52 protein-coding genes are annotated in these 50142 nt (G+C 41.4%); 17 read left to right on the top strand and 35 right to left on the bottom strand.

Going from position 1 to position 50142, the window contains the following annotated elements; all coding sequences use genetic code 11:
• Positions 1-128: 128 nt before the first annotated feature.
• Positions 129-1712 (bottom strand): peptide chain release factor 3, encoded by a 1584-nt coding sequence (locus MOB01S_RS06975; protein WP_066803025.1) that lies wholly within the window; start codon positions 1710-1712, stop codon positions 129-131.
• A gap of 104 nt (positions 1713-1816) precedes the next feature.
• Here MOB01S_RS06975 and MOB01S_RS06970 point away from each other — a divergent pair, with 104 nt between their 5' ends.
• Complete coding sequence (locus MOB01S_RS06970; protein WP_066803022.1) at positions 1817-2182, top strand: diacylglycerol kinase; 366 nt, start codon at positions 1817-1819, stop codon at positions 2180-2182.
• A 152-nt stretch (positions 2183-2334) separates the two neighbouring features.
• The gene (locus MOB01S_RS06965; RefSeq protein ID WP_066803019.1) at positions 2335-2610 is read left to right on the top strand and encodes a hypothetical protein; all 276 of its coding nucleotides are present in this window, start codon (positions 2335-2337) and stop codon (positions 2608-2610) included.
• A gap of 70 nt (positions 2611-2680) precedes the next feature.
• Here MOB01S_RS06965 and MOB01S_RS06960 read toward each other — a convergent pair whose 3' ends face one another.
• Positions 2681-3385 (bottom strand): hypothetical protein, encoded by a 705-nt coding sequence (locus MOB01S_RS06960; protein ID WP_066803017.1) that lies wholly within the window; start codon positions 3383-3385, stop codon positions 2681-2683.
• A gap of 206 nt (positions 3386-3591) precedes the next feature.
• Here MOB01S_RS06960 and polA point away from each other — a divergent pair, with 206 nt between their 5' ends.
• From polA to MOB01S_RS06930, 6 genes are all read left to right on the top strand, one after another.
• Positions 3592-6471 (top strand): DNA polymerase I, encoded by a 2880-nt coding sequence (polA, locus tag MOB01S_RS06955; RefSeq protein ID WP_066803014.1) that lies wholly within the window; start codon positions 3592-3594, stop codon positions 6469-6471.
• A gap of 322 nt (positions 6472-6793) precedes the next feature.
• Positions 6794-7924 (top strand): helix-turn-helix transcriptional regulator, encoded by a 1131-nt coding sequence (locus MOB01S_RS06950; protein ID WP_066803012.1) that lies wholly within the window; start codon positions 6794-6796, stop codon positions 7922-7924.
• 9 nt (positions 7925-7933) lie between these two features.
• On the top strand, positions 7934-8419 hold the full coding sequence (locus tag MOB01S_RS06945; RefSeq protein ID WP_066803009.1) for a hypothetical protein: 486 nt from the start codon (positions 7934-7936) through the stop codon (positions 8417-8419).
• Between the two features lie 461 nt (positions 8420-8880).
• A complete protein-coding gene (gene metX, locus MOB01S_RS06940) occupies positions 8881-10062 on the top strand; it encodes a homoserine O-succinyltransferase MetX (RefSeq protein WP_066803006.1) in 1182 nt (393 codons plus the stop codon).
• A gap of 48 nt (positions 10063-10110) precedes the next feature.
• The gene (gene metW / locus MOB01S_RS06935; RefSeq protein WP_066803005.1) at positions 10111-10725 is read left to right on the top strand and encodes a methionine biosynthesis protein MetW; all 615 of its coding nucleotides are present in this window, start codon (positions 10111-10113) and stop codon (positions 10723-10725) included.
• A gap of 127 nt (positions 10726-10852) precedes the next feature.
• On the top strand, positions 10853-11422 hold the full coding sequence (locus tag MOB01S_RS06930) for a tetratricopeptide repeat protein (RefSeq protein ID WP_066803032.1): 570 nt from the start codon (positions 10853-10855) through the stop codon (positions 11420-11422).
• Positions 11423-11503: 81 nt separating this feature from the next.
• Here MOB01S_RS06930 and MOB01S_RS06925 read toward each other — a convergent pair whose 3' ends face one another.
• Positions 11504-12316 (bottom strand): HpcH/HpaI aldolase/citrate lyase family protein, encoded by an 813-nt coding sequence (locus tag MOB01S_RS06925; RefSeq protein WP_066803003.1) that lies wholly within the window; start codon positions 12314-12316, stop codon positions 11504-11506.
• A gap of 17 nt (positions 12317-12333) precedes the next feature.
• Positions 12334-12819 carry an FKBP-type peptidyl-prolyl cis-trans isomerase gene (locus MOB01S_RS06920; RefSeq protein ID WP_066803001.1) on the bottom strand — a complete coding sequence of 162 codons (486 nt, stop codon included), beginning with the start codon at positions 12817-12819 and terminating at the stop codon, positions 12334-12336.
• Positions 12820-12979: 160 nt separating this feature from the next.
• Between MOB01S_RS06920 and MOB01S_RS06915 the strand changes: the two genes are divergently transcribed.
• Entirely contained in the window at positions 12980-13591 is a 612-nt protein-coding gene (locus tag MOB01S_RS06915; protein WP_157073925.1) for a hypothetical protein, read from the top strand.
• An 87-nt stretch (positions 13592-13678) separates the two neighbouring features.
• A complete protein-coding gene (locus MOB01S_RS06910) occupies positions 13679-14326 on the top strand; it encodes a hypothetical protein (protein ID WP_157073924.1) in 648 nt (215 codons plus the stop codon).
• A gap of 102 nt (positions 14327-14428) precedes the next feature.
• Here MOB01S_RS06910 and MOB01S_RS06905 read toward each other — a convergent pair whose 3' ends face one another.
• From MOB01S_RS06905 to ileS, 8 genes are all read right to left on the bottom strand, one after another.
• Entirely contained in the window at positions 14429-14659 is a 231-nt protein-coding gene (locus MOB01S_RS06905; protein ID WP_066802993.1) for a hypothetical protein, read from the bottom strand.
• A 53-nt stretch (positions 14660-14712) separates the two neighbouring features.
• Positions 14713-15231, bottom strand: coding sequence for a signal peptidase II (lspA, locus tag MOB01S_RS06900; protein WP_066802990.1), 519 nt, complete (start codon positions 15229-15231; stop codon positions 14713-14715).
• Between the two features lie 106 nt (positions 15232-15337).
• Positions 15338-15751 (bottom strand): PIN domain-containing protein, encoded by a 414-nt coding sequence (locus MOB01S_RS06895; RefSeq protein ID WP_066802988.1) that lies wholly within the window; start codon positions 15749-15751, stop codon positions 15338-15340.
• On the bottom strand, positions 15741-15980 hold the full coding sequence (locus MOB01S_RS06890; RefSeq protein ID WP_066802986.1) for a hypothetical protein: 240 nt from the start codon (positions 15978-15980) through the stop codon (positions 15741-15743). Before MOB01S_RS06890 ends, MOB01S_RS06895 begins: the two co-directional genes overlap by 11 nt.
• A gap of 56 nt (positions 15981-16036) precedes the next feature.
• Complete coding sequence (locus tag MOB01S_RS06885; protein ID WP_066802984.1) at positions 16037-16831, bottom strand: DUF1963 domain-containing protein; 795 nt, start codon at positions 16829-16831, stop codon at positions 16037-16039.
• Between the two features lie 56 nt (positions 16832-16887).
• A complete protein-coding gene (locus MOB01S_RS06880) occupies positions 16888-17247 on the bottom strand; it encodes a hypothetical protein (RefSeq protein WP_066802982.1) in 360 nt (119 codons plus the stop codon).
• Between the two features lie 135 nt (positions 17248-17382).
• Positions 17383-18078, bottom strand: a complete 696-nt coding sequence (locus MOB01S_RS06875) for an SMI1/KNR4 family protein (RefSeq protein ID WP_169798127.1) — start codon at positions 18076-18078, stop codon at positions 17383-17385.
• A 96-nt stretch (positions 18079-18174) separates the two neighbouring features.
• Positions 18175-20988, bottom strand: a complete 2814-nt coding sequence (gene ileS, locus MOB01S_RS06870) for an isoleucine--tRNA ligase (RefSeq protein WP_066802976.1) — start codon at positions 20986-20988, stop codon at positions 18175-18177.
• A 148-nt stretch (positions 20989-21136) separates the two neighbouring features.
• On the opposite strand from ileS, the gene MOB01S_RS06865 reads away from it, so the two are divergent.
• From MOB01S_RS06865 to MOB01S_RS12140, 3 genes are all read left to right on the top strand, one after another.
• Positions 21137-21343, top strand: a complete 207-nt coding sequence (locus MOB01S_RS06865) for a hypothetical protein (RefSeq protein WP_218016083.1) — start codon at positions 21137-21139, stop codon at positions 21341-21343.
• A 116-nt stretch (positions 21344-21459) separates the two neighbouring features.
• Entirely contained in the window at positions 21460-22221 is a 762-nt protein-coding gene (locus tag MOB01S_RS06860; protein ID WP_066802971.1) for a BPSS1780 family membrane protein, read from the top strand.
• A gap of 69 nt (positions 22222-22290) precedes the next feature.
• A complete protein-coding gene (locus tag MOB01S_RS12140; RefSeq protein WP_084349649.1) occupies positions 22291-22839 on the top strand; it encodes a c-type cytochrome in 549 nt (182 codons plus the stop codon).
• 65 nt (positions 22840-22904) lie between these two features.
• Here MOB01S_RS12140 and MOB01S_RS06850 read toward each other — a convergent pair whose 3' ends face one another.
• Positions 22905-23978 (bottom strand): AI-2E family transporter, encoded by a 1074-nt coding sequence (locus MOB01S_RS06850; RefSeq protein ID WP_066802969.1) that lies wholly within the window; start codon positions 23976-23978, stop codon positions 22905-22907.
• A gap of 227 nt (positions 23979-24205) precedes the next feature.
• Between MOB01S_RS06850 and MOB01S_RS06845 the strand changes: the two genes are divergently transcribed.
• Together MOB01S_RS06845 and MOB01S_RS06840 are read left to right on the top strand one after the other, a co-directional pair.
• The gene (locus tag MOB01S_RS06845; RefSeq protein ID WP_066802967.1) at positions 24206-24778 is read left to right on the top strand and encodes a hypothetical protein; all 573 of its coding nucleotides are present in this window, start codon (positions 24206-24208) and stop codon (positions 24776-24778) included.
• A gap of 51 nt (positions 24779-24829) precedes the next feature.
• Positions 24830-25738, top strand: coding sequence for a tRNA dihydrouridine synthase (locus MOB01S_RS06840; RefSeq protein WP_066802965.1), 909 nt, complete (start codon positions 24830-24832; stop codon positions 25736-25738).
• A gap of 53 nt (positions 25739-25791) precedes the next feature.
• Here MOB01S_RS06840 and hisC read toward each other — a convergent pair whose 3' ends face one another.
• The 10 genes from hisC to MOB01S_RS06790 form a co-directional block, all read right to left on the bottom strand.
• A complete protein-coding gene (hisC, locus tag MOB01S_RS06835; RefSeq protein ID WP_066802963.1) occupies positions 25792-26883 on the bottom strand; it encodes a histidinol-phosphate transaminase in 1092 nt (363 codons plus the stop codon).
• A 15-nt stretch (positions 26884-26898) separates the two neighbouring features.
• A complete protein-coding gene (locus tag MOB01S_RS06830; protein ID WP_066802961.1) occupies positions 26899-27528 on the bottom strand; it encodes a carbonic anhydrase in 630 nt (209 codons plus the stop codon).
• 1 nt (position 27529) lies between these two features.
• Complete coding sequence (locus MOB01S_RS06825; protein WP_066802958.1) at positions 27530-28591, bottom strand: hypothetical protein; 1062 nt, start codon at positions 28589-28591, stop codon at positions 27530-27532.
• A 15-nt stretch (positions 28592-28606) separates the two neighbouring features.
• The gene (gene aroB, locus MOB01S_RS06820; protein ID WP_066802954.1) at positions 28607-29716 is read right to left on the bottom strand and encodes a 3-dehydroquinate synthase; all 1110 of its coding nucleotides are present in this window, start codon (positions 29714-29716) and stop codon (positions 28607-28609) included.
• Between the two features lie 8 nt (positions 29717-29724).
• Complete coding sequence (locus MOB01S_RS06815; RefSeq protein WP_066803030.1) at positions 29725-30264, bottom strand: shikimate kinase; 540 nt, start codon at positions 30262-30264, stop codon at positions 29725-29727.
• A 216-nt stretch (positions 30265-30480) separates the two neighbouring features.
• Positions 30481-32565, bottom strand: a complete 2085-nt coding sequence (locus MOB01S_RS06810; protein ID WP_066802951.1) for a type IV pilus secretin PilQ — start codon at positions 32563-32565, stop codon at positions 30481-30483.
• A gap of 33 nt (positions 32566-32598) precedes the next feature.
• Positions 32599-33135, bottom strand: a complete 537-nt coding sequence (locus tag MOB01S_RS06805) for a pilus assembly protein PilP (protein WP_066802948.1) — start codon at positions 33133-33135, stop codon at positions 32599-32601.
• Entirely contained in the window at positions 33132-33998 is an 867-nt protein-coding gene (locus tag MOB01S_RS06800; RefSeq protein WP_084349648.1) for a type IV pilus inner membrane component PilO, read from the bottom strand. The genes MOB01S_RS06805 and MOB01S_RS06800 overlap by 4 nt, the downstream gene beginning before the upstream one ends.
• Before the next feature lie 3 nt (positions 33999-34001).
• Positions 34002-34850, bottom strand: a complete 849-nt coding sequence (locus MOB01S_RS06795) for a PilN domain-containing protein (RefSeq protein ID WP_084349647.1) — start codon at positions 34848-34850, stop codon at positions 34002-34004.
• Positions 34850-35905 carry a pilus assembly protein PilM gene (locus MOB01S_RS06790; protein WP_066802945.1) on the bottom strand — a complete coding sequence of 352 codons (1056 nt, stop codon included), beginning with the start codon at positions 35903-35905 and terminating at the stop codon, positions 34850-34852. Before MOB01S_RS06790 ends, MOB01S_RS06795 begins: the two co-directional genes overlap by 1 nt.
• Before the next feature lie 212 nt (positions 35906-36117).
• Between MOB01S_RS06790 and MOB01S_RS06785 the strand changes: the two genes are divergently transcribed.
• Positions 36118-38640 carry a penicillin-binding protein 1A gene (locus MOB01S_RS06785; RefSeq protein ID WP_084349646.1) on the top strand — a complete coding sequence of 841 codons (2523 nt, stop codon included), beginning with the start codon at positions 36118-36120 and terminating at the stop codon, positions 38638-38640.
• Between the two features lie 151 nt (positions 38641-38791).
• Here MOB01S_RS06785 and MOB01S_RS06780 read toward each other — a convergent pair whose 3' ends face one another.
• The 10 genes from MOB01S_RS06780 to MOB01S_RS06740 all read right to left on the bottom strand — a co-directional run bounded on the left by MOB01S_RS06780 (position 38792) and on the right by MOB01S_RS06740 (position 48522).
• Positions 38792-39067, bottom strand: a complete 276-nt coding sequence (locus tag MOB01S_RS06780; RefSeq protein WP_066802942.1) for a hypothetical protein — start codon at positions 39065-39067, stop codon at positions 38792-38794.
• 139 nt (positions 39068-39206) lie between these two features.
• A complete protein-coding gene (locus MOB01S_RS06775; RefSeq protein WP_066802934.1) occupies positions 39207-40406 on the bottom strand; it encodes a phosphoglycerate kinase in 1200 nt (399 codons plus the stop codon).
• A gap of 163 nt (positions 40407-40569) precedes the next feature.
• Entirely contained in the window at positions 40570-41229 is a 660-nt protein-coding gene (locus MOB01S_RS06770) for a thiamine phosphate synthase (protein ID WP_066802931.1), read from the bottom strand.
• A gap of 84 nt (positions 41230-41313) precedes the next feature.
• On the bottom strand, positions 41314-43395 hold the full coding sequence (gene glyS, locus MOB01S_RS06765) for a glycine--tRNA ligase subunit beta (protein WP_066802929.1): 2082 nt from the start codon (positions 43393-43395) through the stop codon (positions 41314-41316).
• 27 nt (positions 43396-43422) lie between these two features.
• The gene (locus MOB01S_RS06760) at positions 43423-43965 is read right to left on the bottom strand and encodes a hypothetical protein (RefSeq protein WP_066802926.1); all 543 of its coding nucleotides are present in this window, start codon (positions 43963-43965) and stop codon (positions 43423-43425) included.
• Positions 43962-44135, bottom strand: coding sequence for a hypothetical protein (locus MOB01S_RS12325; RefSeq protein WP_156471029.1), 174 nt, complete (start codon positions 44133-44135; stop codon positions 43962-43964). The genes MOB01S_RS06760 and MOB01S_RS12325 overlap by 4 nt, the downstream gene beginning before the upstream one ends.
• 25 nt (positions 44136-44160) lie before the next feature.
• Positions 44161-45102, bottom strand: a complete 942-nt coding sequence (gene glyQ / locus MOB01S_RS06755) for a glycine--tRNA ligase subunit alpha (protein WP_066802924.1) — start codon at positions 45100-45102, stop codon at positions 44161-44163.
• Positions 45103-45309: 207 nt separating this feature from the next.
• Positions 45310-45549: a PspC domain-containing protein gene (locus MOB01S_RS06750; RefSeq protein WP_066802922.1), complete on the bottom strand. Its 240-nt coding sequence runs from the start codon at positions 45547-45549 to the stop codon at positions 45310-45312.
• A 138-nt stretch (positions 45550-45687) separates the two neighbouring features.
• Positions 45688-47148: a phosphate acetyltransferase gene (gene pta, locus MOB01S_RS06745; RefSeq protein ID WP_066802919.1), complete on the bottom strand. Its 1461-nt coding sequence runs from the start codon at positions 47146-47148 to the stop codon at positions 45688-45690.
• A gap of 186 nt (positions 47149-47334) precedes the next feature.
• Complete coding sequence (locus MOB01S_RS06740) at positions 47335-48522, bottom strand: acetate/propionate family kinase (RefSeq protein WP_066802917.1); 1188 nt, start codon at positions 48520-48522, stop codon at positions 47335-47337.
• Positions 48523-48664: 142 nt separating this feature from the next.
• Between MOB01S_RS06740 and MOB01S_RS06735 the strand changes: the two genes are divergently transcribed.
• The gene (locus tag MOB01S_RS06735) at positions 48665-49000 is read left to right on the top strand and encodes a TfoX/Sxy family protein (RefSeq protein WP_066802913.1); all 336 of its coding nucleotides are present in this window, start codon (positions 48665-48667) and stop codon (positions 48998-49000) included.
• Here MOB01S_RS06735 and MOB01S_RS06730 read toward each other — a convergent pair whose 3' ends face one another.
• Entirely contained in the window at positions 49001-49330 is a 330-nt protein-coding gene (locus tag MOB01S_RS06730) for a branched-chain amino acid transporter permease (RefSeq protein ID WP_066802911.1), read from the bottom strand.
• Positions 49327-50061, bottom strand: a complete 735-nt coding sequence (locus tag MOB01S_RS06725) for an AzlC family ABC transporter permease (RefSeq protein ID WP_066802909.1) — start codon at positions 50059-50061, stop codon at positions 49327-49329. Before MOB01S_RS06725 ends, MOB01S_RS06730 begins: the two co-directional genes overlap by 4 nt.
• Positions 50062-50142: the final 81 nt, after the last annotated feature.

Raw genomic sequence — 50142 nt, 5'->3', positions numbered from 1 at the left:
GTACAGTCCCAAATAAAATGATTAATAAACTCAAATTTTTTATAACAAAATAAAACAAAAAATCGCTCATCACAAATATAAATGAGCAATTTTTATGATTGTAAGGGTTGTTAATTAACTTTTTTAAATCAATGCTCCCTCGTGCTTCTAAACTCCACCTCAGGATACCGCTCCTGCATTAACTGCAAATTGACACGGCTTGGGGCAAGGTAGGTTAAATAACCACCGCCATCAAGTGAGAGTTGGTCGTGGGCTTTTTTCTTAAATTTTTCAAAAGCGACTTTATCATCGCAATGCACCCAGCGGACGGTGGCAATAGAAATTGGCTCAAAGGCACATTGCACCTTGTATTCTTCCAAAAGACGATGAGCCACCACTTCAAACTGCAAAACACCCACCGCCCCCAAAATCAGGTCGTTGTTGATTTGAGGCATAAAGACTTGGGTTGCCCCTTCTTCGGATAATTGCTGTAAGCCTTTTTGCAGTTGCTTGGATTTTAGTGGGTCTTTTAGCACCACACGGCGAAACAGTTCTGGGGCAAAGTGCGGAATGCCTGTAAAATTAAGGGTTTCGCCACTGGTGAAACTGTCGCCAATCTGAATTGTGCCGTGATTGTGCAAGCCAATAATGTCGCCAGCATACGCCTCTTCAAGGCTTTCACGGTCGCCTGCCAAAAACATCAACGCATCTGACACTCGCACTTCTTTGCCAATACGAATATGGTTTAATTTCATACCTTTTTCATACTTGCCAGAACAAATACGCATAAAGGCAACACGGTCTCGGTGTTTGGGGTCCATATTGGCTTGGATTTTAAAGACAAAGCCTGTGAAATTTGGCTCGTCCGCCTTGACCACTCGCTCCACGGCATTGTGGTCTTTGGGGGCTGGGGCGTATTTGGTTAGGGTGTCTAGCACCATATCCACGCCAAAATTACCCAAAGCCGTCCCAAACAGTACAGGCGTTTGCTTGCCTGCCAAGAACTCATCAATGTCCCAATCGCCAAATGCCATTTCGGCAAGCTCCACCCCTTCCAAAAACTCATTCCACAAAAGCTCGCCCAGTCGCCCCTTAATCTCATCGTGGTCGTAGCCATCAAGCGTTTCAATCTCGGTTAATTGTGTGCCAAAGCCCTTTTTATACAGATAAGTTTTGTTATCAAAAAAGTTGTACACCCCCACAAAATCTTGCCCCATACCAATGGGATAACAAAACGGCACGCATTTGATTTTTAGCACGCTTTCAATTTCATCTAAGAGGGCAAGCGGATTTTGGATTTCACGGTCAAGTTTATTGACAAAACTGATGATGGGCGTATCACGCATACGGCAGACTTCCATCAGTTTAATCGTCCGCTCTTCCACACCCTTTGCCCCATCAATGACCATCAAGGCACTATCAACGGCGGTCAAGGTGCGATAAGTATCTTCTGAAAAGTCAGCGTGTCCGGGGGTGTCAAGTAGGTTTACCATACAGTCGCCATAAGGAAACTGCATCACAGAGGTGGTAATAGAAATGCCCCGCTCCTGCTCCATACTCATCCAGTCAGAGGTGGCGTGTTTGTCGGTTTTACGGCTTTTGACCTCGCCTGCGGTCAAGATTGCCTTGCCCCACAAAAGGAGCTTTTCGGTCATTGTGGTTTTACCTGCGTCAGGGTGGCTGATGATGGCGAATGTACGGCGTTTGGCGATTTCTTGGTGGAGTTTTTTCATAACGATACTAAATATAAAGACAACATCGCCCTATTTTAACAGATTTTACCAAAAAGAGCTAAAATGCTATAATATTTTCCCCCACAACCGACACAGCTTACACCATGTCCGCATTCAATAAAACCACAGGCTTAAAACGCATTATTAAAACTTTATCTTATTCTAAGGACGGCTTTAAGGTTGCCTTAAAAGAACCTGCCATTTTTCAATTGATGATGGTACATCTACCCTTAATTGTATTGGCGTTGTGGCTTGATTTTACTTTGGCGGTAAAGATGATTTTGGTATTTGGCTCATTTTTATCCTTGATTGTAGAATTTTTTAACACCGCCCTAGAAGCTGCCGTAGACCACACTTCTATGGAGATTCACCCTCTCGCCAAAATCGCCAAAGATGTCGGCTCATCAGCTCAAGTTGTGGCACTGATTTTGGTCGTGATATTATGGGGCATGGCGATATTTGGTGGTTAAATACATAAAAACCGCCCACACCCACAAACCCAACCAAAATAAAAAAAGATGTTACAATTTATTACACACTCCTAAAATTTATGTCAGAATACATTTGTATAATACCATGACAATTTTGTGGTATTTTTATTTTTTAATTTTTGGGTAATTTTATGAAAACTCATTTTGGTATCATTGCGATTTTTTGCACTTCTTTGTCTGCTTGCCTCACCGTTCAAGACAATTCCATCAATATCCCTGTACCTGTTGTGGTTGATGTCGTTCCTAACACCATACATGTCTGTAAAATCACGCCTTTTACTGATACTTACCAAGCTGAAAATACCAGTCGTGGACGGGCATTTTTGGACGTAAAAAAACAATGCACCGCAAATCTACATGAGATGTTTTGTGCTGATGAAAAAATTACGTGCACTGAGTATAAATAACAAAAAAACCCCAAAATTGGGGTTTTGTTTTTAAGACAACAAGTAGCAGTTAATGATTTAGAGTTGTTGATTAGGAGTGAAGGTTTGGTGTTACGATGATATTTTTTTCTTTGCTGGCTGCATCGGATACTTCTTTGATTGCCTTGAGGTTGGCCTCTACCATTGGCATGAGTGCAGAATATTGAGGCTCGCTGATGTGTTTTGGTACGAGTTTTTCTGTTTTGACAGTGCCTAGCAATTTGCCATGATTGTCTGCATCATAAAACTGATATTCACAAAAGGCATAAAAAGTTTTGCCAGTGGGATTATGTGCCAATGTCAATGTTGAAATATCCTTGTTATAATAATCGGACACAACAGGCAGAGCAAGGATTTTATCAAATTCACCATTTAAAAACCACTCACGCACCTCTTGATGTTCGGCAGAGATGTGTTTGACCAAAAAGTCGGTGGAAATCGCCCCATTGGATTGTTTGTCATAATGCGTTCTGACACCACCACCCAAAATCATCGCTGATGAAACCAATAAAACAACAGGGCTAATCCACTTAACCGCCGTCATCAATATGCCAAATTGGGTTTCTTTGGCACTTCCTGCCCCTGCCGATACAATCAACTCTGGATTAAACCAACAAACATAAGCCAAAATAGCAGCGACAATGGCAACAACAGCAGTAATCGCTGTTTGTTTGATATTCACTTTTGAATAAAACAGTTCAGGGTGACCAAAAAAGTAAGTGGCGACATCACGATGTTCATCATTGTTTTGGCTCATACGACATTCCTTAAAACATATGTTCATTATTACAATATAACAAAACTGGCTTTTTTGCAATAGCCAATGGGATTTTTTATCAAAAAAAAACCTAATTCATTGATAAATATGATGATTTTTTAAAATAAATTCAAAAACTCAAAAACAGCTCCCTAAGGCTTATCAATTTGGGTATAATAATCCAAATTTTTACCACCAAAACCTCCATGACTCATACTCCAAACCTTGCCACCTTTGACACCACCCACATTGACCGCACTCGTCCGCCTGTGATATTGGTGGACGGCTCATATTATTTGTTTCGCTGTTTTCATGGACTGCCACCTTTATCCAACAAGGACGGTCTGCCCACCAATGCCATTCGTGGCGTGCTAAATGCCCTAAACAAGCTGATAAACAAATACAACCCCACTCACATGGCGGTCGCCTTTGACACCAAAGCCCCAACCTTTCGCCATGAATTGTCGGAGGCATACAAAGCCCATCGCCCACCGATGGATGAGGATTTAAGGGTACAAATTCCCTACATTCACCAGATGATTGAAAAATTGGGCATACCGCTTATCAAAATTGACGGCTATGAAGCGGACGACATCATCGGCACACTTGCTTATACCGCCTGCACGCACGGCTACCCTGTCATCATCTCCACAGGTGATAAGGACATGGCACAGCTTGTCAACGACTGTGTGATTTTAGAGGATAGCTTCAAGGACAAAATCACGGACGCACAAGGCGTGTTTGACAAGTTTGGTGTACACACCACCCAAATCGCCGATTACCTCACCTTGATGGGCGACAGTGTAGACGGCATCGCAGGCATTCCCAAAGTTGGGGCAAAGACCGCCAGTAAATTACTCACCGACTATGGCGATATTGATGGCATTTTGGCAAATATAGCAGACATCAAAGGCGTGGTTGGCAAAAATTTGGCAGACCATGCCCACACCATTCCCCTAAATCGCACGCTTGCTACCATTGTTACCAATTTAACTTTACCCATTTCTTTTGATGAATTAAAACTAGACAACAGTCAAACTGCAACCATTGGGCGAGCCAACGCATTGTATGAACTATTTAAAGAATTAGAATTTAAAAAAGAAATGGCACAGCAATCGGCTTTATTAAAAATGGCGGATTTGCCAACGACTGATGATTTATTTGATAACGCCAATGATGAATTCAATAATTCTTTTGGTCATGAATCAAATAATCACGATGAATTAGTTGTCAAACCCTTACTTATTCAACCTACCAATTATCGCACCATTGATAATGCCACTGATTTTTTAAATCTCATCACCCATTTAAAGACAAGTTCACATTTTGCCATTGATACCGAAACTACTGATGTTGATTGGCAAAAGGCGGATTTGGTAGGTATTAGTATCTCCACCCACAATTATAATGGCTACTATATTCCTGTTGGGCATACAGGGGATTTTAATCTATTGTTAGATAATCAATTGGACATTAATTTTGTTTTAAATGAATTAAAACCAATTTTAGAAAATCAAAGTATCGGTAAAATCGGTCAGCATATTAAATACGACAGTCATATTTTTAAAAAATATGGCATTGATTTGACAAATTGGCACATGGATACCATGCTAGCCAGTTATGTCATCAACAGCACCGCCACACGGCACAATATGGACGATTTGGCAAATCATTATCTGGGTGTCAAAACCACCACCTTTGAGGAAGTCGCTGGCAAGGGGGCAAAACAAATCACGTTTGATAAAGTGGAAATTGAAAAGGCAAGTCAATATGCCTGTGAAGATGCGGACATTACTTATCGGTTATTTAGCGTATTTTTTGAATATTTACAAAAAGACCAAAATACCAAACAATTATTGGAACGATTAGAAATTCCCACCGCCCAAATCCTCGCTCAAATGGAGCATGATGGTATCTTGATTAAGAGTGAATTTTTGGGCAAATTGTCTTCTGTTTTTGACAATCAAATCAGCATTTTGGAACAAAAAGCCTTTGAGTTGGCAGGCGAGAGCTTTAACCTTGCCAGCCCCAAACAGCTTGGTGAGATTTTGTTTGGTAAACTGGGCATATCAGGAGGCAAAAAAACCAAAACAGGGCAATATTCCACCTCCGAGGCAACCCTTGCCAAGATAGACCACCCGCTTGTGGAGGTCGTGCTAGAACATAGAAGTCTCTCCAAACTCAAAAGCACCTATACAGACGCACTCATCAAGGCATGCGACAAAGAAGGGCGTGTGCATACCAGCTACCATCAAGCCCTGACAAGCACAGGGCGACTGTCGTCATCTGACCCCAACTTACAAAATATCCCCATTCGCACCGACACAGGACGACTCATTCGTCAAGCCTTTGTCGCACCACAGGGGCGAGTCATATTGGCGGCGGACTATTCGCAGATAGAACTACGACTGATGGCACATTTTAGTGGTGATGAAAGTCTAATTGGTGCCTTTAATAACAATCTAGACATTCACACCGCCACCGCCAGCGAGATTATGGGTAAACCTTTATCAGAAGTAACAGCCAACGAAAGACGCTCGGCAAAGGCGGTAAACTTTGGACTGCTCTATGGTATGGGGGTGTTTGGGCTTGCCAAACAGCTTGGCGTGAGCAATGAAGTTGCCAAAGACTACATCAAACGCTACTTTGCCCGCTATCCTAGCATCAATGACTACATGGAAAACACCAAAACACAAGCCAAAGAGAAGGGTTATGTAACCACCATTTTGGGTCGCAAACTCTACGCCCCTGACATCAACTCATCAAATGCCATGATAAGGCAAGGGGCGGAACGAGCCAGTATCAATGCTCCCCTACAAGGCTCAGCTGCCGAGATTATCAAACTTGCAATGATTGCGGTGGATAAGATTTTACCAAAGGACAATGCCAAACTACTCCTACAAGTACATGATGAATTGGTGTTTGAGGTAGACGAGGACAAGGCGGACGAGATTGGCAAACTCATCAAAACCGCCATGCAAAATGTGCTGACCAATACCGCCAAAGATTTGGGTTGGACGGTGGATTTTGCCGTACCACTTTTGGTAGAGATTGGTGTGGGGGCGAATTGGGACGAGGCTCACTAGAACAACTATCTCAGGGCAATCATACTATACACACCCCCAAATACCCCTCTCTCAACTAACACCCTAAGGCACTTGAAATAAAACGATAGAACCCAACCCTAAGTTTTAACACAAAATAATTTGGGAGCAAGATAGAAACTTATGTCACTTGTCCAATCACATGATTGGAAAGTTTTTGGTTTACAGTGTTTGTGTGCAGATTAACAAATAACTTGGCAACCCACCTTTAAGGTTTAAGATGATTTTAAGTTGAGAGTGGAGTTCAGTATATTTTTACCAAAAAAACTTGCGAAATTGTGCAAACTAGTATAGAATGCAAACTATGAAAAATGACATATCACATTATCGCTCACCTGGACAAGCCTTAACCCAACTTTTACAAGATAAAGGTTGGACTGGGCGTGTGCTAGCAGGAATTTTACAGATAGATGAATCTGGTGTCAATCGTCTTTTGCAAGATAAGAAGTCAATTACACCTACATTGGCATTAACATTAGAAGATTTACTTCAAGTTTCTGCTGAAGAATTGTTGATTCTACAAAGCAAGCATGAACTGGCTAAAGCAAGACTTAAAGCCATGCCTGACCCACAGCTTGAACATAGAGCCAAATTATTTAGTCAACTACCTATTGTGGATATGATTAATAGGTCTTGGCTAGATGTAGAAAATAAGAAAGATTTTAATAGAATTGAGGTGGAACTAAAAAAATTATTCAGAGTTGAAACATTGGATGAAATTCTTAGCCCCATCGCTCATAGTGCAAAAAAAACAAATGCAACAAATTTGGCAGAACCCACACAATTAGCTTGGATAAATCATGTCAAGAGGATTGCTGAAGAAATGATTGTTGCTCCTTATTCTGAATCCAAAGGCAAAGCAGCAGTTGCTGAATTGAAAAATCTATTGTATTCAGCGGAAGAAATCAGAAAAGTCCCCAGAATTTTATCTGAACATGGCATTAGGTTTGTTATTGTGGAGCATTTGAAGGGTTCAAAAATGGATGGCGTTTGCCTTTGGTTGGATGACAATTCTCCTGTAATTGGAATGTCGCTAAGATTTGACAGAATTGATAATTTTTGGTTTGTTTTGCGACATGAATTGGAGCATGTACTACAAGGACATGGTAAGGACTGTCCAAAAGTTGATAATGACTTGCAACTTGAAGTAATGGACATCGAGGAAGAGATTGCCAATCAAGCTTCTATCAATTTTGCCATCTCAGAGCAGAAAATGAATAGTTTTATTGCTAGAAAAACTCCATTTTTCTCAGAAGCTCACATTATTGGATTCTCAGAAGCCACAAAGGTGCATCCAGGTATTATTGCGGGCAAATTACAACATCATACTAAAAAATATAATATTTTTAGAAAGCATTTAGTTCCAATTCGGCACATCATTTCTCCATCCGCTACGGTTGATGGATGGGGAGATGTTTATCCTTTAGAAAACTGAGGAGGTTTTATGAGTCAAAAACATGACTTTCAGAAAGTCATTAGACAATACAAGCGAGAAACAGGCAAAACAGAAGTCGAGATGATTGAGGTTGCAAGGTATGCGGTAGGCAAACTTGGTTATAAGCTTCCTCAGCCTACCGACCCTCTTGAGGCTCTCGCTAAAAAGTTCGCAACAGCCGCTAGAGAGGAAACAAGAACTGACAAAAATACAGGTTTACCATATAGAGCAAACCATGCTGTACCCAGAGAGGGAAAGCAATATCCGATATGGGTTGATATAGATGAAGCTCCGAGACCTCTTATACAGAAATCCTTTCAGAAAAGAAGGGAGGCGATTGTTGGCGATACCTATCAACTCTCTTTGGATATCGACCATTGGAATAGTACTAATTCAAGCGAAGAACCCATTGTTATCCCAATGGATTTTACAGAAGATGTTGAAGAGAAGAAGTTAGCTGCCTTGAAACAAAATCAAGATGATGATGTGGCATAAATAAAAAAATGACTTGGAAAGCTACCAACTAACCAAGCCATTTTGGAGTAAAATACTGCTACCAACAGGATTTTACTGTTTAGTTCTCTATCCGCTAAACACAGACAAATAACTAATGTTAAGCAAGCTACTATTTTACATCAAAAGTTGTATGTTTGTCCATAGGTTAAGTGATAGCAACTCCACATTTTAGGAGATTGTAGTTATGAAAACTATGATTTGCAACAAATGCGGTCAGACTTGTGGCGTAATGTTTAGGCGTTATATCACAAAGAAAGACGGTACAGTGGTTTACCCAAAGACAGGTAAATGCTTTCCAATTCCTGACTGTTCATGCAATAAAAAATAGAATTACAATTTTGTTTGCTTAAAAATAAAAAGGGTGTTGCCCTTTTTATTTTTACTCCTTAACTCCCCAAAAACCCTTAAAATTACCCCTTTTAATAAACCATTTTACAACAATGACGGACACCCAGACCCCACACCCAAGCCTTGACCCCAGATCGGTAGGCATCGTTACACCCCAAACCCTACATTTTAATACACCCTTGACCTTAGAATGTGAGCAAGTTTTACCATCATTTGATCTTGTGATTGAGACTTATGGCACATTAAATGCTGACAAATCCAATGCCATCTTGATTTGCCATGCCCTATCAGGCAGTCATCATGCCGCAGGTTATCATAGTGAAAATGACACCAAAGCAGGTTGGTGGGATAACTTTATTGGTAATGGCAAGGCAATAGACACCACAAAATTTTTTGTTGTATGTCTTAACAACATCGGTTCATGTCATGGCTCAACAGGTCCAACCACGATTAATCCTACCACAGGCGAGATTTGGGGGGCAGATTTTCCACTCATCACCATCAAAGACTGGGTCAAAACCCAAGTCATGCTCTCTGACCGCTTGGGCATAGATAAATGGCACGCCATCGTTGGTGGAAGCATGGGCGGTATGCAAGCATTGCAATGGTCGGTGGATTATCCTGACCGCCTCTCTCGTGCTGTCATCATCGCAAGCACCCCCAAACTCTCCGCCCAAAACATCGCCTTTAACGAAGTGGCTCGCCAGTCTATCCTATCTGATCCTGATTTTTGTGATGGTTGGTATCTTAAACATGGTACATATCCCAAACGAGGCTTGATTTTGGCTCGCATGGTAGGACACATTACTTACATCACCGAAGAGGCGATGAAAGCCAAATTTGGGCGAGACCTAAAATCAGGCAAATTCATGTATGGTTTTGATGTAGAATTTGAAGTAGAAAGCTATCTGCGTTATCAAGGTGAACGATTTAGCAAAAATTTTGATGCCAATACTTATCTGCTCATGACCAAAGCACTTGATTATTTTGACCCCACCAGAGGCTATACATCTGATGATTTGGGCGAAGAAGAGGCTCTAAAACAAACGCTTGCTCGCACTCAATGCCAATTTTTAATCGTATCTTTCACAACAGATTGGCGTTTTAGTCCAGAGCGTTCGGTAGAGATTGTGGATGCACTCATGGCAAATAACAAACCTGTCAGCTTTGTCAATATAGACGCACCACATGGGCATGATTCGTTTTTGTTTGACATTCCTCGTTATACTCAGGCGGTACGCAACTTTTTGACCGCTCCGTTTTTGGGGAAGTAAGTCATAAATAGCATTTGTGATTTGAATTTAATTTTTGAGAAATTTAACATGAAAATTGATTACGAACTTGCTCATTCTTGGATAACCAAAAACAGTAAAGTGCTTGATTTGGGCTGTGGAGACGGAGAACTGCTTGCTTATTTACAACGCACGCTAAACGTTACTGGCTATGGGTTAGAAATTGATAACGAACGGATTAACCTTGCCATCACCAAAGGTGTAAACGTCATTGAGCAAGATTTGAATGACGGCTTGGCTCGTTTTGCTGACAACAGTTTTGACACAGTGGTGATGATGCGTGCCTTACAAGCGGTCAAAAACCCCCAAACTCTACTGCTTGATATGCTTCGTGTTGCCAAATTTGGCATTGTAACTTTTCCAAACTTCGCCTATTGGCAAAACCGCATCTCGCTTGGCATCAAAGGCATCATGCCGATGAGTGAAACCCTGCCAAACCAATGGTACGACACTCCAAATATACATCTGTGTACATTTAAGGATTTTGAACGGTTGTGCCACGAAAATCGCATTCGTATCTTGGATAGTGTAGCAATCAGCGACAACCCAAACCCCAAAATTCCCAACTTTATCCGTGAAAAAGTTGTTAAAAAAGCCCCCAATCTGTTGGCAGATGTGGCGATTTATCGCATTTGTAAAGACTAAGGATTGTTGTTTTATATGATATCATTACCCAAACATCTCAACTTGGTATAAAAATTGCATACATCTAAACATTCAACAGCTATTTTATACCGTTGATGATTTTGACAACGAAGGATTTATCATGACAATGAAAATCATAGCATTAGCGACAGCTTTATTATTCACCAACCTCACTTATGCCAATATTCAAACTCATACCGCCCCCACTGCTCGTTATGACCTTATGGACATAAATCGTCTCATTAACGAAGCCAGTAACGAAAATCACCATGCCCAGTTTTTCCTAGCCAAACGCCTCCAAAAGGGCGAAGGTGTCGCCAAAGACGCAGACAAGGCAGTCTATTGGTACACTCGTGCTGCCGAAAAAAATATCGCCCCTGCCCAGCTCAATCTTGGCATCATGTATTTGCGTGGTGAAGGTGTAGAAGCAGACATGGATACGGGTCGTAAATGGCTTGAACGAGCAGCCCATTTGGGCGATAACCGAGCCAGTTACGCTCTGGCAATGATTGATGAAAAACAGCAACGCCTGATTGATGCCTATAAATGGTATGATTTATCAAGCCGAGATGGCATGCTTGACCAAAACATCAAACACAAAGCCCAAGCCAAAATCGGTCAGCTTGCTCTCAACCTATCATCTAGCGATATTGAAAAAGCCAAAATGAATGCCGATGATTGGTTTACCATTAAATAAATCAGCAACCATTAAAAATACGCCAGTTGGGTTTTGTTTAACCCAACCCTACCTTTAAGTAAAAATTAACACAAGATTGGTTTATTGCAACGGCATAAAACTTGCCACATAATCTTTTGCCCAATTTATCACAGGCAAGTCCACCATTTGACCATCAATAGCAAAGACAACTTCGCCTGTACTTTGATGATGTGCCGTGATTTTTTGGGCAAATGCCAACCGATTTTTATCCAATCTTAGTAAATGGAGCATTTTAACTTGTTTGGGGTGAATAAGAAGTTGTCCACCCATGCCAAAATCCTGCCAATGTTTGACATACCTCTTAAAACCGCCATCATCATCAAAATCAGGATAAACACTCTCAATCGGTGAGTTTAATCCATTAACTGCCGAATGTAACAAAAGCTCGGTACGCACTTTATCAAACAACACTTGTGCAGATGGCGTACTGACACTCACACCAAGCGATGTCGCCAAATCCAAACAGCCATAACTCAACCCCCAAATGCCAGATTGAGCAATATTTGGGACATTTAGTACGCCATTAGCACATTCTATCATTGCCAAAATGGGTTTATTGGTAAAATTGGTTAATTTTTGTACATCATCAGCATTTTGTACTTTGGGTAATACCACCCCAAAAAATGGCAAATCTAGCAGTGCCACATCAGCCATAAAATCAGCATGACGCACACCTACAATGCGTAACCAAATTTTATCAAATGATGTCCAATCCCATTCTTGACAAAATGCCTGTAAAGATTGATAAAGCTCATTTTTATCAGAGTCAAATACCGCATCTTCTAGGTCTATGATGACATTATCTACGCCTGTGGCGACTGCTTTGGCGACACGGTCTAGGCGAGTGGCAGGCACAAATAAAAAATTTTGCATGGCGTTACCATTTGACCCTAAACAAATCTAAGCTGACTTTCGCCTTTTGGTGTTACCTTAAAAATCTGTACTTTAAACAGCACGTCCTGCCCTGCCAATGGGTGGTTAAAATCCACCTTAACTTCATCATCCGTTACTTCACAAATCACGCCAGCAAGTGTATTTTTACCCTTGTCAGCAAATTCCATCATCATACCCACCACAGGATTGGGTTCGGACAAGCTAAACTTGGCACGAGCAAAGGTCTGGACATTTTCTGCGTTCCATTCGCCAAAGGCTTGTTCGGGTGGTAGATGGGCGGTACGAGTATCGCCTGCTTTTAGGTTAATGAGCACTTGCTCAAACCCTGCCAACAAACTTTCATCACCTATGGTGAGGCTCACAGGCTTATCTCTCCCAAAAGTGCTATCAATCACCGTGCCGTTGGGCAAACTCACCTCAAAATGTAGTAGAACCGTGCTACCATCTGTGATACGAATCTCTTCGCTGGGTAAAATATTCATAGATTTTCCAAAAAAATAACCGCTAGTTTATCATAAGTTATGGTGATTACAAAATTTCTCACGGCTTGACAGATAGAGCGATTTTGTTGTACAATCAAAGAACGGTTATTTACTTAAACTCAATCTCAAACGGAGAAAGTTATGACAGCTACCAAAAAATTTGGCTTGGCTTGGCTTGGCTTGGCTTGGCTTGGCTTGGAGTTCGCAGGCATTCGCAGGTGATTGGACTCCCCTACTCAAATCGATGAAAAACGGTTGTGCCATGCACGACATCACCACAGGCAACAACGCCCTAAATATTCCTGCCAATCTCAAAAAAGACATCGTCTCAAACAAACGCAGTGGCGAACACTCCACCATCACTCTCAAAAATGCCACCGCTTTTGGCAAATCCATCACCAAAATTCAAGCCAAACTGCCCGATACTTCTGAATTATCTTCTGTCAAAGTGTATTTTGCGGACGGCAATTTTACCAACATTCGCTCCCAATTCTCGGTAGAACTTGGCGATAAAAAATACCCTGCCAATAAATACGGCATTTGGAGTTTGAACGACAGCTATGTTGCCACCGCCATTAACGAAGCCAAATTCAAACAGCTCCAACAGCACGCTAAAGCCCACGATGGCGACTACGGCTCAGGCGTGGTTAGTGTGTTGCAAATCAACCAAAAAGGCTGGCGACTGGGTACAGTTGATGAAATGGATGGTGGCACTCGCACCACGTCATTGACTTTTGACAGCACCAACAAAACCATTGAATGCGTGTTTTAATGGCGAATGAGTATTTTAAAGCGGAAAATCTGGACAATCGTGCTGATTTTCCGCTTTTGTTGTTAATGAATGAAAGGATTATTTGTTATGAAAACGATGTTTAAAACCATCATGGCGGTTGGTGTTGGCTTATATTTTGGCATGGTTACACCCACTCATGCACAAAATTATTTAAAAACCAAACAGTTGCCAGATGGATTGTATGACACCAGCACATTTAAAAACCAAGTCGTAAATGGTCTAAAAATAGACGACTGTATGCCTACTGCTGATGACAACGAAAAATCAATGTTTGGCGGGCAAGAATTGGTGGGACATCATCACAATGTTTGCACCGATAAACTGAGCAAACAGTTGTTGAAAATCATGGAGACGACCAAGCCCAATTTTGCCAATGAGTACATTTTTACCACAATCACCGTCAAAACCATTCATGGCAACACCCATTTTGCCTACGCACTGCTCGACCCCAAAAACAAACGTGTGATTGGCTTGCCAGAAATCTACACCACCAGCGATAACAAAAAACCTAAATTTAGTCCTTCACCGAGCAAAACCACCGTTTGCACCCCACCGCAAACAAAAAGCAAACACAGTGTACGCATCAATGTCCCCACTCGTGATGAAGTGATTGATGAGAGTTATGCACCCAATAAATTGCAGTGTATCGCTTTTGAAAAAGGGCGTTTTTATAGCCCAAACAAAGAAATGTATATGAAAAATTTTGAAAAATAGATGTTACATTTATCAAAAACCCAACCTTAAATCATGGGGTTGGGTTTTGCATTGGCATTATTGGGTGATTTGCCCACTTTTTATTAAAAGTAAATAGCAAAACTATTCAGCACTTTTATTCAATAACTCATCTTGCTCCCACTTTTTAGCAAATGCTTCTCGTGCAATTTTATCCATTTCTTCAATGCTGAAAGATTTACCTTTTGCGTACTTTTGATATTTTTCCGATAATTCATAAATATCGGAACAATCCACTTCTTTTTGTAGAATTGTTTTCGGCTTTATTAAATTTTCAATAAACTCTTTAAAATTGACATTATGATTTTTTTTCATAGTCAATCACATCTTGTTCATTGATATTATCAAAAGTTAGTGTATAGCTCATTTTAGCCTCTTCTCTTTTCCAAAAATACCATATCAAGCACAATCAGTCCCATACCAATCACAATGCCAATATCCGCCACATTAAACACAGGATAATGCCACACATTGGCATAATGAATATGGATAAAATCAATCACATAGCCATATAAAAAGCGGTCAATGACATTACCAATCGCCCCACCCAAAACAAAGGCAAGCCCCAATGCTAAGACTTTGGCATTTTTTGGGATTTTTCTTAAATACGCCATAATAAATGCCGATACGCCAATCCCTAAAAGGGCAAAAAAATACTTTTGCCAACCGCCTTGATTGGCAAGAAAACTAAATGCCGCCCCACGATTATAAGCCAGCGTCCAATTTAATATTGGCTCTATGACAGGCACAGAAGTGTATTCTACTTTGAGCCAGCTTTGAAAGCTAATTTTGCTAACTTGGTCAAAAACTAAAACAATCAAGCCAATGATATAATAAACAAAGGCGGATTTGCCGTTTAATTCTGATTTGGGGGTGTTTTGGGTCATAATTTATTTCTTAAAAGGTTAATTGTTGGGTTTCTTTATAATAATTTATTGCTATTTAGAGATAAATTGCCATTTTCTCTAAAAAGCCGTATTAAATAATGGTGTTTTATAGATTAAAAGGATTAACAATGGTTAATTGATTATCAATTATTTGACCATTTGCCATATCCTCAGAGTATAAAATTGTAACACCTGATTTTAAGGCGGTGGCAATAATCAAACTATCCCAATAAGAATACTGATAGCGATTTTTTATATTTAGGGCTTTGATAACAAGGTCGCTACTAATATCCATTACCTTAAATACTTCTGAAAAACCTTGAACGGATAAGAATAACTCGTCAGGCGTAATCAATTTCTTTTTAAAAACCACATTGCAAAATTCATTTAAAACTTGCGTACTGATAACAACATTAATATTTTTTAACAGGGATTGGGAAATTTGTTTTTTGTATGGGTCATCGCCAATAGAATACAATAAAATGTTACTGTCTATAAAATAACTTGAATTAACACTCATACAATTCTTCTCGGTTAAATTTAAAATCTGGTGGCAATTTTGCTTGTACGGTGGCAAAAATATTGTCTAAGATAGCAAATTTTTTCTCTTCTTCTGACAAAGGTTTGCTTGGCGTTATATCAAAAGTTGTGCCATTATAAATTAAGGCTACTTTTTCGCCTTGCTTAGCTTTTTGTAAAATTTGTACCATATCATAATTGGCGATTTCGTGAACAGCAATTTCAATCATAAGTTTTCCTATTTAATAAATTGTTGGTTAAGTATAAGGTGCGTAATACGCACCGTTTAATAAAAATCATAATATAAAACCCAATCACCTTTATCATTTCTAGCAAACATTAAACTACCGCTATCAACGACATTAAATTCGGCTTTATCATCGCTTGAAATTTGAAACATAAATTTGCAATCATTTTCAAATTCCACACCTGATTGACAAAAAGATGGATAACCACCAAATTTATGATGATAACAATGATTGTCCCCAACAATATCTTCATAATAATCTAATATATCACAATCATCTTTTTCTTCATCTCGTTCTTCATCATAATCCTCTGCCAATTCACAAATTTCGTCTTCCAAATCACTCGGTACACCACCCCCGTCCCAAAGTGGAAAATCTTGTTCTTTAAAAGAAAAACTTAATGGAAAGGGCGTTGGCATACCTTTTTGTTCATATTCACCTTCATATTCGTATTCATATTCATATTCTACCAATTCATCATTAGCCGTATATTCACGAATTAGCCAACCATTGCCATTTGTGCCTTGATTTTCATAAACTTCTGGAAATTCCTCGCCCATAAAAACCGTAAGCCAAGCAATGTGCTTTAATTCATCAGGCACAAAAGGCAAATTGGGCAAATAAAATTGAGCCAATGGATAAAGGCGATTACCATTATTATCCGTAACTGGTTTGGCTTCATCAGCTTTACATAAAAATACTCGTCCTATCCAATTTTCGGTTTTTTCGCCTGTTGGTTTAAAGCCACCAGTTTGAAATGCGGTAATTGGCTTGGCAAGTTTATTTTGAATTTCAATAATTTTAGCTTGAATAAAATCTGATTTTTCGCTCATTTTTAATTCCTAATTGGGTTAAATAAACGGTGTGTAACAACCACCTTGCAATCAAATTAACAAAACGGCAATTTCATATCCGCAATTTCTTTTGGGATTAATAACCAAGAAGTCCCATCAGATATTTGTTTAGTATGCCAAATCACAACACCTTTGGTATAACGCCACTGCGTTTCATCACAGGGCAAACAAAAAGGCGGTATCCACATCAGCCTAATATCGCCATCGCCTTGCCATTCATTTTCCAAAAATAATTCTTTAACCAGTTGAACATAAGGCTCTGGATTTTCAAGGCATTCATCAGGAGCAAGAGTAAAATTTAAATTATCAATCCATTCATAGGCAATGACCTGAAAATTTTTTAATTCATCAGGCGGATAATCAATCATTTCATTTTTAGCAATAGAATAAGCCATTATCTATTTCCTTGTTTGCCGTGTTTTTTAAGGTTGAGCCATTTCTTATCTTACGAATTACTCTCAATCATTAACACCACATTCTTTTCCAATTTACTCATAATGTTTAAAATTGGATTATCCCAATGAGTTATTTTATTCAAACTCATAAAGCTCAAATGATTGCTCTTGTTTTTCATAAGGGATAAAATCATTGATAATATTATCAAATTCAGTATTATTTAATAATACCCAATAATCGTGATTGTCTTTTTGAAATTCTTTTGTATAAATATTTTTCAAACAATCTACTTGCTCATTAGTTAGATAAGGCGTATGCGTGCGTAATTGTGCCAATAATTTTTCTCTAAAAGTTTCCAATTCGCCATTCTCGCCCACATTGGCAATTTCTAGTAATTTAAAGAATATAAATTCTTGCAAATTTTTTGCGACAAATTCGCTGTCATCATCGTGGCAAATTCTAATAATTTGTGGCTCGCTGTGTTTGTCATTTTCATAATAAAACGCATAATAATCGCCATTGCCACATTCAGCAAAAATTACCAAGCGATTTTGATATTCTGATTTAACATAAAAATCATTTCCATCATCTTGACTTGGTAAAATCTCATCAAGCATTTCAAGAACACCATTTGGTTGGCACATTTCAAATTCATAAGCACACAATAACAATGGCGGATTTTTTAATAAAGTTGGATAAATGTCTTTATGCCAATTTTCCAAACCAAGTTGCCAATCCAACATATTGTCTTTGGCAAGTTGTTTGTACAAACTTGGCAAAGTGATTTGGTAAGTATTTTCTATATACTCAATATATTCAATATAATTCATAATAAGCACTCGTTTGAATAGAAAAATTGACCACTTAAAGTTTTTTAAAACCATAAGGGCAAATTGCCATTTGCCCCTACAATTCCACCAAAACAATTAGGCAAATTTTCGCACTTCCCCTGCCCCAAAGGCATTTTCCACACATCTTGGGCAAAGCTCTGGGTGCTGTGCCACACTTCCCACGCTTGGCAAAATATGCCAACAGCGTACGCATTTTTCGCCAAGTGCAGGGGCGACTTTCACCGCCACATCATCGCCTTTTATCAAATTAACCGCACTTGTAATCAGTACAAAGCGTAATTCATCGCCCAATTTGGCAAGCGTTTGATAAGTGGTCCCATCAGCCGTAATATCAAGGCTTGCCGACAGGCTACTGTTGATGACTTTGTCGGTGCGAGCCTCGTCCATTGCTTTGTTAGCAAGCTCTTTGACCGCCAAAATGGTTTGCCAATCGCTCTCACCAACATCATTTAGGGCAACTTCTGGCAAATCATACCATTCTTTGGTAAAGACATAGCCGTCCGTGCCTTTTAATACTTCCCACGCTTCTTGGGCGGTAAAGGATAGGATTGGAGCAATCCAACGCAGTAGAGCGTGGGCGATATGATAAATGGCAGTCTGTGCCGAACGGCGTGCCTGTCCGTCCGTCTTGCTGGTGTATTGGCGGTCTTTGATAATATCCAAATAAAATCCGCCCAAATCTTGCCCACAAAAGCCTGTAATCAGCTGGCACACTTGCAAAAAGTCCATTTGTGTATAGGCGTTACGAATATCGTTTTGAACCTTGTTTGCCCTGTGGATAATATATTTATCAAGGCTGACCAGTTTATCGGCTGGTACTAGGTCGGCTGTGGGGTCAAAGTCATCGGTATTTGCCAAAAGAAACCGCACGGTGTTACGAATACGCCGATACATATCGCTAACACGGTCAAAGCCTTCTTTACTAACTGCCATTTCATAGCGGTAATCGCTACTTGCCACCCACAAGCGGACAATGTCAATGCCGTATTTCCCCGCAAGCTCGGCAGGTTCAAAGCCTTTGGTATTGCCTTTGGATTTGGAGAGTTTATAGCCTTTTGCGTCCACCGTAAAGCCGTGTGTTAGCACTTGTTTGTAAGGCGGACGACCGTACACGCTTTCGGCAACAAGGAGCGATGATTGAAACCAGCCACGATGTTGGTCAGAGCCTTCAAGGTACAAATCGGCAACAGGAGCAAGTTCAGAACGCTCACCTAGCACCGCAAAATTGGTAGAACCGCTATCAAACCAAACATCTAGCGTATCGGTGGATTTGACATAAGTTTGGGCATCTTGTTCATCAAGAAAATCTGAAATCGGTGCATCAAACCACGCTTCAATTCCGCCCTTTTCAATCACTTGGGCAACTTTTTCAATCAGGGTAGAAGTATTGGGGTGAAGCTCGCCACTGTCTTTGTGCATAAAAAAGGCAATCGGCACACCCCAAGTGCGTTGGCGAGAAATACACCAATCAGGGCGACCATTCATCATTGATTCAATGCGGTTTTGCCCCCACGCTGGTGTCCAAGTTACCTTACTGATGTCAGCCAATGCCTGTTCTCTTAGCCCCTTTGCCTCCATAGAAATAAACCATTGCGGTGTGGCACGAAAGATAATCGGTGTCTTGTGTCGCCAGCAATGCGGATAGCTGTGGCTGATTTTTTTGTGGTCTAATAAATGTCCACTTTCTTGCAAAGTAGCGATAATCTTGGGCTGTGCCTTATAAATATGCTCGCCAACAAAAACCTTTGCTTCGTCCAAATACACGCCATTTCCGCCCACAGGGTTGTCGGTGGGTAGGTTGTAGAGTTTACCGACATTATAATCGTCCACACCGTGAGCAGGGGCGGTATGGACAAGCCCTGTACCGCTATCAGCCGTTACGTGGTCGCCTGTGATAATCGGCACTTGGCGGTCGCTGATGAGTGGGTGCTGGGCATTTAGGGCGGTTAATTCATTGCCCTTAATCGTGGCGATGATTTCTACATTTTCTAAATTGACATTTTTGGCAAAGTCGTCTTTTAGACTTTCGGCAATGATAAAATGTCCTTTTTCGCTTTTAATAATCGCATAATCAAATTCCGCATTGGCACTAATGGCTTGGTTGGCAGGGAGTGTCCAAGGGGTCGTTGTCCAAATCACCGCTTGTAATTTGCTGTCCAAATGGGCAGTTTGTGCCAAATTTTCACGATTAACAATATCAAAACCAACATAAATGGCGTCTGATTGCTTGTTTTCGTATTCTACTTCGGCTTCCGCCAAAGCAGAGCCACAATCCAAACACCAATTGACAGGTTTCATACCACGCACGATATGCCCATTGTCATAAATTTTGCCCAAAGCTCGTACAATGTCCGCCTCGGTTTTAAAATTCATCGTCAAATATGGATTGTCCCAATCGCCTAGCACGCCAAGGCGTTTAAAATCCGCCTTTTGTAGTTCAATCTGGCTTTTGGCATAGTCTCGGCAGGCTTTTCTAAACTGTGTGGCGGTAATCGGCTCGCCGTTTTTGTCATTTTTTGGGGGGTGTCCGATTTTGCCAAACTCGCCCTCCACCTTTTGTTCAATCGGTAAGCCGTGGCAATCCCACCCTGGCACATAGGGAGCGTCATAGCCATCAAGGGTTTTGTATTTGATGATAATGTCTTTTAAGACCTTGTTGACCGTGTGTCCTAGATGAATTTGACCGTTGGCATAAGGAGGGCCATCGTGTAGGATATATTTTTGTCGCCCTGCTCGCTCTTTTCTAATTTGCCCATAGACATCGTCCTTGTACCATTGTTCAAGCCAAATTGGCTCTCGTTTTGCCAAATCGCCTCGCATTGGAAAGGCGGTATCGGCAAGGTTTAGGGTGTTTTTGTAGTCGGTTTGGGGTTGGGCTTGGTCGGTCATTGTCTGGCTCATTGTGCTTAAAATTAAAATGAATAATTATAGCCTAATTGGGGGGATTTATAAAGTAGTTTATTGACCATCAATGGGGCAAAATTTGACTTTTTGGGGGGAATTTGGTAGATTAGAACAATGCTTTACCCACTTGATAATGATGAAAAAGTTAAGCAGAAAAACCACTTCACAATTAACAATGATGATTTGTGCCATCATTTTGGGGTATTTTGGCATTATCAAACAAGAGTATGACAATCCAATCATTGCTTTTATTGGCATTTATATGATTTTGGAAAGTTTGTATTATTTTTGGCAATTTTATAAAAAGAATGACACCATAAAATTAAAAGATAAATGGTGATTTCATATTGAGTTTTTGGTGATGAATGTGTTTTATCATCAATTTTTAAAACTTGTGGACTTTTATGGGTAAATTTGTTACACTGATTACAATTTCACAATAACAACAAGGATTTTATGAGTAACAATTATAATCCTTACCAAGCCCCACAAAGTGATGTTTATGATTATCAAGAGCCAAGTGAACTGACCTTATTGGACATACCTCAATCCTTATCCATTGGCAGTGGTTTGTCATGGATTGGAGGAGCGTGGCAGATTTTTATGGCTCGTCCTTTATTGTGGATTGGATTGGGCTTTATTGTCATGGCATTGATGATGACCGTTGGGGCAATTCCTTTACTGGGTAACATCTTATTCATCATGCTCATGGTTGGTATCGGCTATATGGCATATTTGACCGACAATGAGCAAGCAATGGAAATTGGCGATTTGTTCATTGCATTTCAAGAGCGAGCAGGGAATTTAGTGTGGTTATTCTTTGCTCAATTACTCTTTTTATTCATTTTGTTCATACCAACCATGCTGATTTTATTTTTAGTCATTGGTGGTGCTGATGGCAATAAAAGTACTGACAATCCAATCATCATGCTCATTTATCTGCTGATAGGTTCAATATATCTTTGTGTTTATGGGGCAGTAATTTGGTTTTCGCATTTTTTGGTATTTTTTCACGAACTACCCCCATTTAAAGCAATCACATACAGCATTAAAATGGCATTTAAAAATCTCTTACCAATGACACTTTATGGTATTGTTATTGGCATATTATGGTTATTGGGTTTGTTGACATTTGGACTGGGCATTTTTGTTGTCTTTCCATTAACCATGATTAGTAGCTATGTTGCTTATAAACAAATTGCCACTGACAGTAATTAACTGACATTACTCATTGATAAAAAATCACATTCCCAATTTCAATATTTTTTAACTTGCAAGGTTATTTTTATGAAAAATCCCAGCAAAACCCTATCATTATTATTGGCAAGTGCCGTATTTTTGACCGCTTGTGGTGGCGACAAACCTGCCGACACCCCAAAAACAGAACCAAAAGCCCAAACCACCCAAACTCAGCCCGAAGCAGAGACCCCAAAAGCAGATGAAGTCAAGGCGGACGAACCTAAGGCACAAGACACAACAAGCGAGCCAAAAGCTGACAATGCAGACACTGCCAGCACAGACAAAGAAACAACCCAAGCCCCAAAAACAGATGAGCCAACCAAAACAGAGACAAAAACCGAAGTTAAAGCTCTATCCCTAGAAGAGGGCAAGGCTCGCTACGAAAAAACCTGTAAAGTTTGCCATGATCAAGGTCTCTTAGACGCTCCCAAGATTAGCGATAAAGCAAATTGGGCAAAACGCCTAGAAAAAGGCGTGGATACCCTACACGCCCATTCTGCCAAAGGTTTTGGTAAAATGCCTGCCCAAGCGACAGGTGATGTCTCGGAGGCAGAAGTCTATGCGGCGGTGGATTATATCATCAGTCAAGTTAAATAACCCCACAAATTAAAATAACGCCCAATGAATAAAATTGGGCGTTATTTCATTGGGCGTTATATGATTTATTCTAAGGTTTGCGGTAGGTTTTTTGCCAAAGATTGGGCGTTATCATTACCCATAAGTACGGCATAATGGGCAGTATTTGGATTAGATTCCAATATGATTTTTATCACCATAGTTAAAGGCACTGACAACAACATACCCACAACCCCCAAAAGCCAACCCCAAAACAATAATGACAAAAACACCATGAGCGTGGACAATCCTAGATTTTTCCCCATAATTTTTGGTTCTAGTACGTTGCCAATAATACCATTAATCAATAACATACCAATCAAAACACTCATACTCACCGAAAAATCATTTAATAAAAATGCTTGTAAAATCACAGGCACAGAAGCAATCACGGAGCCGATATTTGGCACAAAGTTTAACAGAAAACTTAGTGTTGCCCAAAGTACGGCGTATTGCACACCAAGCAGAGTTAATAATACCCAAACACAAAAGCCTGTTAATAAACTGATTAATGCTTTTAAACCCAAATAATGAATCACACTGTCTAAAATCAAATTAATCTTGGTGTTGCTGATGTGATGATGCTTTTCGGTTTTTTCTAGTACAAATGCCAATTTATGTTTAAAGTCAGGAGCTTCAAACAACATAAAAACAACCATTAACACCAGCACAAAAATGTTAGAAGCCACACTAGACATTCCTCCCATTAAACTGCCCATAAAAGAAAAAATGGATTTGACATTTAAATGGTCGGTAATCATATTGGCATTAAATTCAAAAGGTAAATGCCATTTTTTTGCCAATGCCACCAATTCATCAATACGCACCAACATTAGCTTTTCGTATTGGGGCATAGAGCGAGTAAATTCGGCAATTGATGAATTGACAAGCCCACCCACAAACACCAAAATCAACGATAAAATAAAAAATAACACACCAATCGCTATCCAATGTGGTATTTTGTGGCGAGTCAAAAAGTTAATGAGGGGCGAACAAATGATGGCAATGAACAGCGAAATCAAAAACGGCACAAGCAAACTTGCCGACAATTTAATGCCTGCCAACACAATCATCAATGAGGCTGTGCCAACAAGTATTTTTAAATAGTTGTGTGAAGTCATAAATTTTCCAGTGAATTGTCCATAATGGCAATTTTTACTTAACAAAAGAGAAATTTTGTACTATTATGAACGATTTTTCACATAAAATAAACCCATAATACGTTTTCGCACCCTTGCCATGCATTGATTGGCACCCAATTTTTAAACAAATCCGTCAAAATCAAGACAAGCCACACAAAATTTGCTACAATCTACATCAACAACCCCCCTTTAAATTGGACACCATCATGAAATTTGCTCGTTTGACCGCTTTTTTCCTTACTCTCACCGCCCCTGCCCTTACTCCTATGCTTGCCCACAGTGCCGACTGGACACCTGTTTTTGAATATTTGGAACAAAACAAAACAGGCGATGATGGGGCGTTGATTGGCAAGCTAATGGACAATATTTTTGTAGAAAATCTCCATTCTGGCAATTATAAAAAAATCAATCCTTTAACCAACTACGCCCAACACGGCAATTATCCGATTACCACGCCCTACAAAGAAGATTTGTTACCTGCCAAAGCGTATAAAGACAGCAAACAAGACCTGCCGCTAAAAGCTGTTATTCCTTTAAAAAATGCCACGCTTTATGGCTATCCCCTAAAAAGTTTGACCTATGAATATTACTGCTTTGAATGTGGTGGTGTGGGTTTTTACGCCACGCTCGCTCCAATGAATAACGCTCAATTTCAAGCCCTAAAACAACGCGTTCATTTTGATAAAGAACCTGATTATGTCTGTGAAGGTGCGGGCAATTCGGCAAGTTTGGAACGAGACAATAAAGGCGTGTATGTCGTGTTAAATGTTGGGTGCTGATTTGTGAACTTCTCCCACTTCTTCCCCCACCCCGTCCGCCTGCTCGCCCCAATGGAAGGCTTAACCGACCCATTGATGCGTCAGATTTTGACTCAAATTGCCCATGATTTGGGTCGCCCTTATGACTGGGGGGTCAGCGAATTTATCCGTGTTACTCATTATCCACTGCCTGCCCATGTGTTTTATAAATATGTGCCAGAGCTACGCACCAATGGCAAAACAGCAAGTGGCACACCCATTCATATCCAACTTTTGGGCAACAATCCAGAAACAATGAGCCAAAGTGCCTTGACTGCCATCAGTCTGGGGGCGTGTGCCATAGATTTGAATTTTGGTTGCCCCGCCAAAACGGTCAATAACCACAAGGGCGGTTCGGTACTCTTAGATGAGCCAGAGGTTTTATATGCCATCATCAGTCAGGTTCGTCAAGCCGTCCCCACCCATATCCCTGTCTCTGCCAAAATCCGACTGGGCTACAACGACACTTCTAAAACACATGAAATCGGACAAGCGGTCAAATCAGCCAATGCAAGCTGGCTTACCATTCATGCTCGCACAAAAGTGGACGGTTATAAACCGCCTGCTTATTGGGAAAAAATTGAGCCGTTTACTCATCTAGGCTTACCAGTCATCGCCAATGGTGAGATTTGGACGGCTGATGATGCAAAACGTTGTACCAAACAAGCCCACACCCCACATCTGATGCTAGGACGTGGTGCAGTAACAAGACCTGATTTGCTTGCCAATATCCATAACGGAACAACCTTGGATTGGCAAGGGTTGATTCCTTATCAATTGAGCTTTTTAAATGACAATACCGACAATCAAGGCGGACTGGTTGGGCGATACAAACAATGGCTTGGTATGCTCACAAAAGGATACACAGAAGCACAAAGCCTTTGGCAAGTGGTGAAAAAACTAAAAACGGCGGACGAAATCAAAATGGCACTAACCGCTTAAACAAAAAACCTAAACAAAAAAGGGTGTAATTACACCCTTTTTTAATCCCAAAATCACCCCAAAATCTGTCTTAAACCATCTATCAATCGTGCGTTTTGTTCGGCTGTCCCCACCGTAATCCGCAGATAATCGCCAATGCGTGGCTTGTCCCAATGACGAACCAAAATACCCTGCTCTCGCAATTTATCAAAAATCATCTTGGTGGTGAGTGTGGCGTGGTTGGGTTTGGCAAATACAAAATTGGCAGATGATGGCAACACATCAAAACCAAGTTCGGTAAGTTTGGTAGTTAATGCGTTGCGAAGTGCAATGACCGCCTGACGCTTGTCCTGAAAATAAGCCTCGTCCAGAATACTAGCAACCGCTCCTGCTTGGGCAAGACGGTCAATGGGATAACTATTAAAGCTATTTTTGTAAGTGGCTAATGCTGTGATAAGGTTTGGGTTACCAAACACCGCCCCCACACGCAATCCAGCCAGCGAACGAGATTTTGAGAAAGTCTGTACCACCAATACATTATCAAACTCATTAATCAAGCCAATGGCAGATACATTTTTGACATCATCAGCATAATCAATATAAGCCTCATCAATGACAATGACTGCATTGGGGTGTTCTTTTACAAGTTTACGAATACTCCCCAAATCTAGCAAAACACCTGTTGGGGCGTTGGGATTTGGGAAGATAATCCCTCCACACGGCACGCGATAATTATCAACATCAATGGTAAAATCCGACTTTAAAGGAATGGCTTGGGCATTAACCCCAAAAGTTTGGGCATAAACAGGATAAAAGCCATAGCTGATGTCTGGCATGAGTAGCGGACGTTCTTTAACAAAAAAACAGGCAAAAATAAATGCCAAAACCTCATCAGAGCCATTACCAACGAACACTTGTTCACGTTTTATGCCATGATAATTCGCCAACGTTTGGCAAAGCTCATCAGATTCAGGTTCAGGATACAGGCGTAACTCATCGGCACGGTCTAGCACCTTTTTCATCACTTCAATGGCTTTTGGGCTTGGTGGGAAGGGATTTTCATTGGTGTTGAGTTTGCATAAATCTGCCATTTTGGGTTGCTCGCCTGCCACATAGGGGGTAAGCTGGCGAATTTTCATGCTCCATAAGCGTGTATCAATTGTCATGATAACTCCTTTTCATTAACTGTCTAAAAAATTGACCCGACCTGTGGCAATGTCATACTCCGCCCCAATAATCGTCAAATCCCCATGCGTTACCATGTCCTCTAAAATGCGAGAGCCGTGTTTGAGCTGGCTGACCGACATACGCACATTGGCACGCACCGCCCGATTGACAAATTCATCAATATCCACTTCGGCATCACTGGCTGTCATGATTTCGTGCAAATTATAAACACTAGGGCGAATCCTATCTACGATAGATTGTAGGTTTGGAGAATAATACTGATCAGGGTTAATCAACGTTTCTACACATGCCGTTACCGCACCACAATGGCTATGACCCAATACCACCACAAGGCGAGTACCAAATTTTTCGGCAGCAAACTCAATAGAGCCTATTTGACTAGGGGCGATGATATTTCCTGCCACTCTGATGACAAACAACTCACCAAGTGGCTGATCAAAAATCAATTCCACAGGCACGCGAGCATCCGAGCACCCCAAAATAATAGCACTTGGTTTTTGTTCCTCAACCAACTCTGGCGGTGCAACAGTCAATGGCTTGGTACTTGCCAAATTTGCCATATACCGTTCATTACCCGCTTTAAGATTTTCTAGCACCGTTTGAGCAGACAGATTTTCTTTCATATCAATCCCTATCAGCTCCGGGTATGCTGTTGGTATTGGTGTTGGGTCGGGCATTTGACTTGGGAGCTTCATACGTAACGTCATTATTTTGGGTGTAAGTAACGGACGAAGATGTCTCTGACGACACCGCAGGTTTTTGTGGCGTTGGTGCTTTGGGTGCAATTGACATATCAATCACCATCTCTTGGGCTGATTCTGCTGTTTCTGATGGCGTTGGCTTGTTGGTTGCAACGTCTTTTTTGGTTTGGTTGGTTGTACTGGCTGATTTTGGCGTACCTGTTGCTGCATTTGAAGTTGGTACATTTGCCATGCTTGGTGCATTTGCAAAATTAGGTGTACTCGATGCGTTGGGCGAAGCTGGCGTGGCGTTCTGAAACTTATTGTCCAAACCACTCCTTAATTGCTCGGCAGACAATCGGCTAGGCGCTATTTCTCGCTTAGCTGGCATCAAATTCACCTTGTCTAGCATCTCTTTGCCAAATAAAGTATCACCACGTTCATATTGATCCATGATTTTGATATAATAGCCAATCTCTTCTGCTTTTACTTTGGCAGTACTTGGCAACCCAAAGTTCACTTTTTTAATGGCGGATAAAGCCTCTTGGGCACTTGCCATACTGCCATAAGTTAAAATATAGCGAAGCTCATCATTGGCGTTGTGGTAACGAAAATAAGCAAACTTATCACGGTCATCTCGTTGGTTGAGATATTCAACAATAATATCGTTGCTTGACACATTCATGACTTGTACTGTCCAGCGTTTGGCATCTTTTTCAAAATATGACTTATCTTTAAACTCGCTAGGATAGTTGCGTAAATCTCGTATCACTGTTGCAAAATCAATCGGTGGCACTTCTTTGGTCAGTTGCACATAAGATTCAATGTATGTTGGCAAGGGCGAATCGGCAAGGGTAATTTTTTCTTTTTGGCGTTTTTCATTAACTTGTGCAACATCGGTAGTTATCCACAAAAACAACCAAACCACCGACAAACCTATCGCCAAAACAAACCACAATATGGCTTGTGCTTTAAATATAATATTTGATATAACACTTTGCGACATACTACAACCTTATCATCACACCACATACTCATCAATAGAAACAAGCACCTCTTCCAACATTCTTACATCAAAATCTGCACTAACAAAGGCTTGCCCCAACGATTTTAAAAGTACCAAACGGATTTTGCCACCCTTCACTTTTTTGTCATGCCCCATAAGGTTCAAAGCCACGTCAGGGGCAATGGCGGGTGGCTTGATGGGCAAATGAAAATCTTGCAAAATTTTTGCCACACGTAGCACATCTGCACGTTCTATCAAGCCCATTTTGTGCGACATCACGCTTGCTTGCATCATGCCAATAGAAACCGCCTCACCATGTAGCCATGTGCCGTAACCTTCGTGTGTCTCAATGACATGTCCAAAAGTATGCCCAAAATTTAACAATGCCCTAACGCCTGCTTCTCGCTCATCACTGGCGACAATTTTGGCTTTATAATCACAACAACGATACACCATATGGCTTAATGTATCTGCATCTTTATCAAGGATTTTTTGGGTATTTTGTTCAAGCCATATTAAAAATTCATGGTCAAAAATCAGCGCATATTTGACCACTTCTGCCATACCCGCCAAAAATTCACGGTCAGCAAGCGTCCCGAACGTCCCCATGTCTGCTAGCACACATACAGGTTGCCAAAACGCCCCTATCATGTTTTTACCAAGCGGGTGATTAATGCCTGTTTTACCGCCTACTGAAGAGTCCACTTGGGCAAGTAGCGTCGTTGGTACTTGGATAAAGTTCACACCTCGCATATAGCTTGCTGCTGCAAATCCCACCATATCACCAATCACACCGCCACCCAATGCAATCAATGTACAATCTCTGGCAAAATGGTTTTGCATAAGCACATCATAAATGGCATTGATGCTGTCTTGGTTTTTATGAGTCTCACCATCAGGCAACACACATACCGCAACCGTAAAATTTTGACTCAACTCATCTTGTAACTTTTTAAGATAAAATGGTGCAATCACGTCATTACTAACAATCAGCACTTGCTTGCCTTTGATAAAAGGTACAATCTGACTTGCCAAATTTATTGTTTTTGGCGAATCGCCACTTTTACCGATAAAAATGGGATAATCATGGCTTTGAGTATGTACAGTTAAGATGTGTTGATTCATGAGTATTATCACTTATAATGAATAGAATGATATTTTTCCAATGCTTCAATGATTTCTAAAAGCATTTGCTTAGGATAGCTTTTACCTGTCATAATGACCATATCCGCCACTTCAAGATACAAGGGTCTTCTCTCTTGGTAAAGTTTTTCAAGCACCGCTCGTGGGTTTTCGGTCTGCAATAATGGGCGATTGGTGTCTTTTTTGGTGCGAAGTAGTTGAGTGTCTACGTTAGCATCTAAAAAAATGACCAAACCACGCTTTAATAATTCACGATTTTCGGCACGAGTAACCGCTCCCCCTCCCGTAGCAATCACAGCATTGGGCATACTAACCAATACTTTAAGAGCTTCTGTTTCACGTTGCCGAAATCCTACTTCCCCTTCTTTGGCAAAAATCCAAGGAATGTCCGTACCTGCTTGATCAGCAATGTACCAATCACAATCCACAAATTCACGTTTTAAATGTTTGGCAAGGAGTTTGCCAATGGTTGTTTTGCCCGCCCCCATCGGCCCTACTAAAAATATGGAAGGCAAATGGGCAAATTTCATGGTTGGTTTTTGAACAATCACCTCAACCACAACTGATGCTTCTTCAAACATTAAAAATACACTTTAAAAATTAGCTATGATACAAGGTTTATGGCTATCTTGCCAGTTATTTATTCATTAATTTTACAAGCAACCAAAAAACAACCGCAATTTATCCACAAAATAAACCTACAAAACAAAAGCAGGCACCAGACCTGCTTTTGTCATCATCAAACATCATCTCATACGACTGGTATTATCGTGAATCAGCTTAGGTGTAATAAAGATGAGCAACTCTTCTTTATTATTCTCTTTATTATCATACTTAAATAAACGACCAACACCGGGAATGTCGCCAAGGAATGGTACTTTACTCTTACCATTAGAAATGGTGTTACGGAACACGCCACCTAGCACCACCGTTTGACCATCTTCCAACAAGACATTCGTATTTACCGAATCCCTACGAATTACTGGCACACCACCATAAACCTCACCCGTGGTATCAGCATTTTCAACCGTTAATTTTAATGAGATTTTACCCTCTGGAGTAATTTTTGGTGTCGCTTCCAAAGAAAGGGCAGCTTCTTTAAAACTTGTGTTTGTTGCACCACTGGCTGAAGCCTCTTGATAAGGGATTTCTTTACCTGAAAGAATCTTAGCGGTTTGGTTATCTTCCGTCAAGACCTTAGGTGATGAAATCACCTCACCACGACGCTCTGCCTGCATGGCTTGCAAGGTCAAATCAAGAAGCATGTCGCTAATACTAAGCAAACCAACATTAAATGAAGAGGTTGCAGCAGATGTAGCACTCATTAAGTTTACTGATAAACCTGCTGAGTCTAAAGTGGCGGTTGGTTTTAGTGGATTAAATGCTGGGGTAGTTGAGTTGTGAGTGGCACCCCATCTTACACCAATCTCTTTTGAAAATGCCTCGGTAGCAGTAACAATACGTGCCTCAATCATCACTTGATCAAGCGGAATATCAATCTGCGTAATCATCTCACGAATATTGTCAATACCTGCTGAGGTATCTTTGACAATAATGGTGTTGGTACGTGCATCAGCAGTAATCGCCCCCTTAGGAGAAGCCAACAACGATGTACCATTACCTTGACTACCACCTCCACTGCTATTAGCGTTTTTAAGTAAATCAATCACCGTATCTGCTTTTGCATAGTTGAGCTTGATATACTCAGTACGCAGTGGCATCAACTCATCAATTTTTCTACTATCTTCTAAAATCTTGGCACGGTTAGCAGCCAATTCAGCAGCAGGAGCCACCCAAATCACGTTACCATTTTGTTGCATGCCCAAGTTTTTACTTTGCAGGATAATGTCCAGCGCTTGATCCCAAGGCACATTAATCAAACGCAAGGTGATGTTGCCTTGTACGTTGTCAGCAGCAATGATATTGCTGTTTGTAAACTGACTAAGCACATCAAGCACCGTACGCACCGACACGTCTTGGAATTCCATAGACAGTGGTTCGCCTTTATAAACCTTTTTCTCCGAAGTTGGATCTTGGAGTTTGGTTGGTGGTGCAATAGAGATGTTTAGGGTTGAACCAGACTGATAAGCTTGATATTCAAAATCACCCTTCATGTCAATGGTAATAACACCACTTTGACCTTGGTTGGCGGCAGTAACACTCGTTACCAAACCACTGGCTTGAATTTTATTAATCAGGTGGCGTGGAATGGTTGTGCCCTTAGTGCGCACAACAATTTTATTGCCTTGACGTTGCACATCAACAGGAATGTACTCGTTCACCAATGCAATCTTAACACTACCACCACCATTTTTAGTGCCAGAATAATTAATGCTAGATATGCCAGTAATATGGTCTGACGCCGAACCGACATTAGAATTCAATAGTGGATTTACCCTAACATTAGTTGCTTGCGAGCTTGCAGGTTGCACCGCTCTGGTATTGTTGTCTTGGGCGATTTTTAGCACCAACTGGTTGCCTTCAATGCTACTGGTGTACTTGGCGGTGCCGTTTAGATTCACCAACAAACGAGTATCTGAACCAGAATTAAGAGCAGTAACGCTATTTACCAAACCACGATTGATGGGCATATCACGTGGCAGACCACTACTACTCACCTGCTTAAAATCAAACACCATCTGATTGCCTGCCTGCTGACTGGCTACTGGCTTGGTGGGCTTGCCATCAAAGTTAATACGAATATGCGTGCTATTATCTGATGCTTGGGTGGCAGACAATGATTGAATGGCTAGGGCATGCGCCTCTACTGCTAACATACTAACTGCCAACGCAGAGTATACAAAGGTGGATTTTTTACTTAAAAAAGTCATTATTTCGTCCTCAAAATAAATCTAGTTGGCTAATCAATTTGGTGTGATCAAATTGGCAGATCTTTCAACATAACCCAAACGAGCATCTTCAACAATCTCAATTAGGTTGATTTGAGTTGGAGTAATCTCCACAATACGACCGTGATCTTCACCCATATAATCTCCGATTTGCACATCTCTAACGACGCCGTCAGGTGCTTGTACCAAGCCATACTCACGACCATTAGGTGCTACCACTTTACCACGATAAATCAAACTTGACAATGTGTACTTTTCAAGCTCGTGTTTGATGCGGTTGTTATCAGGGCGAATACTCGGCATATTGGCAATGGTTGCCTGTCTGTCTAATAAACTTTGTGGCACAAAAGGACTACGCATGTTATTTGCGACATAATCATAATCCTCAATCGGCTGTGGTGTGGGTGGTGGCTCAATGGGTTGTGCAGGCAACTCTCTGATTTGTTTCATCTCAGCTTCTGCCATACTTACTCTGTCTGTACAACCACTTAAAGCACCCAACAAAATGACACCAAAAGCCAAATGTGTGCATTTTTTTACATCATATATCATTGCTTATCACCCTCTGTGGCTTGATCAGTTGTCGTTACTGCGTCCAAATCAACTTGTTTAGCACGGTAAGTCTTCGTTTGCAATACCAACTGTAATTCAGGCATGACATCCAAGTCTGGTTTTGGATTTTTAATCTCAAAATCATGCATGGTAATAATACGGGGCAACTGGGCAATACCACTAATAAATGTACCAAACTGATGATACTCACCCACACCAATGATTTGAATGGGTTGCTCGATAAAGAACTCTTGAGAAACTTCTGGTTGCACTGAGATATCTTGGAAACGAATGCCACTACGACTGCCCTGCATATTGATACCATCAATTAATTCAGGCACACGAGTATCTTTGGGCAACTGGTTAAGTAATGCCTCAAAATCAGTTTTCATCTGTGCAACTTGTTGTTCGTATTCTGCAAGATGGCGAGCTTTAGATTGCTTCTCTTTATAAGTATCTAACAAGGTTGCTTGATAGGCTTCGGCAGATTTGATTTCATCAATCTTTTTGGAAATTAGCAAGAACCAAGACATCAACAATACCAAAGCAAAAATCGCAATCAAAATAAACAGCTTAACCGCCAATGGTGCACTACCATAGTTTTGACCATTTAGTGAGTTAATCTCTGCTTGAAACTTTTTAAAATCAAAAGATTCTTTTTTCTTTTTGGCGACTTTTTTGCCTTTAACTTTAGTCTTTTTTACTTTAGGTGCTTTCTCTGGCTTTGGCTTGCTAACTTTTGGCTTACCAAGCCCTAACCCCACTTTGGGTTTGCCTAATTTTGGCTTTTCGGTAGCTGGCTGAGTTGATACTTGTTCCTCAGTAGCTTTGGTTGTTTTTGGCTTCTTTAAAGAAAATTTCATGAATTAAGCTCCTGTTTTTGCATTGGTCGTTTCAGGGCTTGGTTGTGCTTGTGCCGCTGGAACTGGGTTGGCAGGTGCTTCTGGAACTGGGTTGGCAGGTGCTTCTGGAACTGGGTTGGCAGGTGCCACCTCTGGTGCGGGTGTTCCCCCAACTGGCTCTACATGCACAGGTGCTGCCAAATCATCATTAGTGGTTGTTGCAACGGTGGCATCTGGTGATGGCTCACTTGAATTATTTGCACCTTCCTCTTCGGGTTTTGGCGTTTGGATTTTGGTAGTTATTACGAACTCAACATAACCCTCCTCTGGCACAGGCACATAATCAGGGTCTTTTGCAACTTTGGCCTCAACTTTTTGATAAGCCTCAATCTTACTTTTAATGTTCAATACCGCCGATTCGCCCAACCATTCACTACCATCAATATTGCGAACCAATCTTGCCACTTCGTTGGCATTATCAGCTTTACCTGTAATGGTAATAACCTCACCCACACGCTTAATGTTGAGCAGATAGACATCTTTTGGCACAGCTTGTGCCAAGTCGTACCACACACGCACAGGAATAGAACGACGACCTTGCAAATCCTGAATGACTTTCATTTGAGACAACATTTGCTCACGCTGTGCTTCTAAGGTCTCAATAGATTTTAATGCCACATCAAGCTGTTTGTTTTCTTGGTCAATACGATCATTAGCAGCTTGTTGGTTGCTAAGTTCGTTATTAAAAAAGGTAAATACACCAAGCACTAAAAGAGCCGCCAAACCTGCAACTGCCGCCATCAGAATGTTAAAATCTCTGTTGTTGCGTTCACGTAACTCTTTACGCCAAGGTAATAAGTTAATACGAGCCATTAGTCAAAACTCCTTAAAGCCAATCCGCAAGCAACCATGAGACTTGGTGCATCTTTACGAAGTGCACTAGAATCAATACGGTTACTGATTGACATACCGTCAAAAGGGTTGGCAATGGATACCATGCTACCAACACGTTCTTGGATTTGCTCAGCCAGCCCCGGCAATGCAGATGCACCACCACATAACACAATGTGGTCTACATTATTGTATTCACTTGATGAAAAGTAAAACTGCAATGAACGGCTGATTTGTTGAACTGTATTTTCAATAAAAGGCATAAGCACGGTCTCATTATAATCAGCAGGCAAATTGTAACTCATCTTACCTTCTGTTGCTTCACTGTATGATAGCCCATAGCGTGCCTGAATCGCTTCGGTCAGTTGTTCACCACCGAAATTTTGTTCACGGTTATAGATAAATTCACCATCTTTGGCGATATATAAAGTGGTCTGTTTATGCCCAATATCTACCAAAGCAACAATCTGCGGGTCGTTGGGTAGGTTGTCAAGGCTCAATGCGAACGCACGCTCGATGGCATGGGATTCAATATCCATCACTTTGGTGGTAACACCGCCAATAGACAAGACGCTCACTCGCTGATCTACGTTGTCAGAACGCGAAGCAGCCAATAGTACACGCACCAGATGATCGCCCACCTTTGAAGGTCCAAGCACCTCAAAATCCAGATTGACTTCGGTTAATGGATAGGGAATGTATTGCTCAGCGTCTAGCTTGATTTGGGCTTCACGGTCAGTATCTGATAGGTTGGCTTCCATATCAATGATTTTGGTGATGACGGCAGAACCAGATACAGCTGTTGCTGCTTCTTTGGTACTCACACCACATCTTTTAACCAATCTGGCAATTGCATCAGCAACCTCTTCATCGTTGACAATGTTTTTATCAACAACCCAACCTGGTTCAAGCGGTTCAACGCCATAAGTCTTCAAATGAAGACGACCTGCTTGCTTTTGTAGCTCAACAAGTTTTACGGCAGTCGTACTAACGTCCAAACCGATATAATGTTTACTTTTTGGAGAAAAGAGTCTCACAGACTTATTCCTTATATTTCACGTATTTGACAAATCTGACGATATTTAAGTTGAAATTATACCATTTATCAACATACAATGTGTTACTTTTCTGATATACTTGGCAAAAAATTTGATATTTTTTACACAAAAACACATTTTATGTAACACTCTTTTTGCACAAAGAGTATAATACACCATTATTAGGCAATTTTTAACCACCCAAAACCGCTATGTCTCAAAAAAATTACACCGTTCGTCTGATTTCTTTCGTAGTCAGTCTCATTTTAGCATTTTTTGCCCTTGTTTTGGTATTAATTTTGGCTTTTCCCATCGGTTTTTATGGTATGGCACTCTATCTTGAACCAAGTTTGCCCAACATCAAAGAATTAAAAACCATGCAACTACAAATGCCATTGCAGATTTACACCGCAGATGGCAAACTTATCGGACAATATGGCAATACCTTTTCACTGCCTGCCACCTATGAAGAGTTGCCAAAACCACTCATTCAGGCATTTTTGGCGGCAGAAGATGATACTTTTTTTGAGCATACAGGCATTAGCGTTAAGGGGCTTGGGCGCGCCATCAAAGAAGTTGTTACTGACGATGACTCCCAAACAGGTGGTTCAACCATTACTATGCAGGTGGTCAAAAACTATTTTTTAAGTCCAGAACGTACCATAGAACGCAAACTCACCGAGATGTTTATCGCTCGTAAAATAGAAAACAAGATGACCAAAGATGAGATTATGACATTATATGTCAATAAAATCTACTTGGGTGAGGGTGCTTATGGTGTTAAAGCTGCCGCCAGACGCTATTATAGCAAATCTTTGGAAAATCTCACCATCGCTGAGATGGCAATGTTAGCAGGACTACCCAAAGCTCCATCACAATACAACCCTGTCAAAAACGAAGCTCGTGCCTTAGAAAGACGCAACTGGATTGTTGGACGTATGTTTGAAAAAGGCTTTATCACCAAACAACAACGTGACGAAGCCATCAATGCACCTACGGGTTTACATATGTACCAAGAGACCCTAGATGAAAATATGCCCTATATCGCTGAGCTAGCACGCCAAACACTTGTGGATAAATTTGGTGAAAAAGTCATGGACAGCGGTTGGCGAGTTCAACTTACCATTGACACCAAAAAACAAAGAATGGCAGAAAATGCCGTTTCGGCAGGTTTAACCCGCTATGAACCCAGCGTGATGGCTCGTGGCTATCGTGGCGTAGAAGCCCTAGAAGGCAATTTGGTATATTTTAAAAAGTTTAGTAACGGCATGCAACCTGCTCAAATCACCAAAGTTACCAATAGTGGCTTTACGGCTGTTTTGCAAAATGGCGAAACCATCACCTTACCCAAAGTTACCAAGTGGAACGAGCGCCACGTTGGTACTAACCGCTACGAAGGCAATGGTAACAGCAAAAACACCCCCAAAGAGATTAAAGTAGGCAACATCGTGCGTGTCATCAAAGACGGTGGCGTATGGCGTATCACTCAGCCCAGACGCATTCAAGGGGCATTGGCATCACTCAACCCAGAAAATGGGGCGTTGATTGCGGTCGTGGGTGGCATGGACTTTAACCAAAGTAAATTTAACCGTGCCACACAAGGCTATCGCCAACCGGGTTCAACCATCAAACCACTCATCTATGCGGCCGCCTTAGAATACACCGAATTAACGCCAAACTCCTACATTTCCAACAAATGTAACTTTGGACGGTGGTGTCCAAAAGGTGGAGGTAAAAGTGGTTCAGTTCCCATGTACGTTGCATTATCACGCTCACTCAATATACATTCCGCCAACATCATGAGAACAACGGAAATAAAAAAACCCGGAATTACCCATCAAGTTCTCTCTCAAATGGGCTTAGAAAAGGAACGTTTAGAAAACACTGGATACACGCTAGCACTGGGAGCGACAGATGCCACCCCACTCCAAATGGCAACCGCTTATACCACCTTTGTCAATGGCGGTCATCGCATTCAGCCTTATGTGATTGAGCGTATTTACAACTTCAACAGCGAAACCATCTACCAAGCAAGCCCCGTGCGTGCGTGTGCCATATGTTTCAACAAAGAATTGGTCAAAACCAACACCGCCCTATTGGACGCATTCACCAAACAACAAGCCGAGTTGGCAGAAAAAAACAAAAACAACCCTGTGGTGGACGAACGTGATGGGCAAGCCAAATACGACCGCTTAAAACCCAAACAAGCCATTCAATATAAATCGGCCGAACAAGCCCCTCGTATCCTTTCTCACAAAACTGCATATAACATGGCAACCATGCTACGTGGTGTTATTGCTGGCGGTACGGGTAAAGATGCCAACTTTCGTTCCGACATTGGCGGAAAAACAGGGACAACCAACTTGGCCAAAGACGTATGGTTTATCGGTGTACATCCTACCAACTCAGCAGCGGTATGGATGGGCTATGACCGTCCATCCTCTTTGGGTCCGCACGCTTTTGGGGGTAAACTTGCCTTACCGATTTGGCGTAGCTACATGAGTGCAGAGCTCGCTGGCAAACCTATCAAATGGGTGGACAAAGAAGATGTGTCCAAAATCGAAAAAACCACCAGCAAAATTGTCAACATCACCGATGACAATGTCAACGACATCAACAAAGTCCTTAAAGAACTTGGGCTTAGCGGTGTGGATGCTACTGTCGATGAAAACAACATGGATGGCATGGAAGAAGAAAACACCGATGATGAGAATGATGAAACCGACACCAACTGATTTCATCATCAAAAGCCAAAAACGCCCCAAATGTGGGGCGTTTTTATGGTTTGGAGTTTTTGGTTTTTGAGCTTTTGAACAATGGATACAACCAAATTTCACAAAAAAGTGCAACCAAGCCCAAACTTGGTCGCACCATCGCACACCAAAATCAGTATTTTTGGTCTTCGCTGACTTTATCTTCGGCCTTAACCTCAGCATCTGCACTCTCGCCAGCTTCTTTTGCTTTATCTGCTTTATCACCAGCCTCGTTGGTAGGCTGTGCTTCTGTGGTAGGCTCTTCTTGGGCGGCCACTTCGGCTTCTTTGGCAACTTCGGCAGTCGCTGGCTCAGTTTTGGCAGGTTCGGCAGGGGCTGGTTCTTTTTGGTTACAGGCGGTCAAGGCAACAACCGCAACCAAACTTGCGATTAATAGTTGAATTTTCATAATATCTCCAAAACTTGTGGAAAAAACCAGTTTAGTTTAACAGATAACCATAATTTAACAAGTGTTATCTTGAAAATACAACAAAATTTAACATTCCTAAAAATTTGGGATAAATCAGATGACTTATCCCAAACATAATTTATACTGATTGTAAAGCAACAATGGCAGGCAAGGGTTTGCCTTCTACAAATTCCAAAAACGCCCCACCCCCTGTGGATAGATAGTCAATGCGGTCAGCCACCTTATATTTGTCAATCGCAGACAATGTGTCGCCACCACCTGCAATGCTAAATCCTGTACCATCAGCCACTGCCTCACAGATGACTTTTGTGCCTTGACCGAATTTATCCACCTCAAACACGCCCACAGGACCGTTAAACAAAATGGTCTTGGCAGATTTGATATACTCACCAAGCTCTTTGGCAGAATCAGGAGCAATATCCAAAATCATATCATTTTCACCGATTTCATCAACCGATTTGATAACGGCATTGGCTTTTTCTAATGAGCCCAAAAAATCCTCAAAATCAATCTCGCCTTTATCCGCCACCACCACATGCGTAGGAAGTAAAATCTTGGTTTTGGTCATGATGTCTTTGGCAGTCTGCACCAAGTCAGACTCATAAAGCGAAGCACCGACATTTTTACCGCTCGCCACCAAAAACGTATTGGCAATACCACCACCCACCAAAATGCTATCACAAATGGTCGCAAGGCTGTTTAAGACGTCTAATTTGGTGGATACTTTTGAGCCACCTACGATAGAAAGAACAGGCTTGGCAGGGTTGTCAAGGGCTTTGGATAAAGCATCAAGTTCGGCGGATAATAAGTTGCCTGCACAAACCATCTTGCCGTCTGCCACGCACGCACGAATAACCCCTTCGGTCGAGGCTTGGGCTCTGTGGGCTGTGCCAAATGCGTCCATCACAAACACATCACACAAATCTGCATATTTTTTGGAAAGTTCGGAGCTGTTTTTCTTTTCGCCCACATTAAAACGTACATTTTCTAACAGCACCACCTCGCCTGCCTTGACTGACACGCCATTTTGCAAATAATCGGTACTAAACGCCACATTCACACCCAATTTATCCGCCAAATATTTGGCAATTGGGGCAAGTGAATATTTATCATCATACTCACCTTCGGTCGGTCTGCCCAAATGTGAACAGACAATCACGCCAGCACCTTTATCAAGACATGCCTTAATGGTGGGTAAAGATGCTTGCAAACGCACATCACTGGTGATAATACCATCTTTGATGGGTACGTTTAAATCCTCACGAATCAGTACCGTTTTGTTAGCAATGTCTAGGCTTGATAGATAGGTAATACTCATGCAATTTTCCTTTTTAAAAGTTAAAACACATCAAAAAGTATGTTTAAAGTGTCATAAAGTAACAGCATTTTAGCATAAAATTTAAAAAATACCCAATATTATCATTTTGAAAAATGGTGATATTTTTTATCATGATAAAATATGTGTGCTTTTATTAACTTTATTATTCATACCAACTTTTCAAAAGTCGCCCCCACCCCTTGCACTTTAAGCCAATTGTATCTGCCGAATGACTCATGATGTCAGCAGTTACCGCAATATAATCCAACCGATTACCGCCCAGCATTTGGCGAAGTTGTATGGCATTGTCTAGCGTAACCCCACCAATCACACACAACGGCAAATCCACCTTGCTTGCCTTTTGTAGAGTATTTGCTTCAACCAAACGGGCTTTGGGTTTGGTTAGTGATGTAAATACCGTCCCCATCGCTCCATAGGTTGCTCCCTCTTTTTTTGCTTCTTTAAATAACGCCATATCACCATGACATGTCCGCCCAATCACAACATCACCACCAAGTAGCTCACGAGCCACACGCACACTCCCATCTCGTTGCCCCAAATGAAGTCCTATACCAAAATGACATGCCAATTCTAGATTATCATTCATGACCACAGGCACTTCATAACGACTTGCCAAACTAACAATCAACTCGGTCTCTTGGTAGAGTGTCATCAAATCATATTGTTGTAGGGTGTTTTTGCGGCGAATTTGTAGCAGTGAAATGACGCCTGTATCCAATGCACGCTCTAATTTATCAAGGAGCGTCTCAATTTCATCATCATTGGTAAGTAGATAGAGCTTGGGAGGTGTTGGCATGGTCATAAAATCATCCTTTTTTGATTGACTGGCTTTTATTTTACCATAAAAAACCTTGTCATCTTAACAAGGTTTTTTATAATCACACCACTATATAGCAAGCTCGCCAATATCCGCCACACTCAAAAACAGCTCTCGCACTTGTTTGAGCAATGCCAGACGGTTGTTTTTAAGATTGACATCATCAGCATTTACCATCACTGTATCAAAAAAGTTGGTCAATGGCTCATCAAGACTTAATAAAGTCTTTAAAATTTCTTGATAATCGGCTTGTTCAAACAAAGGCTTACAAGCATTTTGAGCACTTACAAGGGCGGTAAATAAGGATTTTTCAGCCGTTTCTACAAGCAGACTTTCGTCAATATTTGCCCCAATGTCGCCCTCGGCTTTGGCAAGAATGTTGCCCACTCGTTTGTTATTTTGAGCAAGGGTTTTGGCTTGGGGCAAAGCACGAAACGCCCAAACCGCCCAAATACGGTCATCAAAATCAAGAGGCATATGCGGATTAATCGCACTGACCGCCAAAATGGTATCCACCGCCACGCCTTTATCCTCGTACATCGGACGATAGCGAGCATTGATAAATTCCATCACATCGGTAAAGGTTTTGGCAAGATTGTCAAGCGTATTACCATACCCCAAAATCGCCTGTTCAACCAAAGCAACCAGATTGAGTGGCATCTTTTTCTCAATCAAAATTCTTAAAATACCAATGCTGGCACGGCGTAGGCTAAAGGGGTCTTTTGACCCTGTGGGAATCTCACCAATGCCAAAAATCCCAACCAGCGTATCAAGGCGGTCGGCAAGTGCCAAACACACCCCAATGTCGGTTTTGGGCAACTCATCGCCAGCAAAGCGTGGCAAATATTGCTCGGCGATGGCGTCTGCCACTTCGCCATTTTCGCCATTGATATGGGCATAATAAGTCCCTGCAATGCCTTGAAGTTCTGGAAACTCGCCCACCAAAGTGCTTGCCAAGTCGCATTTTGACAAAAGCCCTGCACGAGTGGCATTTTCAACATTGGCACCGATTTGTGTAGCGATGAAGGCGGATAATTTGGCAATTCGTTCGCTCTTTTGCCAGATTGTCCCCAATTTGTCTTGAAATACACGAGTTTTTAGGTTTTCGGATAGGGCAAACAGGGGCTGTTTTTGGTCTTGCAAAAAGAAAAATTCAGCGTCCGCTAGGCGTGGTCGCACCACTTTTTCATTACCCTTAACAACCGCCTGTTTATCAGTGCTGTCAATGTTACTGATAAAAATAAAGTACGGTAGTAATTTGCCGTTTTTGTCGGTCAAACAAAAGTACTTTTGGTCGGCTTGCATAGTGCTAATAAGTGCCTCTTGTGGCACGGCTAAGAAACGCTCCTCAAAACTGGCTCGTAAGGCAACAGGATAGTCCACAAGGGCGGTTACCTCATCAAGAAGCTCATCAGGCACAATGGCATTTGCTCCAACTTCATCGGCAAGAGTGGCAACTTGGGTTTTAATATTATTTTGGCGTTTGGCAAAATCGGCAATCACATAAGCCTTTTCAAGCACGCTTTCATAATCATTGGCGTGAGAAATCACCACAAAATCAGGGGCGTGGTAGCGATGACCCCGTGTTTGATTGCCTGTCTTATGCCCTTGAATGGTCGCATCAATGACCGCCCCATCACGCATTAGCACCACCCACTGCACAGGACGCACAAACTCGTGCTTATCCGCCCCAGACCGCATTCGTTTGGCAATCGGTAGCTCGTCTAGGGCTTTTTGGATAAGTTTGGGTAGTAGCTCGTCCACCGACTTGCCCTTAATGGTCATTTCATAACCAATGTACTCGCCTTTTTTATCCGACACGGTGATAAGGTCGTCTTTGGTCAGATTAAGTCCAGTGGTATTTAAACCTTGTAAAAAGCCCTGCCCTGCTTTGGTCAAATTACCATCAGCATCAAAACTTGCCTTGATGTTTGGACCTTTTTTGGTTTCTACCTTGTCAGGGGTAACACTTGCCACGCCAAGAATTTGCAATGCCAAACGGCGTGGGGCAGAAAAAATTTTAATGCCTTCAAAGGCGATATTTTGCTCAGCAAGCGATTTCTCAACGCTTGACTGTAGGGCATTTTGCAAAGTTTTTAAAGACTTTGGGGGCAACTCTTCGGTGCCAAGTTCAAATAGGATTGTGTTCATTGTTTGACCTGTTATTTCAATTTTAAATTACAACACACGGTATAAAGTTTTCATTTCATCATCACCCACAACCGCTAATTGTTTAAAGTCGTGGCGTTCATATAAATCAAGCAGTTTGGCAATGGGTTGGCATTCTAAAATAACGGCACGACCGCCAATTAATTGACGGGCGGACAATAATATTTCAAAAATTCTATCAAAAATATCCTGCAAGATAATTGGGTTATTTTCTACATTGGCATTTTTGCCGATTTGTCCAATTAAAAAAGTTCGTATGGTTTTGGCATTTTTATTAAAGCCATCTAATTTTTTCACAACGCTTTTGCTTAATTTTTCATTATCAATATTGACATCTTTAAAAGACAATGAAAAATATGTCAACAGTTCGCCATTGTTAGAAACAATCAAATAAGTTCTGGCATTGTGCGTGCGTTCAAAGTCAATGGCTTTATTTTTCAAAAATCGCTCAACATCTGGATTTTTTGGACAAGAAAACTCATTTATCAATCGTTTGATTGATTGTTCTTTTTTATCGTTATCCAAAAAATCCAATAATGGATAAATTCTCATTTTTTATCCCAGCGTTTTTGTAAAATTTCCAAAAATTCATCAACGCTTGGTTGTTCTTTTTTGGGCGATTTAATTTGCACAGGCTTGGCATTTTCCAAATCATATAAAAATTGCTCTATTGCTTTTTCATCACGCACGATAAATTGTTTATCAAACGATGCAGTACTCATTTTGTATCCTCACACTAATGGTATCTCACTCCCCCTCTTTGGGCAACCACTTCTCTAACGCTTCTTTTTTGTGTGCTTCATCTGCCAAAGGAAAGCCCAATTTAGCACGAGCGATGGTATAGCTTTCCGCCACTTTACGAGCCAGTGTACGCACTCTTAGGATAAATCTTTGGCGTTCGGTCACCGAGATTGCCCCACGAGCGTCCAAAAGGTTAAAGCTATGGCTTGCCTTTAACACCATCTCGTAAGCTGGCAAGGGTAAATTCACCTCCACAAGGCGACTGGCTTCTTTTTCATAAAAATCAAATAAATCAAAGAGTTTATCCACATCGGCATATTCAAAGTTATAGGTGGACTGCTCCACTTCGTTTTGGTGAAAGACATCGCCATAAGTTACACGCCCAAACTCACCATCCGTCCATACAAGGTCATAGACGCTATCCACGCCTTGAATATACATCGCAAGGCGTTCAAGCCCATAAGTAATCTCGCCTGTTACAGGGAAACACTCAATGCCCCCCACCTGCTGAAAATAGGTAAATTGCGTAACTTCCATACCATTTAGCCACACCTCCCAGCCAAGCCCCCACGCTCCAAGCGTTGGCGACTCCCAGTTATCCTCAACAAATCGGACATCGTGAGTGAGCGTGTCAATGCCCAAAGCCTTTAACGAACCTAGATACAGCTCTTGGATATTGGCAGGATTGGGTTTTAGGACGACTTGGAATTGGTAATAATGTTGCAAACGGTTGGGATTGTCGCCATACCGCCCATCGGTCGGACGGCGAGAGGGCTGAACATAGGCGGCGTTCCACTTTTCAGGGGTTAAGGCTCTTAAAAAAGTTGCCGTATGAAAAGTCCCCGCCCCCATTTCCATATCATAGGGCTGTAAAATCACACAGCCACGCTCTGCCCAGTAGTTTTGAAGGGTTAAAATAATTTCTTGGAAGGTTAGGGTCTTTTTCATAAGAATTTTCCGAATGGATTGTAAATTGGGCTATTTTAGCATAAAAATACAAAAACCGCACAAAGGCGGTTTTGTTTTGCAGACCAATTACACAAAAATGTAATAGGTTATTGATTTTTAACAAATCATAATGTTTAATATTTTTTAAACAATTTGATAAAATCAATAAATGAAATCACTCATACAACTCATCTGTGTTGGCGTGATTTATTGGTAAATATATGATTGTTCTGTTGCTTCTGGCATTACCATCCACGCAATCAAATAAAATAAAATCCCACCAAATAATGTTACTGTTGCCGTCAAAGGAATGGAGAGTACAAAAAGCCAACGAAACAAGGCAGGCGACCAACCCATGTATTCTGCCAAACCACCAAACACACCTGCAATCATGCGATAACGTTTGGAACGGTGCAAACGAATGAGTTTTGGTTTAACATTGGACATAAAACACCCATAAAATACAACTGATGTTTAGGATATGGGGTGTGGTTTTGGCAAATTCAATCAACGGTTGCAAAATATTACATTTGGGTAAAAAAAACAAAAGGACGAAAACTCGCCCTTTTGTTCGTGGTCATACAATCACACTGCTTGAATTGCCGTCAAAGCAATGGTATAAACAATATCATCAACCAAACAGCCACGAGATAAATCATTGACAGGCTTGTTAAGACCTTGTAGCATTGGACCTACGCTAATCACACCTGCGGTGCGTTGTACTGCTTTGTAAGTGGTGTTACCTGTATTGAGGTCTGGGAAAATAAAGACATTTGCCTCACCTGCCACAGCTGAATTGGGGGCTTTTTGCTTGCCGACACTTGGCACAGAGGCTGCATCAAATTGCAAAGGTCCATCAATTTTAAGCTCTGGGGCTTTGGTGCGAGCAATTTGCAAAGCTTCTTTGACTGTATCAACATCAGGCCCTGCTCCTGAATCTATGGTAGAATAACTAATCAAAGCAACCTTAGGGTCAATACCAAAGGCTTGGGCTGACTTCGCTGATTGAATGGCGATTTCTGCCAATTGTTCGGCAGTTGGGTTTGGGTTTACTGCACAGTCGCCATAGACCATCACTTGTTCGGGCAAGAGCATAAAAAATACCGATGATACAAGGCTGTATTCTGGGGCGGTCTTAATCAATTGAAATGCAGGGCGAATGGTATCGGCAGTGGTATGTACCGCCCCTGACACCAAACCGTCCACATCACCCACTTGGAGCATCATCGTGCCTAGATAGACGGTATCTTGTAAAGCCTTTCTTGCCCCTTCCTCGTCAATCTTACCCTTACGGCGTTCTACCATTGGAGCAACATACTTTTCAATAATGCTAGACGGCTCAATAATCTCAATATCAGCAGGCAAGGTTACGCCCCGTTCGTCCGCTACAGCACGGATTTTGGCAGGGTCGCCCAAAAGTACGCATTTGGCAATGCCACGAGATTGGCAAATGGCTGCCGCCTCAATGGTGCGTGGCTCATCGCCTTCTGGTAGGACAATGCGTTTTTTGGCGTTTTGGGCAAGGCGTACCACCTGATTGCGAAATGCATAAGGCGAGAGTTTTTGGGTGTGTTTGGCAGTTTTGTAGGCTTCAAATTCGCCTGTATTGACCTCTGATAAATTACCGCCTTTATCGGTGCGAGCAACCACTTGGATTTTGCCAGATAACTCGGCTGTGCCAATCACCCCCCAAATGCGTCTGCCTTTTAGACCACCAAACAACGATGCAAACACAGGCAAACGAGCAAAATCATCGCCCACCATAACAACATCGGCATCAAATCCTGTGGCAAGCTCACGGTTTACTCGGTTGGCATAAGGGCGACTTTCATCAGCCAGCACACCCACCACAACGCTAATAGGGGCTGATTGCTTGGCGACAACTTTTTCTAGTAAATCATCTAAGCTATTTTCGCTAATGGCAGAACATAGCTCCTCATCGCTTGGAATAGCAACAATCTCGCCACCAACAAGATTTGCAACTGCTTGCGATAAGGTGGTCATCTCAATCTGACTGGTGGTTGGAACAAGCAAAAGTGTTTTCATAATTTTTCCTAAAACTTAAATCTTAGTTTCAACTTAAAATGATAAACGATTGATTTGTTGGTTTTTGTTAAAAGGATTAAAGTCATCACAACCACACTTATCAAAATCAGTCGCCCATTTAAAGTTGAAAACAGCATACAACTTAATCAAATTAGAAAAGTTGGGCAAGCCACCCAACTTTTTAAATTACAAGCCCAAAACTTCTTTGGTCTCTTTGGCAATTTGATACTCTTCATCGGTTGGAATGACCCAAAATTCCAAAGCAGAATCGGCTGTGTGGAACGAACCTTCCGCTCCACGGAACAACTGTGCATTTTTGGCGGTGTCAAATTTTGCCCCCAAATGCTTTAGATGGGTAACAATTTTGGCACGCATCTCTGCCCCATTTTCACCAATACCGCCTGTAAAGACCACACCCGTCAATTCTGGCAAGGCTGCGGTATAGCCTAGAATGTATTTGGCAACACGGTAAGCAAACATATCAAGAGCAAGGGTTGCATCTTGGTTGCCATCTTTGTCGGCTTGTTCAAGATTTCTCATATCATTGGAAATACCAGAAACCCCCAAAAGACCGCTTTGTTTGTTTAAAAGGGTGTCAATTTCACCAATGGACAAGCCCAAAGTACGGTTCAAAAGGGCGTGCAAACTTGGATCAACATCACCTGAACGAGTTCCCATCATCAAGCCTTCAAGGGGGGTAATTCCCATAGAAGTATCAAGGCTTTGACCATCATAAACAGCCGTTGCCGAACAGCCGTTGCCAAGATGGGCAACAATCCAGCCGTGTTTGCCATCTTTGGTAGTTAATTGGCTTGCACGGTTTGAAACATAGGCGTGCGATGTGCCGTGAAAACCATAACGGCGAATATGATGTTCTTCATACAGAGCCTTTGGAATGGCATAGCGGTAAGCGTGGGCAGGCATTGTTTGGTGGAAGGCGGTATCAAAAATCGCCACTTGTGGCAATTGTGGAAACAACTCATTAATGGCTTTAATACCTGCGGCATTGGCAGGGTTATGCAAGGGGGCAAGGCTTGCCAACTCTTCAATATGAGCAAGCACTTCAGCGTTAATTTTGGTTGCTTTGGTAAACTTGTCACCACCGTGTACCACACGATGACCAACGGCTACAGGCTTGTATTCACCAATCAATTCGCCCAAAATAATCTTTAATGCTTCGGTATGAGCCCCAGAATTGGGGATATTGATTTCAACTTTTGAGCCGTCCAAATTTTTGTGCTTAATGCGTGCATCAGCATTGCCAAGGGCTTCTGCCAAGCCTTCAATACGAGTTTCACCATCTTCGCTAATTAAGGCATATTTGATGGACGATGAACCGCAGTTTAGGACTAAGGTGGGGTTTTGTAGAGACATAGGTTTTCCTTAATATTAAAAAAACTTCCCTGCGATTATAGCACATAAATCACGTTTGGCAACAGTACGCCCAAGCCAAAAATTGACAAAAAGCATTTTGCCAATTATGATGATTGCTCACATTTTTAGGATAAACTACTTGATGAAAGCACTTAGTGAATTTACCATCTTTATCTTAGACCAATTAACTCCGCTTGCCCCCATCAATGTTCGGCGAATGTTTGGGGCAGAATGCTTGTTTAAAAACGGCAAAATGTTCGCCATCATCAATCACGAACAAATGTACCTAAAAGCAAACAATGACACCGCCCACCATTTTATCCAAAGAGACTGCGAGCCATTTAGTTATTTGACAACACGGGCAGGCATTCAAAAACGAGTATTACTTCACTATTATCAATTGCCCGAATCCGCCTTAGATGACGTTGATGAACTGTGCGATTGGGTGAGGCTTGGTATCTTGGCAAGTCAACCATAATCACACAAATACCTGTTGCACCAATACCATATAAAGCAGTGTCCCCACCCCAATAGAAACAAACATATTGCCACGCCATAGGTGTAGCCCAATCACCACCGCCCCTGCAATAAACTGTGCCATGCCATGATATTGCCCCAAGATGTCCACATTTTTATAACAATACACCACAAGTAGCCCAAACACCGCAGGAGGCAATGCCTTGCCCAGATATTGTACAAAATCAGGAACTTTTTTGTGAGCAGGAAACGCCCAAAACGCCAACCAACGACAAAATTGCACGGCGATGATTGCCACAGCAACAGTAAAAATTTCTTGGTTTAGGGTCATGTATTCGCTCCTTTTTGGGTAAGTTTATCAGATAATGCTTGACGCCTAATCGTCAGATAACCCAAAATCCCAAGCATGGCAGGAATTAAAAAATGTGTTTTGCCAAAAATCATGAGTGCCAAAACAGTCATACCAATGCCCAACCAAGAACATTCATGTGTATTTTCACGTTTGTATTGCTCTACAAAAATCACCAAAAACAGTGCCGTCATCGCAAATTCTGCCCCTTTTAAATCAAAAGGCAACACCGCCCCAGCAATCGCCCCCAGTCCTGCTCCTGCCACCCAATAAATATGCAAAAATAGCGTAACTAACACCATAAACCACGCTTTATCCACGCCTGTCATGTCCGCTGTGTAGTTAATGGCAAAGCTCTCATCAGTCATCGCACTAATGAGATACCATCGTTTAAACCCTGTGATTTCTTTAAATTTATCAAGCATACTAATGCCATAAAAAATCTGTCTGGCACTAATCATCAACACAAGCAAAAATACTGATGATGGATTAAAAGCCATCACAAGCATTCCAGCCACAATAAATTCCACCGACCCTGCAAAAATGAGTATCGCCATCACAGTCGGATACCACCAATCAAAACCTAATGAGTGCATATACATTCCATACGCCATGCCCAAAAATAAAAAACCTGACATGATGGGCAAACTGGCTTTAAAGGCGTAACGAGTAGTAACTTTCAAAGTATTGGGGTACATGATGGATAGGCACATAAAAATCGCCCATGATAAGGTAAAATAGGAGCGGTGGCAAGTATTTTATTTAATACAAACAAGTTGGCAAAAAATATAGTC

Source organism: Moraxella oblonga NBRC 102422, from assembly GCF_001598275.1.
Lineage (GTDB): Bacteria > Pseudomonadota > Gammaproteobacteria > Pseudomonadales > Moraxellaceae > Moraxella > Moraxella oblonga.
This window is presented reverse-complemented; position numbering and strand designations above follow the sequence as displayed.

What these genes read in the sequence shown, in the direction of transcription:
- glyQ (WP_066802924.1), bottom strand. Translation starts at nt 45,102, where the DNA reads ATGAAAAAGACCCTAACCTTCCAAGAAATTATTTTAACCCTTCAAAAC.
- MOB01S_RS06740 (WP_066802917.1), bottom strand. Translation starts at nt 48,522, where the DNA reads ATGTCTCTACAAAACCCCACCTTAGTCCTAAACTGCGGTTCATCGTCC.
- MOB01S_RS06960 (WP_066803017.1), bottom strand. Translation starts at nt 3,385, where the DNA reads ATGAGCCAAAACAATGATGAACATCGTGATGTCGCCACTTACTTTTTT.
- MOB01S_RS06730 (WP_066802911.1), bottom strand. Translation starts at nt 49,330, where the DNA reads ATGACCCTAAACCAAGAAATTTTTACTGTTGCTGTGGCAATCATCGCC.
- MOB01S_RS06725 (WP_066802909.1), bottom strand. Translation starts at nt 50,061, where the DNA reads ATGTGCCTATCCATCATGTACCCCAATACTTTGAAAGTTACTACTCGT.
- glyS (WP_066802929.1), bottom strand. Translation starts at nt 43,395, where the DNA reads ATGAACACAATCCTATTTGAACTTGGCACCGAAGAGTTGCCCCCAAAG.
- MOB01S_RS06825 (WP_066802958.1), bottom strand. Translation starts at nt 28,591, where the DNA reads ATGTCGCAAAGTGTTATATCAAATATTATATTTAAAGCACAAGCCATA.
- polA (WP_066803014.1), top strand. Translation starts at nt 3,592, where the DNA reads ATGACTCATACTCCAAACCTTGCCACCTTTGACACCACCCACATTGAC.
- MOB01S_RS06970 (WP_066803022.1), top strand. Translation starts at nt 1,817, where the DNA reads ATGTCCGCATTCAATAAAACCACAGGCTTAAAACGCATTATTAAAACT.
- MOB01S_RS06905 (WP_066802993.1), bottom strand. Translation starts at nt 14,659, where the DNA reads ATGAAAAAAAATCATAATGTCAATTTTAAAGAGTTTATTGAAAATTTA.
- MOB01S_RS06885 (WP_066802984.1), bottom strand. Translation starts at nt 16,831, where the DNA reads ATGAGCGAAAAATCAGATTTTATTCAAGCTAAAATTATTGAAATTCAA.
- MOB01S_RS12140 (WP_084349649.1), top strand. Translation starts at nt 22,291, where the DNA reads ATGAAAAATCCCAGCAAAACCCTATCATTATTATTGGCAAGTGCCGTA.
- MOB01S_RS06925 (WP_066803003.1), bottom strand. Translation starts at nt 12,316, where the DNA reads ATGCAAAATTTTTTATTTGTGCCTGCCACTCGCCTAGACCGTGTCGCC.
- aroB (WP_066802954.1), bottom strand. Translation starts at nt 29,716, where the DNA reads ATGAATCAACACATCTTAACTGTACATACTCAAAGCCATGATTATCCC.
- MOB01S_RS06930 (WP_066803032.1), top strand. Translation starts at nt 10,853, where the DNA reads ATGAAAATCATAGCATTAGCGACAGCTTTATTATTCACCAACCTCACT.
- MOB01S_RS06800 (WP_084349648.1), bottom strand. Translation starts at nt 33,998, where the DNA reads ATGAAATTTTCTTTAAAGAAGCCAAAAACAACCAAAGCTACTGAGGAA.
- MOB01S_RS06865 (WP_218016083.1), top strand. Translation starts at nt 21,137, where the DNA reads ATGATGAAAAAGTTAAGCAGAAAAACCACTTCACAATTAACAATGATG.
- MOB01S_RS06890 (WP_066802986.1), bottom strand. Translation starts at nt 15,980, where the DNA reads ATGATTGAAATTGCTGTTCACGAAATCGCCAATTATGATATGGTACAA.
- MOB01S_RS06880 (WP_066802982.1), bottom strand. Translation starts at nt 17,247, where the DNA reads ATGGCTTATTCTATTGCTAAAAATGAAATGATTGATTATCCGCCTGAT.
- MOB01S_RS06965 (WP_066803019.1), top strand. Translation starts at nt 2,335, where the DNA reads ATGAAAACTCATTTTGGTATCATTGCGATTTTTTGCACTTCTTTGTCT.
- metX (WP_066803006.1), top strand. Translation starts at nt 8,881, where the DNA reads ATGACGGACACCCAGACCCCACACCCAAGCCTTGACCCCAGATCGGTA.
- lspA (WP_066802990.1), bottom strand. Translation starts at nt 15,231, where the DNA reads ATGACCCAAAACACCCCCAAATCAGAATTAAACGGCAAATCCGCCTTT.
- MOB01S_RS06760 (WP_066802926.1), bottom strand. Translation starts at nt 43,965, where the DNA reads ATGAGAATTTATCCATTATTGGATTTTTTGGATAACGATAAAAAAGAA.
- MOB01S_RS06795 (WP_084349647.1), bottom strand. Translation starts at nt 34,850, where the DNA reads ATGGCTCGTATTAACTTATTACCTTGGCGTAAAGAGTTACGTGAACGC.
- MOB01S_RS06910 (WP_157073924.1), top strand. Translation starts at nt 13,679, where the DNA reads ATGAAAACGATGTTTAAAACCATCATGGCGGTTGGTGTTGGCTTATAT.
- MOB01S_RS06850 (WP_066802969.1), bottom strand. Translation starts at nt 23,978, where the DNA reads ATGACTTCACACAACTATTTAAAAATACTTGTTGGCACAGCCTCATTG.
- MOB01S_RS06975 (WP_066803025.1), bottom strand. Translation starts at nt 1,712, where the DNA reads ATGAAAAAACTCCACCAAGAAATCGCCAAACGCCGTACATTCGCCATC.
- MOB01S_RS06750 (WP_066802922.1), bottom strand. Translation starts at nt 45,549, where the DNA reads ATGTCCAATGTTAAACCAAAACTCATTCGTTTGCACCGTTCCAAACGT.
- MOB01S_RS06815 (WP_066803030.1), bottom strand. Translation starts at nt 30,264, where the DNA reads ATGAAATTTGCCCATTTGCCTTCCATATTTTTAGTAGGGCCGATGGGG.
- pta (WP_066802919.1), bottom strand. Translation starts at nt 47,148, where the DNA reads ATGAAAACACTTTTGCTTGTTCCAACCACCAGTCAGATTGAGATGACC.
- hisC (WP_066802963.1), bottom strand. Translation starts at nt 26,883, where the DNA reads ATGACAATTGATACACGCTTATGGAGCATGAAAATTCGCCAGCTTACC.
- MOB01S_RS06895 (WP_066802988.1), bottom strand. Translation starts at nt 15,751, where the DNA reads ATGAGTGTTAATTCAAGTTATTTTATAGACAGTAACATTTTATTGTAT.
- MOB01S_RS06780 (WP_066802942.1), bottom strand. Translation starts at nt 39,067, where the DNA reads ATGAAAATTCAACTATTAATCGCAAGTTTGGTTGCGGTTGTTGCCTTG.
- MOB01S_RS06920 (WP_066803001.1), bottom strand. Translation starts at nt 12,819, where the DNA reads ATGAATATTTTACCCAGCGAAGAGATTCGTATCACAGATGGTAGCACG.
- MOB01S_RS12325 (WP_156471029.1), bottom strand. Translation starts at nt 44,135, where the DNA reads ATGAGTACTGCATCGTTTGATAAACAATTTATCGTGCGTGATGAAAAA.
- MOB01S_RS06945 (WP_066803009.1), top strand. Translation starts at nt 7,934, where the DNA reads ATGAGTCAAAAACATGACTTTCAGAAAGTCATTAGACAATACAAGCGA.
- MOB01S_RS06950 (WP_066803012.1), top strand. Translation starts at nt 6,794, where the DNA reads ATGAAAAATGACATATCACATTATCGCTCACCTGGACAAGCCTTAACC.
- ileS (WP_066802976.1), bottom strand. Translation starts at nt 20,988, where the DNA reads ATGACCGACCAAGCCCAACCCCAAACCGACTACAAAAACACCCTAAAC.
- MOB01S_RS06770 (WP_066802931.1), bottom strand. Translation starts at nt 41,229, where the DNA reads ATGACCATGCCAACACCTCCCAAGCTCTATCTACTTACCAATGATGAT.
- MOB01S_RS06845 (WP_066802967.1), top strand. Translation starts at nt 24,206, where the DNA reads ATGAAATTTGCTCGTTTGACCGCTTTTTTCCTTACTCTCACCGCCCCT.
- MOB01S_RS06735 (WP_066802913.1), top strand. Translation starts at nt 48,665, where the DNA reads ATGAAAGCACTTAGTGAATTTACCATCTTTATCTTAGACCAATTAACT.
- MOB01S_RS06860 (WP_066802971.1), top strand. Translation starts at nt 21,460, where the DNA reads ATGAGTAACAATTATAATCCTTACCAAGCCCCACAAAGTGATGTTTAT.
- MOB01S_RS06830 (WP_066802961.1), bottom strand. Translation starts at nt 27,528, where the DNA reads ATGAAAGAAAATCTGTCTGCTCAAACGGTGCTAGAAAATCTTAAAGCG.
- MOB01S_RS06775 (WP_066802934.1), bottom strand. Translation starts at nt 40,406, where the DNA reads ATGAGTATTACCTATCTATCAAGCCTAGACATTGCTAACAAAACGGTA.
- MOB01S_RS06785 (WP_084349646.1), top strand. Translation starts at nt 36,118, where the DNA reads ATGTCTCAAAAAAATTACACCGTTCGTCTGATTTCTTTCGTAGTCAGT.
- MOB01S_RS06810 (WP_066802951.1), bottom strand. Translation starts at nt 32,565, where the DNA reads ATGACTTTTTTAAGTAAAAAATCCACCTTTGTATACTCTGCGTTGGCA.
- MOB01S_RS06805 (WP_066802948.1), bottom strand. Translation starts at nt 33,135, where the DNA reads ATGATATATGATGTAAAAAAATGCACACATTTGGCTTTTGGTGTCATT.
- metW (WP_066803005.1), top strand. Translation starts at nt 10,111, where the DNA reads ATGAAAATTGATTACGAACTTGCTCATTCTTGGATAACCAAAAACAGT.
- MOB01S_RS06875 (WP_169798127.1), bottom strand. Translation starts at nt 18,078, where the DNA reads ATGAATTATATTGAATATATTGAGTATATAGAAAATACTTACCAAATC.
- MOB01S_RS06840 (WP_066802965.1), top strand. Translation starts at nt 24,830, where the DNA reads ATGGAAGGCTTAACCGACCCATTGATGCGTCAGATTTTGACTCAAATT.